Raw genomic sequence first — 55,255 nt, 5'->3', positions numbered from 1 at the left:
ACGCTGGGCCGGCGAAGCACGCAAGGTGCGTGAGTCGTTCAATCGGCGGTTCTGGTACGAGGCCGGTGGCTACCTGTACGACGTCGTCGACGGGCCCGACGGCGACAGCACGGAATGCCGCCCCAACCAAGTGTTCGCCGTCTCACTGCCCAACCCGGTGTTGGACCAGTCGCGCTGGAGTACCGTGCTGAAGGTCGTCGAGGAGCGCCTGGTGACGCCCTACGGGCTGCGCAGCCTGGCCCCAGGCAGCGAACATTACGCCCCGCAGTACTTTGGCAACCTGCGGCAACGGGACGCGGCTTACCACCAAGGGACCGTGTGGGCATGGCTCATCGGTCCGTGGCTCGATGCCTGGCGCAAAGTCCACCCTGAAGCGAAGGGTGAATCCGGTCGTTGGCTACAGCCGCTCATCGCACACCTCGATGAGTTCGGCGTCGGTTCCATCGCGGAGATTTTCGACGCGGAACCCCCGCACACCCCTCGCGGATGCATCGCCCAAGCGTGGAGTATTGGCGAAGTGTTGCGGCAACTCGCCGCATGCAAGGAGTATCGGGCCGACGCAACGCCTCAATCAACCTCGCCCTGAAGATCCGGGCCCCGGTAGCGTGGCCCGGCTTGCTTCCCGCCTTTTGCCGAGCATGCCCGCGCGGTGGTACGCAAATAACTGCGGAATGCAGCACGCCATCCCGAGCATGAAAAAGAACGAACCCTCATCGGTCGCGGGTTCACCCGATATAATGCCGGGGTCCGCACCTGATTTCGCACTGCCGGACAAAGCTATTGCAGCCGAGCCTCCGCCAACAAGAACAAGAATATCGTCGCCCGTACCGATCGCGCTCTCGCCGCCCCTGACCCATGGAACACAAAGACAACAAGCCCGCCCGCGCCCCGCTGGAAGGTCGCCCCGCCGTCACGCTCTGGAGCCTTCTCCTCGTCCTATCTCTCGTTTTCGCCGGTCTGCTCGACCTCATTCATCTGCCGGCCGCCCTCTTGCTCGGGGCGATGTTTGCGGCGATTCTCGTCGCTCTCGGCGGAGGTGCTCCACAGATTACGCGCAAAGCTTTCATCATCGCGCAAGGAATCGTCGGCTGTCTTGTCGCACGCAGCATGACGCCCGCGAGCCTCGCATCCTTGCACGACGACTGGGTGCTGTTCGTCTCGGTCACGCTGGTTGTCATTCTCTTGTGTGCCGGCATGGGATGGGTGCTCGCGAAGAAGCAGGTGCTCCCCGGGGCCACCGCGGTCTGGGGGTCTTCACCGGGCGGCGCGGCGATCATGACCTTCATGTCGGACGCCCATGGAGCCGACATGCGCCTTGTGGCCATCATGCAGTACTTGCGGGTTGTGATGGTGACCGTGATCGCCACGGTCATCTCGCGCCTGTGGATCGGTCCGACCGGGGCCACCACACCTGGCATCTACGACAACCTCTTAGCCACCGTGCCATGGGACCAGCTCCTGTATACGTTGGCCATCGCTGTCAGCGCCTCGCTCATCGCGCAACGCTTCAAGCTGCCCGGCGGCGGCATTCTGCTGCCGCTGATCGTCGCCTCTGCAGCCCAGATCAGCGGCTTGGTGACGATCGTTCTGCCGCCCTGGATACTGGCACCGACCTACGCGGTCCTCGGTTGGAGCATCGGCCTGCGTTTCAATCGGCAGGCCCTCAGCCAGGCGGCAAAAGCGCTGCCGTCGATGATCGTGTCGATTTTCTGCTTGATCGGCGTTTGCGCCGCGATCGCGGTCGCCCTGACCCTGCTCGCCGGCGTTGACCCATTGACCGCTTATCTCGCCACCAGCCCCGGCGGGCTAGACTCGGTGGCGATCATCGCCACCGCCTCCGACGTAAACGTTCCCTTCGTGATGGCGTTCCAAACGGCTCGGCTGGTGATGGTCGTATTCACCGGGCCGGCACTGGCGCGGTTCATCACCGACCGACTCTAAGTCGCGCATGACGCGGCAAGCCGGAAAGAGGGCGAGGTTGGCCGTCCCCAGTCCCTAAGGCCAATCGCCCAGAGCCGGGCTCTTAGGGCAGCGCCCTCCCAAGTATTACCCCGCCATACCCGGCTGACCGGCTGCGGTTTTCCGTGGCAGGCGCTTGCCGCAGCGTGGGCGCGGCTCTGCGCGAACGCGCCAGAGCCGTAGGCATCGGCCCGGCATCCGCCGTCCGCGACAGCGAGAACTCCGCCGCCCTCACAAGCTTCATTCGCCACAAGTTAGCTTTTCCACCGCGCCAAACATTTTCCGCTCAAAGGCACGTGCCTCGCGATCTGTTCGGTTCGGCACAGCTCGCGACGGGCAGCGGAGACTTCCACTGAGCGACGCACTTTTCCTCTGAGCTTGTGAAGGAGTCGTAGCGATCGGGTCGAACGCAAGGTGAAGATGCGAACGACAATACATGTCAAACGGATAATCGAGGAGTAAGCGAGTAAGCGCCGCAGCTATCGGTCCGCGCAATACCTTATCCGCAAGTTCTCCGAACATCACTACGGATGTCCGCAGTCGACTTGGCGGAGATGCGCCTTACATTCCCCCGACGCCTGGGCTACCTTTAGTCTGGGTTGCATACGACTCCCATGGAGCGGTCGAGCCTCACGCGGGAAACGATGCCACGGCGTTCCAGACTCCACGCAACCGAGGGCAAGCTCAAAGCCTAGCCAGACACTACACAGAGGAGGAAGCGAAAGATGAAACAGACAATCATGTTTGCCGTGTGCGCCGCCGTTTTCGCATCGCCGAGCGCTTGGGCCGACCCTAAAGTCGTGCCCGGTCCGGGATTCGACGCCACGTGTTTCCAACCGTGGAGCGCTCAAACCAAGCATTTCCAGTGGGAGAAGAAGTCTGGCCCGTATCGTATCGCTCTGGTCAACGGTTACGTGGGTAACCTCTGGCGTATTCAGATGGTGAAGACCGCCAAAGCGATCGCGGAAAAGCCGGGCTTCAAGGAGAACATCAAGCAATTCAAGGTCATTTCAACGGGCACCGACGCGGCGACGCAGCTTGGGGCAATCGAGGACTTCATCAATCAAGGCTACGACGCCATCGTGACGATCGCCGTTTCCCCGAAAGGTTTCGATCGCGTCATTCGCTTGGCCAACAAGAAGAACGTCGTGCTGGTGCCGTTCGACAACGTTCTTGATACAGACAAGGTGATGCAGGTCAATGAGAATCAGCTGGAAATCGGGCGCATGGCCGGTCAATGGATCGTTGACCAACTGGGCGACAAGAAGTCCGGCAAGATTCTCGAAGTTCGAGGTCTCCCTGGTAATGCCACCGATCGAGATCGCTCTGTCGGTTTTCGTGAGGTACTCGCAAAGAACGGAAAATTCGACATCGTGCAGGTGGTCGGCAATTGGGACGAGGGCACTGGGCAGAAAGTTGCCGCCGATGCGATCGCCGTCCATAAGCATTTCGATGCGATATTTACCCAAGGCGGATCGACAGGCATCGTGCGTGCCATGCTCGACTCCAAGCATCCGATGGTTCCCATCGTCGGTGAAGCCGAAAACGGATTCCGCAAGCAGATCGTCAAGTACGCCGGAGAAGGCCTCCTCGGCATGAGCAACGGGCAATCGCCGGCGCTGGTCGCGGTCGCGATGAAGGCAGCGATTGCGGCGCTACAAGGCAACGCGATGCCTCAACTGATCTCGGTTCCCGTACCAAGTGCAACGTACAAGACGCTCAAGGACGGCGAGAACTACTGGTCCGGATTGGACGACAATATGTTCGCGGCCAGCGATTACCCGCCGTGCGGAATCACTATTACCGCGCCTGAAATCATGGCCAAGGACGAAAAGAACGATTAGTTGCCAAGTCCACTTCCGCCGTGGGCACGGCGCAACAACACGTAGGAGGCTGCCGTGCCCATAACTGTTGCGAGTTCAATTGACGCGCCAAGGCGTCGAGCCGCCGGACAGCCTAACGGATCACCGCCAATGGCAATCGAGAATCGCGTTCCACACCTGTGTTTGCAGGGCGTAACGAAGCGTTACGGGGGAATTACCGCGCTCAACAACGTCGATCTTGCGGTGCACAAGGGGCGCATACACGCCTTGCTCGGCGAGAACGGCGCCGGCAAGTCGACGTTGATCAAAGTCGTTTCCGGCGTCGTGCCACGCGACTCAGGGCGCATCACGCTGAACGACCGGGAAATCGCTTTTTCGACCCCACGCGCGGCGAACGAAGCCGGCGTCGTTTGCGTTTTCCAAGAACTGTCGCTGATGCCGCACCTGTCCGTCGCCGAGAATATTTCGATTGCCAGGCCACCACGCAGATACGGCCTGATCGATACCAAGGCGCAGATCCGGCTGGCCGAATCACTGCTGGCAAGGATTGGCTGTGCAGATATCGATCCGCGCAGCCGGGTCGGCGAGCTGTCGTTGTCGCGAAGGCAGATGGTCGAGATCGCCAAGGCCCTGGGCAAGGAGCCCGAGTTGCTCATTCTCGACGAAGCGACGTCGGCGTTGACGCATAGGGACGTTGAGCTGTTTTTCGAGGTGCTGCACGGCCTTCGCGCGCAGAACCTGTCGATCCTATACGTTTCGCATCGCATGCACGAGATCGAGATCCTGGCCGATAGACTGTCGGTATTCCGCAACGGAAGCCATGTCGCTTCATTCGACAGAGGCGAGCATGACGAGGCCGAAATCGTCGAAATGATGATCGGCCGCGAAATCACTACGCAATACCCAACCAAACCGGCGCCGAAAACGGTTCCGCCATTTCTTGAAGTCAGCGGGCTCTCCTGGGGCAATGGTGCCTTGCGCGACCTGTCATTCACCGCCGGCAAAGGAGAAATCGTCGGACTCGGCGGGCTGGATGGGCAAGGCCAAACCCAATTGCTGCTGGCGCTGTTCGGCGTACTGAAGGGTGTGACCGGGTCGGTACGGATAGGCGCACAAGCAGCCGGGATCAACTCGCCGCAGGAAGCGAAAAACGCTAGGGACCGCATCGCGATGATTCCCGAAGACCGCAAGACGGAAGGCCTGATGCTCGCGATGTCGGTCGCCGACAATCTGATATCCACATCGTTGGATCGCGTTTGCCGCGGCCCGTTCATCAGCGAAGAGAAGGCACGGGACACGGTAAACGAAGCCATTCGCCGTTTACGTATCAAGATTGGTGACCCCAGCGACCCGGCGTGGACTTTGTCGGGGGGCAACCAGCAAAAGGTCGTCATCGCGAAATGGTTGATGATCGAGCCCGAGATCATTCTGCTCAATGACCCGACTCGTGGCATCGACGTCGGCACGAAGCAGGAGATCTACCAACTCCTGCGGGCCCTGGCCGACGCGGGGGCCACGGTGGTGATGTACTCCTCGGACTATGACGAACTCATCGGTTGCTGCGACCGGGTGGAAGTCATGTACGACGGCCGGATCGTGGCGACGCTGTCCGGCGAGAGCCTGACCGAACAGGCTCTCGTGAGCCACGCTTTGAATCTGGGCAACGGAGTCGCCCGTTCCAAGGAAATGGAAAGCACATGACAACCCATCGATTCAAGCTAGGGTTGGCGATACGGCAGCGCGTCGGCACAATTACCGCCGGCGCCATCTTCGCGCTCCTCTACCTCGCCTACCACGTCCACCACCCCAACGGATTCACCGCTCAGGTCGTCGGGCAGAACGCGAACGAATCGGTTGCACTCGTACTTGCCGCCATGGCACAAACGGTACCCGTCCTGATCGGCGGCATCGACCTTTCGGTGGGCGCCGTAATGACGATGACCAACTGCCTGGCCAGCCATGTGCTTTCGGGCAATGCCCAGGAGGTGAGTCTGGGGCTGGCGGCGTGCATTCTCGTCAGCACGGCGTTCGGAGTGATGAATGGTGTCATCGTTGTCTACGGCCGCATCCAACCGATCATCGCGACCCTAGCAACGAGCGCTATTGCCCTGGGCCTGGCCTTGCTTCTGCGCCCCTTCCCGGGCGGCGAAATCAGCGAAACGCTCTCGCTGCTGCTCACCGGCAGCCTGCTCGACTCGCTGGTCGAGAGCGGTTTGGTTTCGCAGGGGGTGACCGACAACTTGAGCGTGCTGGGGAACTTGCCAACTCCAATGCTCCTCGTGTTTGCCGCTGGCGCGCTCTGGATTCCATTTCAGAGGACCGTCACCGGCCGTTCGATCGTCGCTGTCGGGTCGTCGGAAACCGCTGCCTTCATGTCAGGCCTGCCGGTGCCACGAGCGAAGATCGCCGCGTTCGCCGTATCGGGAATGCTCGCCGGATGCGCCGGCGTTTTCCTGGCGATGCAAACGTTATCGGGCAACGCCGACCTGCCGCAGGCGGGTACCTATACCCTGGCCTCAATCGCCGCCGTCGTGATTGGCGGAGCGGTGCTGACAGGTGGAGTCGGCGGCATGCTGGGTTCCGTTTTCGGCGCGCTCATCCTGCGCGTGATCGCCTTCAACTTCCGTATTTTTGAGATCGAACCGCTGATTCAGCCGCTGGTGGAAGGCACGATCCTGCTGGCTGCGATATCGGTGTCGGCCACGCGCTTGCTGCGGGTGAAAAACCGCTTGGACTTGTATAGATGAGGATATGCGCATGCGTATAACGGTGGCCAAGTGGAACTCGGCCGATCGGCCCGTCTATATCGCCTCGGCCTTTGTGGTCCTGATTCTCGCCGTCGGAACGATATACACGCTGGTCGCGCAGGGCACGGCAACGCTGTTATCACCGTCCTATCTGATGCAACAGTTGCAGATCGGCTCCTTCCTGGGCGTCGTGGCAGCCGGAATGATGATCGTTATTCTCATCGGCCATATCGACTTGTCAGTGCCATGGACGCTGACGACGGCCGCCATGCTGGCGACCGCGGTTGGCGGCCCTTGGGCCATCCTGCTCGGCCTTTCGCTCGGCGCCGTGGTTGGCCTGGTCAACGGGGTCGGTGTTGCTTACCTGCGCTTGCCATCAATGATTTTCACGCTGGCGGTGAACGCCGTCCTGCAGGGGTCGATGGTGGCCATGACCGGCGGGACGTCGCCGCAGAGCCAGGCGACCGAGTTGATGCGCTTCCTCGGAGCCGGGACGCTGATGGGAATTCCGGTCGCATTGCTGGTCTGGACGCTTGTCTCCGTCTGCGTCTCGACGGTGCTCACGCGCACACCGTTCGGCCGCTCGCTATACATCGTCGGCAACAGCGAAGCGGCCGCGTATCTGTCCGGCATTCCGAATAAACGTGTGATCGTCGTGAGTTTTATCCTTTGCGGCCTGCTGACGGCACTCGCGGGGCTCATGCTCGCCGGATATTCCGCGAAGGCGTACCAGGGCATGGGCGATCTTTACGCGTTACCGGCCATCGCGGCGGTGGTGATCGGGGGGGCCAATATTCTTGGCGGCAGCGGCAAGTACCGGGGAACCGTCGCAGGCGTGCTGGTTGTCGTTTTTCTGAACTCGGTATTGTCGATCATGCAGATGAGCGAGGCCATACGGCAAATCGTGTATGGCTTTGTCATTCTCACCATGCTTCTTGTTTATCGCCGCAAGGCATGATTCCAGGATGCGGCCGGCGATGATCGAGCGTTTTGCAACTACTTGCGAGAATCAAAAATGAGCGTCGTTGACTATTGGCATGAACCTTTCCAAGCGCTGGTTTCGCCGACAGCCCGGATTGAAAAAATCTACGATGGCATGCTCTGGGCCGAGGGCCCCGTCTGGTTTGCTGATATGAATTGCCTGATCTGGAGTGATATTCCGAATAACCGCCTGTTACGCTGGATAGAAGGCGTCGGTACGCACACCTATCGCCAACCGTCCAATTTCGCCAACGGGAATACCCGCGATCGCAGCGGACGTCTCGTGACCTGCGAACACGGCCTACGTCGCGTGACCCGTACGGAAGTGGACGGCACGATAACCGTTCTCGCCGATGCATACCGTGGCCGCCGCCTCAATTCGCCGAACGACGTTGTGGTGTCGTCCGACAACGCGGTGTGGTTTACCGATCCGGTGTACGGCATTCTCAGCTATTACGAGGGCGAGCCGGCTGAACAGGAACAGGAGGGTCAATACGTTTATCGGATCGACGCGGCTTCCGGCGAGATTCAGGCGATGGTCTGCGATTGCGCGCAGCCCAATGGACTCGCGTTTTCACCCGATGAGTCCGTTCTTTATATTGTGGACAGCGGCGGCTCCACCGCGCCTGGGGGAGCCCACCACATCCGCGCCTTTACCGTGAGCCGAAACGGCGAACTGCATGGAGGTGAAGTATTTGCCGAGATTGAGCCCGGCGTTCCCGACGGCCTGCGGGTCGATGTACATGGCAATCTTTGGGTCAGCGCTGCCGACGGCGTTCACTGTTTTTCGGCGAACGGCGTCTTGCTCGGCAAGATCCGTGTACCCGAGGTCGTATCGAATCTCGCCTTTGGCGGAACCCGAAAGAACGAACTCTTTATCACCGCCACCTCCGGGCTCTATCATGTAAAGCTCGGAACAAAGGGAATCTAGACCAAGGCCAGAGGAACAGGATGGACAGGGAACTCGAGCGGCGCCGTTCCGGCAGCGACCCGATGTACATGGGGTTGTTGGCGATTTCGCAGGCGATAGCGGGCTTGACCGACGGCGAGATCGTGATGCAAACCTGTTCCACCGAGTTCCGCAAGCTCGTTCCGCACGATCACATGGACGTCGCCCTGATCGAGAAAAACGACCGCATCAACCAGGTATACGAGGCATGGCTGCGAACCGATTGGAGCAACGCGGCCCCCAGTTCGATGATCGTCGCGAAGAGTCCAATCCGCTTGGTTCTTCTCGGCCACGAGCCGTATCTCCTGACCGGCGACGCAATCAACGATCCCCGCTTCCATTTTCCCGGTGCGGACGACGGACCGATCTTTGACGAGAATCTGTGCAGCCGGATTCACGTGCCGCTACGCGTGCAGGGCACCATCATCGGAGCAATCAGCATTAGCTCGCACGCGGCGGATTGCTACGATCATTCCGATGTCGTCCTCACCCAGCATTGCGCCGATCTTCTCGCCCCCTACTTTTGGGCACTGAGCCGTGCGGAGGAAGCATCGCGCGCCGCACGTGCCGAGAGCGAAGCGAAGTCACGCGAAGAGTTTCTCCGCGTCGGTGCGCTACGCCTAACCGAAGGCATGGAAACCGAGCGCCGAAGGATCGGCATGGACTTGCACGACCAGACCCTTGCCGACCTCGCGCGCATTGTCCGAGTAGTCGCTAAACTCCGCATGCAGACGTCGGTATCGCAGGAGCAACTGGCAAGCGTCGAACAGGCGCTGATCACCTGTCTCGGCGACCTGCGCGGTATCATCGAAGACATGAAGCCCGGCATCCTCGACGTATTCGGTTTGGAGTACGCCGTCGAGGCCATCCTTTCCCCCAACGAATTGGCGATCGAGAGCCCTTTCGAGTGGAAAGTGAGGGACTGCACCAAGGGGGCCGTTGATCGCCTCCCGACATCGGTCCGTACTGCACTTTTCCGCGTCGTCCAAGAAGCAATCAACAACGCGATGACGCACAGCCATTGCAGCAGGATCGATGTCACCATCAGTCAGGAGGACGGCAATACGATGGTTTCGGTCGACGATAACGGCATCGGTATCTCGAAAAAACTACTGCGCACCGCCAAAGGTGGCCTGAGCCATATGCGAACGCGCAGCAAACTGATGGGAGGGCAAGTAGCCATAGCGCGTGGGCCGGGCGACATAGGCACACGAGTTGTCGTCACAGTACCATTCACATCCGAGCCCGTCTCTTCTCTGGCGGCGGAGACGTAATGCGCATTGTCATTGCTGAAGACGACCCGTTTCACCGGGCATTTCTCCGCTCGGCGTTGATCGATACGCTGCCTGACCCGCTCGAAATCGAGGAGGCCGGAGACGGCGCGAGGGCAGTCGAACTCGCGCGCCAGCGACCGACCGATGCGCTTGTTCTTGACCTGCAGATGCCAAAAATGTCGGGGGCGGAAGCCGCACGGATCATTTGGGCTGACGATCCAAACGTCAAAATCCTTTTCTGGACGAACTATTCCGACGAGGCCTACGTCCGCGGCGTATCGAAGATTGTTCCTGCCAACACGGTTTACGGCTACGTCCTGAAGTCGTCGCCCGAGGAGCGTACGAAGTTTGCGATGCGCGCGATCTTTCTGGAGGATCAATGCATCGTCGACCGCGAAGTCTGGGGTGTGCAACAACGTTCGACCAGCCGCATTGAGGGGCTAACCGACCTTGAGTACGAAGTGTTGATCGACATTGCGCTCGGTCTCACCGACCGGGGAATCAGTGTGCGCCGTAACCTGTCGACGCGCGGCGTGCAAAGCCGGCTGCGGCACCTTTACCAAAAGCTCGGCCTCGACGTGCTCGCGGCTGGACAGGAGGGCAACGCCGATTTCTACAATCTGCGCGCCCGAGCCGTGTATTGCGCCATTGCCCGGCGGCTGCTTAATCCCGACCTGATGGGAAGCGAAGATCGGAAATTCAAGGACTGGCAAGATTCGCTGCGGAAGTAGGGTTGCACGCCGCGAAACGAGAACACCGCACCGACACACCATCCCGCCGGCCCTCGGTCACTATCGACGGCTTCAACTGCTAGCGCGCTCGCTAGCGTTTGCCAGAGTGGCGATTTCATCCAGCTGTCTGCGCCCCTGCTTCTCGGCACCATGTTCGGTGCTATCGTCATCGCGTTCTACGGCATAGCGCCGACCATCGAGCGTTGGCCATTCGCGATCACCCACGATGCCGTCGATTGGCTCGTGGCGCGCAGCATGATGCCCACGCATGATGATGGGTCGTTGGTCACTTCGATCGCCATCGTCGTCATTTTGTCGTGCGTCGGGATGGACTGGCCGTTTGCCGGCGACGGATACTCGCGGCGCCCAGCACGGTGTGGGCTCGTCCTCCAGTGGCTCGGAAACGATAACGTTGATCGTTGCCTCTGTGGCCAGTTCAGCGGCTTGGTGACGGTCGCCCTGCCGCCCTGGAGACACGGACCTACGTAGTTCTCGCTTGGAGCGTCGGCCTGCATTTCGATCGACAGGCCTCAGCCAGGCGGGCTAGAGTCGGCGATCATCGCCACAGCCTCCGACGTGAACGTTCCCTTCGTGATGGCGTTCCAGACGGCTCGGCTGGTGATGGTCGTATTCACCGGGCCGGCACTGGCGCGGTTCATCACCGACCGACCCTAAGTCGGCGCATGACTCGGCAAGCCGGAAAGAGGCAGAGACCGGTCGTCCGCCGTCCCTGAAGTCAGCCGTTCTAAGCCGAACGCTCAGGCGCGACGCAAGGCGACGTGGCTGCGTATCATGGCGTGCGCCCGGCGGCGCACGTCGTCGGCCTCATCATCAATCATCCAGTTGTTGAAGAGGCCCGTGGCAAACGACAAGGTGTCGTATGCCATGGCTTCCGGATCGAGCCCTGCACGCAGGTATCCGCGTTCGGCGGCCCAGCCGTAGACCTTGCAGAGGCGGGCAAGGAAATCGATGCACGGCTTATTGACCTCGTACAGAATCGGAGCGAATTCGTCCACGTACTCGCAGCGCAAGGCCATGATTTCGAAGACTTCGCGGACCTTGGGATGCGTTTCGAGAACCTTGAAGAATCCCAGCAGAGATTCCTCGACAGCGTCCAGCGGGTTGGCAAGACGGTCGGAAACGAGATCCTGTTCGAGCTCGTCGAACACGTGCGCCGATTCTTCCCGCATCGCGTAGAAGAGCGCCGCCTTGTTCTCGAAGTGCCAATAAACGGCCCCACGCGTGACGCCCGCCACTTGCGCTACTCGCTCAAGCGAAGCCCGGCCGACGCCCAGTTCCAGGAAGACCTTGCGCGCCGCATCGATGATCTGCTGCCGCGTCTGTTCAGCCTCCGCCTTCGTTTTCCTGACCATGAACTCTCTCTCGGGGATGCCCGGTTGGTTATTGCTCGCCGGGTCAAATGCGGCGGCCCTGTCTTAGAAAAGTTGGACCGTTCTTTTACTGCCCGATTCACAAACAAACGTGATTGTATGTATAATGGCCGTGATAAATCAAGCCTGGAGTCCACCCACCATGTTTCCCCTTCTTACGTTCTCTCCTGTTCACCGGTGGCCACGCGCGGCCACGGTCATTGGCCTCGGCGCAATTGCCGTCGCAGCTCTCGGCGCGTGTTCGGGCCAAAAGGCAGCGACGCCGCCACCCGCGCCGCAAGCGCTGCCGGTCACCGTCGTCGAAATGCAGCCGACGAATCTGCCACGGGTTGTCGAGTTGATGGCGCAGACCGAAGGGGCGAAGGAAACGGAAGTGCGCGCTCGCGTCGGCGGCATTCTGCTCAAGCGCCTTTATGAGGAAGGCGCCCCGGTGAAGGCCGGGCAGCCGCTATTCAAAATCGACCCTGCGCCGTACGAGATCGCGCTTGAGCAGGCAAAAGCGAAGGCCGAGCAGACGGCACGCGAGGAAGCCCGGTTGAAGGGATTGCTTGCACACCAGGCCGTGAGCCAGAAGGAATACGACGACGCGGTTTCGGCCAACGCCGTGGCCCAATCGGCGCTTCATCAGGCGCAACTGAATCTCTCGTGGACGACGGTCACTGCTCCCGTGTCCGGTACATCCGGCCGCGCGATCAAATCGGAAGGCAACCTGATCGGAACGTCGGACGCAACGCCGCTCACCTCGGTGTACCAAGCCAACCCGATGTGGGTTCGCTTCGGCCTTTCCGATTCCGAAGCCGCAGCCCTGCCCGGCGGCCAACTGCGCGCGGGAATGGTCAGCGGTGTGCAACTCATCCTTCCGGACGGCAGCGTCTATCCGAAACCCGGCAAGGTCAATTTCCTCGCTTCGACGATCGACACATCGCTGGGAACGCAGCAGTTGCGGGCCGAGTTCGACAACACTGACGGCCGGCTTCTGCCCGGGCAGTTCGTGCGCGTGCGGCTTCTGCTCGACGAGCGTCAGGGTGTCTTCCTCGTGCCCCAGGCTGCCGTCATGCAGACGGAACAGGCTTACCTCGTGATGACCGTGACTCCCGATAACAAGGTGGCGCCGAGGCCGGTACAAACCGCGGAGTGGCACGGCAAGGACTGGGTCATCACAAAAGGGTTGCAGGCCGGTGACAAGGTCATCGTCGACAACCTGATGAAGGTTCGTCCCGGCGCCCCGGTCGCTCCACATGGTCCTCAGCCTGCACCGGGAGCCCAAGGCGCGCCCGGCGTTGGTGGTGCACCGCAAACTGCCGCACCGGCTCAAGGCAAGTAGGCGGCCGCGCGAGAAAGGATACCGGACCTCATCATGTCACGCTTTTTCATAAACCGCCCGATCTTCTCGGCGGTCATCTCCATTGTCATTGTCATCGCCGGCATCGTGGCGTCTCTCGTGCTGCCGATCGCGCAGTATCCGGAGATCACGCCGCCGACGGTCGTCATCTCCGCTTCTTATCCTGGCGCCTCGGCGGAAACCCTCGCCAAGACCGTCGCCGCCCCGATCGAAGAGCAACTGTCGGGTATCGAGCATTTGATGTACTTCAACTCGACTGCCGCGGCCAACGGAACGCTCTCTATTACCGCGTCGTTCGAAGTCGGGACGGACTCGGACATGGCGATGGTGAACGTCAACAACCGGGTCAAGATTGCTGAGCCACGCCTGCCCGACGTCGTCCGGCAATACGGCGTCACCGTACAGAAGCGCTCAAACAACATCCTGATGGTGACCATGCTCACCTCGCCGGATGACAGCCGTTCCGTGCTCTATCTGTCGAACTACGCGCTGACCAACGTTCTCGACGACCTACGGCGTATCCCCGGTGTGGGTGATGCGCAAATCTTCGGCTCGCAGGATTACTCGATGCGCGTGTGGCTCAAGCCGGACCGTATGGCGCAACTCGGCGTGACGACGAGCGACATATCGGCGGCCATATCGGCACAGAACAAGCAGAACGCGGCAGGCAAGGTCGGCCACGAGCCTGCTCCTGAAGGTCAACAGCTTGTCTATACCGTAACCGCCAAGGGACGGCTGACAACACCCGACGAGTTCGGCAACATCGTCGTCCGTGCCAAGGGGCCGAAAGGCATTCTGTATTTGAAAGACGTAGCGCGCATCGAACTCGGCGCTCAGAGCTACGACTCGACAACGACGATGGCCGGCAAACCGGTCACAGGCATCGGCATCTACCTGCAATCGGGAGCCAATGCGCTTGAGGTCTCGAAGCGAGTCCGTGCCCGCATGGAAGAGCTGAAGGAACGTTTCCCGACCGGTGTGGACTACCTCATCCCGTTCGACACAACGAAGTTCGTGAAGGCGTCGATCACCGAGGTCGTCCATACCCTGGTCGAAGCTTTGGTGATGGTCGCCGTCGTCGTCTTCATCTTCCTGCAGAACTGGCGCGCGACGCTGATTCCGCTGGTCGCCGTGCCGGTTTCGCTCGTCGGCACGTTCGCCGGGTTGTGGGTATTCGGATTCTCGATCAACACGCTCACCTTGTTCGCAATGGTGCTGGCGATCGGTATCGTTGTTGACGATGCCATTGTCGTTCTCGAGAACGTCGAGCGGCTGATGCGGGAGCAGAAGATGCAACCGCGTGCCGCGGCCATAGAAGCCATGCGCGAGGTATCCAGCGCCGTCGTTGCCATCGTGCTCGTGCTCTGCGCTGTATTCATCCCGGTGGCCTTCCTTGGCGGCATTGCCGGCAGGCTGTACCAGCAGTTCGCCGTGACGGTGGCCATTTCCGTGACCATCTCCGGCATCGTCGCCCTGACGCTAACCCCTGCCCTCTGCGCCCTCCTCCTCAAAGCAAAACACGAGGAAGTGGCCATCTTTCGACCGTTTAACCGGGCGTTCGAAGCCTTGACCCGCGGCTACACGAACACGGTGCGCAAAACCCTCTACCACCGCATCATCGGTACCATCACCTGCATCGCGATCGTCGCAGGCTGCGTCTTCATGTTCCGGGCTGTCCCGGGCGGTTTCGTTCCGTCGGAAGATCAGGGCTACGTGCTGAGCGCGCTGATGCTCCCCGATGGCGCGAGCTTGCAGCGTACCAAACTAACCGCGAACCAGTTCCAGGAAATGATGAAATCGGATCCAGCAGTCGACCGCATTTTCGTCGTCGTCGGCTACGACATCGTCGGGGGGGGCATCAAGCCCAATGCAGGAACCGTTTTCGTTCCACTTGTCGACTGGGCCGACCGCACCTCTTCCGCAGAAGATCTGGTGAAGAAATTCTCCGGAATGGGCATGATGCTGTCGGACGGGCTGGGGCTCGTCTTCAACCCACCGGCGATCATGGGCCTCGGCTCCGTCGGCGGCTTCGAAGCCTACATCCAGGCACGTGGCGACGCGAGCCCACAAAAGCTTGCCGACGTTACCGGACAGTTTGTCGAGGCCCTGAAGAAGAGGACGGAGTTGACGGGAATCAACACCTTTTACCGGCCCACCTCTCCGCAGTTGAACGTCGAGGTTAACGAAGCAAAAGCCATCTCAATGGGCATTCCGGTGGCGGACGTCTATCAAGCGCTTCAAGCTTCGGTAAGCGCGCTTTACGTCAATGACTTCAACCTCAATGGGCGTACCTACCGCGTCCAGCTGCAATCCGACGCGCCGTTCCGCAACAAGCCTGAAGACCTTGGCCGAGCCTATGTGCGTGCCGGCGACGGAACGATGGTGCCAGCCTCTTCACTGATCAAGGTGAAGGCAACCGTGGGCCCCGAGCAGTTGGAACGCTTCAATGGCTTTCTCGCGGCGAAGGTTATGGGCAACTCGATTCCAAACGTGAGCACCGGCGAGGCGATCAAGATCGTCGAGCAGGTAGCGAAAGACACGCTGCCCGCCGGTTATGAGCTGGAATGGACCGGTCAGGCCTATCAGGAGAAGCGCGCCGGAACCACCTCGGCCGTCGCCTTCGGATTCGGCATCCTGATGGTCTTCCTGATCCTCGCCGCGCAGTACGAACGTTGGTCGCTGCCGCTGGCCGTCATCATGGCCGTCCCGTTCGCACTTTTTGGCGCACTGGCCGCCGTGATGGTGCGCGGCATGCCGAACGACATCTACTTCCAGATCGGTCTCGTCGTACTCATTGGCCTCGCGGCGAAGAACGCGATCCTGATCGTCGAGTTCGCGGCTCAGAAACGCGCCGAAGGTTTGCGCGTACGCGACGCGGCGCAGGAAGCGGCGCGCTTGCGTTTCCGGCCGATTGTCATGACCTCGCTGGCCTTCATTCTCGGCGTATTCCCGCTCGTCATATCGAGCGGAGCGGGAGCCGCCGCCCGCCGCTCGATGGGAACCGGCGTGTTCGGCGGCATGATGGCCGCGACCTTCATTGCTACGATCTTTATTCCGATGTTCTTTAGCTGGTTGTCGGGACGCCGTTCGCACCATGACGACGAGAACCAAAACAGCTCTCAGGAGGAGAAGGCATGATGCGCCGCTCTGATAACCCATCGCGCGCCGCACGTCGGCCAACAGCCGTTGCCGTGACGCTTGCTCTGCTTACGCTTGCCGGCTGCGCCGTCGGGCCGGATTACCGGCGTCCCGACGCCGGATTGCCGGACGGCTTCACCGCCACCGCTGCTCCGGTCGAGGCGAGCGCCGCACTGCAGAAGGAATGGTGGCATCTGTTCCAGGACCCCCAACTCGACGAACTCGTTGCCCAGGCACTGGCACAGAACCACGACTTGCTGTCCGCCATGGCACGTATCGAAGAGGCCGAAGGCGCAGCACGCGAAGCCGGTGCCGCTTTCATTCCCCAAGTCGACCTGAAGGCCAGCGGCTCGCGTTCGCAAATCAGCGCCGAGAATGCAACACCGCTATCGTCGGCGGTACCTCGCATCCAGGACAGTCGCAAGGCCGGATTCAGCACCTCCTACGAGATCGATCTATGGGGCAAGCTGCGGCGCGCCGACGAGGCCGCGCGCGCCGAACTCCTCGCCAGCCGCTACGCCAAAGACACGGCCGAACTTTCGGTGGCGGGTCTCGTTGCCAGCAACTACCTCGCCTTGCGCGCGGCCGACGCCAGTCTGGCATTGACACAGGACACGCTGGACAGCCGGCGGAAGTCGCTTGAGATCACTCGCAGCCGACTGACTGGCGGAACGGCTTCCCCTCTCGACATGCATCAGGCCGAAAGCAGTGTCGCCGCAGCCGAAGCCCAACTCGCTGATTTGCGTCGCCAACGTGCGCTGGCCGAGACTCAGTTGGGGCTGCTCACCGGGCAGCCGGGACTCAGCATCACGGTCGGCGACTTGCGCCAACTGCCGATGCCGCCGGTCCCACCGGCCGGGCTGCCGTCGACGTTGCTCGAAGCGCGTCCGGACATTCGCCAGGCGGAGGAATCATTGGTGGCGGCCAACGCGCGCATCGGTGTCGCCAAGGCGGCGCTTTATCCGAGTGTCTCGCTGACGGGTGCGCTGGGCGGAGAAAGCGCTGCGCTAAGCAAGCTCTTCACGTCCGGCGCCTCCACGTGGTCGATCGGTTTGGCCGCCGCAATGCCGATCTTCGATGCCGGCCGCAACGCCGCACGTATCGATCAAGCGACGGCGCGGCAGAAGCAGACGCTGGTGAGCTATCAGAAGACCGTCCACACCGCGTTCAAGGAGGTCAACGATGCGCTCGTGAGCCTGCGTGAATACGGCGAAAGCGACCGCGCGCAGGAACGGCGTGTGCAAGCCGCACAGAAGACACTGGAGATCGCGCAGCTTCGCTATCAAGCGGGTTATTCGGGCTTCCTCGATGTGCTCGACGCACAGCGCAGCGCCAACGACGCACTGCTCGCTTACGTCTCCACCCGCCAGGCGCGACTCGGCTCGGCTGTTTCGCTGTTCAAGGCGCTCGGCGGCGGATGGAACGACAACTTCAAGGCGGAGTCTTTGGAGAACACGGGCGCACAGGCAGCTTCGCCCGACAGTTCGCCGCGTTCCTGACTGTAGCGCCTAACCTAGGCGCTACAGTTGCTACAGGTCGCCCTTAGCTGGCTTCGGCTGGCAGGGCAACCTCGCCGTAGCCGAGTTGAGCGAGCACGTCCGCGACCGCTTCGTCCGGTTCGCTCAGTTCCGTGACGACGCTGCGGATACCGTCACCGAGGAGGCGATACTGCAAACCCGGACTCATGCCGGCGGCAATCAGAACGTCGATCGCGTCCAGCGGGTGCGCCGCCCCGGGAGGCGTCTCGTGGAAAGTCTGGTCAAGAGGGAGTTCGAGCAGCGACTTGTCGACGATGCGGCCATCGGCGATGTCGTAAACCCAGAACTTGCGACACTTGCCGGCATGGTCGGTGACCGTCTTTCGATTCTGGCTACACACGGCGACTTTCACCTTTCGCCCCAGCGGCGGCACTTCCGCCTCGCGGTTCCCCTGCTTTCGGCCATGACCACCGCAGCAACCGCCCGACCCGTGCTCATGGTGGCCATCATGGTGGTGCCCTTGGTGGTCCCCTTCGTGACCGGCGCCATGCCCTCCGCTACCACACCCACCGCGATCAGACTCCTCGCCATGCGCGTGATCGTGTCCATGGCCATGTCCGCCGCAGCCCCCGCCACAACCCCCATGGCCGCCACACCCCGCCCCGTCGTGACCGGACGCGCCATGATGTCCGTGTCCATGACCACCACAGCACCCGCCGGCGGCCTGAGATGCGGTTTCGTTGGCCAGGCCCGCGCGCTCGAAATGAGCGATCGCTTCCCCGACGGTCGTGGCTTCAATGCCGTACACCTTGATCCCCTGGTCCGACAGACTACGTAGCGTCACTCGGTTGATGCTGCCGCACAGGACGGCATGGATTTCAAGGTCCGCTCCAGAGCCGGCCTTTTGATCGCGTAGGCAGACCTCATGAAAATGGCGGCTCTCCGTGTCGAAAAACAGCAGGTACTCGGCGTTCGGAAGATGGGGCTCGATCTCGGCCTGAAGTCCGCCTGGCGCACGAATTGGCATACACAGTTTCATCGTTTTCTCTCGCAATAGGATTCGTTACTGATGTTCTTTCTCTGGTGTTGGGAGGCCACAAGAGGAGGATGTCTCCCGCATCCGGGCGGCTTTTCCCTCACACTCCGTTTCACGGGCGCACTCACCTTCCTGCGCACACATGGCAACCGGACCGTCCACGGCACCGATACGCAGGGCGTGCCCCCCGAGGAGCGCGCGCGCCACCTTTTTGTGTGCCTTTGCCACAATGTTGCCGAGCGTCTGCCGCGATACCCCCATCCGAGCCGCGGCATCCGCTTGATACAAATCTTCGACGTCGGTCAGACGCATCGCTTCGAGTTCATCAAGCGACAACTCGATCTCGTCGAGAAGCCGCAACGGAATACCCTGCGGCTTGAAATAGCGCGCGCGTATTTCGCAGGCTACCCGCCGACATTTCATGGGTCTTGGCATTGGACTGGGTGTGCTTGGCAACAAGGAGACAGTGCTGACAGCCTATCACACATTAGTGGCATATGCCAGTTAAGGAATATAAGACAAGCGTTCCCGGGTGTGCTTCGCACCGTTCGTGAAACTGGTACGATGCCCGCATGGTGGTAACCAACGAACAACACGAAACCGCGATCGTTACGCGGCGCGACGGGCAGACGGCGGTCTTTGTTCGCCTACGGCCGGGGAGGCTAACTTGCGAGCGCCTCACCGAGGGAGTGTTCAGGGAACAGTGGCACGAGGCTGCTTACCCGTTGGCGGAAACCCTCGATCGCTTCATCGAGCACGGACAGATCCACGGATGTACCGTGGAAGCATTGAAGGGACTGGAGAAACTGAAAGCACGCGATCGCGACGTCGTCGCCACATTGTTCTAGTGCATTCGACGCCACAAGAAAAAAAGCCCGGGGTTTTCCCCGGGCTTTTTCCTTTGCACGAACGGCGAATCAGTGCGCGGATGAAGTCACTGCCCCGAGACCGGTCTCGGAACGTACCCTCTGCGCCGGATAGATCAGCCGCTCTCGTTGCGCTTGCGGGCTATTGTCGAGCTTGGAAACGATGTAGATCGTGACGAAAGCCGCCGACATCGAAAACAGCGCCGGCGACGCGTAGGGGAAGAGTGCGCTTCCGGCCGGGTTGTGCAGCACAGCCTCCCAGACCGACGGCGACACGATGGTGAGGCCGACCGATGCCAGGAGGCCGACAAAGCCACCGGTCACCGCGCCGCGCGTCGTGCAGTCTTTCCACAACACCGCCATGAACAGAACGGGGAAGTTGGCCGAACAAGCGATCGCGAACGCCAGCATGACCATGTAGGCGACGTTTTCCTTTTCGAACGCGATGCCGAGAATCACCGCGACGATGCCAAGACAGATCGTCGTGATCTTCGAGACACGCAGCTCGGCCGCGGAATCAACGGCCCCCTTCTTGATCACCGTGGCGTAGAGGTCATGCGACACCGCCGAGGCCCCGGAAAGCGTCAAGCCGGCTACCACCGCGAGGATCGTCGCAAAGGCAACCGCCGAGATGAAGCCGAGGAAGACGTTGCCGCCCACGGCATTGGCCAAATGGATCGCCGCCATGTTGCCGCCGCCCTTCAAGCCGTCGTAGACCACCTTGCCGGTGGCATCGAGAACGGGCTTGCCGTCCGCCATTTTCACGGCGAGGTACGCCGGGTCGGTAGACACGAGCACGATCGCGCCAAAGCCGATAATGAACGTCAGGATGTAGAAGTAACCGATCCAGGTCGTCGCCCAACCCACCGACTTGCGTGCTTCCTTGGCGCTCGGCACGGTGAAGAAGCGCATCAGGATATGCGGCAGCCCGGCGGTGCCGAACATCAACGCCATGCCGACGGAAATCGCCGAAATCGGGTCCTTGATCAGCCCGCCCGGCGCCATGATCGCGTCGTGCTTGGAGTGCACCTCTACGGCTTTGGCGAACAACGCCTCGGGGTTGAAGTTGAATTGGTAGAGAACCGCGAGGGCCATGAACGACGCGCCGACAAGCAGCATGCACGCCTTGATGATCTGAACCCAGGTCGTCGCCGTCATGCCGCCGAAAAGGACATAGAGCATCATGAGCACACCGACGATCATCACGGCGTACTGATACTCGAGCCCGAACAGGACCTTGATCAATTGTCCTGCGCCGACCATCTGCGCGATCATGTAGAAGGCGACCACGACCAGCGATCCACACGCGGCGAAGATCCGTGTCGGGGTCTGGGCGAAGCGGTACGACGCCACGTCGGCGAACGTGAATTTGCCGAGGTTGCGCAGCCGTTCGGCCATCAGAAACGTGATCACTGGCCAACCGACGAGCCAGCCGATCGAAAAGATCAGGCCATCGAAGCCACTGCCAAAAACGAGTCCCGAGATACCGAGAAAAGATGCCGCCGACATGTAGTCGCCGGCAATCGCGAGACCGTTCTGAAACCCGGTGATGCCGCCGCCCGCGGTGTAGAAGTCGGCGGCAGAACGTGTGCGCGCCGCGGCCCACTTGGTAATCGCCAGCGTAATGACAACGAACCCGGCAAACATGATGATGGCCACCCAGTTGGTCGCCTGCTTGGTCGTCTGACCGAGATCGGCACCCGCTGCATAGGCAGCTCCCGCGATGGCGAAGAGCGCGCCCGCCGACATGACTCTGCTCAAGGAAAGCCTGCTCATTTCCGGTTCGCCTCCGAGATGATTTCTGCGTTCAGGCGATCGAACTCGGTATTGGCCCGTCGCACATAGATATTTGTCAGAATGATCGTAGCCACGATGACGCCGACGCCGAGGGGAATGCCGATCGACGTCGTCATACCTCCCGCGAGCTTGCCCGCCAGCCATTCCTTATCGAAGGCGATGAGCAGGATGTAGCCGTAATACACGACCATCACGCAGAGCGTCATGAGAACGCTATAGACTCCGCGCGTCCCGACGAGCCTGTGGTACTTCGGGTTTGCCGACACACGAGCGGCGATGTCCTCGACCATCGTTTCTTCCTCCATCGTGGAGCGGCACAAGGGCCACGGTGGACCGGACGATAGGGAGCGAAGCTTACGTCACACTTACTCCGCGCAGCGCGATGGAATGAATCGGCTTAACCGCGAATCGCGGATTCGGCCGCAGGGCAGCGGCGACGCGGCGCACGAAGAAAGGGACCGCACACCGCCTCCGCGCAATTGTGCTGAAGGCGAGGATGGGCCGAGGCGGATTCGAAATGAACCCAGGAACGAAGCTGTCGGTGACCGCCCTAGGCCGCCATGAGCGCACGCACGCAAGGCGATACGCGCACGATCTCGATTTTCTGCGCGATCGCCAGCCTGCAAAGATCAAGCCCCTCGCTGTCGATCTCGGTGACCTCGGAGAGATCGATCTGCTCGACGCCGGTGCGCGTGAGGCCATAAAGCATATCGTTGCGCAGCCCGGCGTTCAGTCCGCCGACCACTCTCATGACCTTGCGCCCTTGCAGATCATTTATACTCAGGATCGACGCTTTGCCGGAGGCCAGCGCCTTGTCGATGGCTCCCTGGATCAGCGATTCACTGATCGGGCCCGCCTGAAAACGCGAGCCGTAGAGGTCACCCACCTTGCTCACGACAACCGCCGGCATATCAATAAGAGGCGAATCGAAGACCACGAATTCGCACCCGAAGGGTTCGCCTACCTTGAGCGGCAGTTCCGTGCGCAGCATGAGCCCGCCAAGTGAGAGATTTTCCAGGGTTCCTGTTCCCGACAGTCCGAGTTGCCCGATGCGGACAAGCGGCGGGTACTTGAAGCGGATGCGCTGATGACGGCGTTGCTCCTTCATGTGTTCCTCGTCGGTTGTTTACGTGTCGTGGGGCCAGATCATTTTACTCATATTTCATGAACCGAGAAGCTATGGGGCAGTCCTCCGAAAAATGCCAGGCTAGCCGATCCCGACTGTGCCTTCTTCTGCCGTTGTTTTGCTTGTTTGTCGCGCGCGCGTGGGCAGCGGAGTTGCCGGCGACCGTCACCACCGCGCTCAAGGAGGCCGGCATTCCGATTCGTAGCGTCAGCGTCGTGGTGCAGGACGTCGATTCCAAGGTCCCGCTGATCCGCCACAACGCCGAGCAGCCGATGAATCCCGCGTCGGTCATGAAGCTCGTCACCACCTATGCGGCGCTCGAACTCCTCGGTCCCGCGTATGTATGGACGACGGAAGCCCTGGGAGACCGCCCGCCCGTCGAGGGGCGGCTCGAAGGCAATCTTTATCTGCGTGGCAGCGGCGACCCGCGACTCGCGCTCGAACAATTCTGGCTGCTGTTGAGACGCCTGCGCGTGCACGGCGTACGTGACATCAATGGCGACCTGGTACTCGATCGCAGCGCCTTCCTGCTACCGCCGCATGACCCTGGCGAATTCGACCGCGAGCCGCTGCGTCCCTACAACGCCGGCCCCGACGCCCTGCTCGTCAACCTCAAGAGCGTACATCTCACGTTGCAACCCGATCCGGGCGGCACGCAGGTGGAAATTCTCGCCGAGACCCCGAGCGACGGACTGCACCTTGTGAATCGCCTCAAACTCAGCGACGAGCCGTGCGGAGACTGGCGAGAGAAGTTCAAGGTCGACGCCGGGGCGGACGTGATTGAGTTGCGCGGCATCTTTCCCGCCGCATGCGGCCCGAAGGCGCTTCATCTCTCGCCGTGGCCGGCCGACATGCAGGTAGGTCGCCTGTTTTCAGCCCTTTGGAGAGAATTGGGAGGGACGTTCACGGGCCGCGTACGCGAAGGCAAGGCGCCCGCAGGCGCTCCGATCCTGGCGGTCAACGAGTCACCGGCACTCGGGGAAGTGGTCCGCGAGATCAACAAGTACAGCAACAATGTCATGGCACGCCAGGTGTTTCTGACGCTCGCCGCCGACCGGCCTGCGACTCCCGAGGCGGCGCGACGCCGCATCGAAGATTGGCTGGCCACCAAAGGGTTGCGCATGCCCGGACTCATCCTCGACAACGGCTCCGGCCTATCTCGCCGCGAGCGTATCTCGGCTGACAGCCTCGGTCGCCTGCTGCTTGCCGCGTGGAGGAGCCCGGTGATGCCTGAGCTGTTTGCTTCGTTGCCGATCGCCGGTATCGACGGCACGATGAAAAAGCGTCTCGGTGACAGCACGGCCACCGGCCGTGCGCGTCTGAAAACGGGTTACCTGGAGAATGTGCGCAGTATCGCCGGCTATGTCCAGGACGCCGATGATCGGCGCTGGATCGTGGTGTTTCTGATCAACGACGCCAAAGCCCGCGGAGGCAAACCGGCGATGGACGCGCTTCTGCGCTGGCTGGCCGAACGCTGAGCCCGGCGCCGAGGACGACCGGCTCCTCGACGGTGGTCAGTCGTTCTCGTAGTGCGCGAGAAACGCTTCGAAATCTTGCGAGTTCATGGGGCGGCCAATGAGGTACCCCTGTATCTCGTTGCATCCGCGTTTGCGCAGAAAGTCGAGCTGCGCCGCCGTCTCCACGCCCTCCGCAATCGTATGCATGCCGAGGCTGCGGGCGAGACCAATAATCGCGTCCACGATCGCCGCATCTTCCGGATCAGTGAGGATGTCGCGCACGAAGGACTGGTCGATCTTGAGCTTGTACACCTTGAAGCGTTTCAAGTAGCTGAGCGAGGAGTAACCGGTCCCGAAGTCGTCGATCGACATGCGTACGCCGCGCTCGTGCAGATCCTCCATCAGCGAAATCGCCGCGAGAGGGTTATCCATCGCGACCCCCTCGGTCAATTCAAGTTCAAGGCAGTGGGCAGGCAGCCCCGTCTCATGGAGGATCTGGGAGACGAGTTCGGGGAGGTTCGTTTGTCGGAACTGCACGGCGGAGAGGTTCACGGCAATCACCATAGGTGCCCTTCCCTCGTCCATCCAGCGTTTCATCTGCACTGCCGCGGCACGCAACACCCATTCGCCGACAGGGAGAATCAGGCCGCTGTCTTCTGCCACGGGGATGAAATCGCTCGGCGGAACCATCCCGAAATCCGGATGCCTCCATCGCAGCAGAGCCTCGGCGCCGACAATCCGATTGTCATGCAAAGAAATCTGCGGCTGATAGTGGAGTTCGAGCTGGTCGAGTTCGAGCGCGCGACGCATTGCGTTCTCTAGCTGCAGCGTACGCTCGGATCGCTCCTGCATCTCGCGCGTGAAGAAGCGGAAGGTATTGCGCCCGCTCTGCTTTGCCCGGTACATCGCCGCATCGGCGCACATCGAGAGCGTCTCGTAATTGTTTCCGTCGGCTGGGTACATCGCGATCCCCAGCGATGGCGTCACGGACAGTTCGTGCTTTTCGAAACGGTAAGGCAGCGACAACGTCCTGAGCAGTTTCTCGGCCACGTGCGCCGCCCCGTCCGCGCTCGTTCCCGGCAGCACCATGATGAACTCATCGCCGCCGAGGCGGGACACCGTGTCTTCCTCACGCAGCGTGGTTTTCAAGCGCTCGGCGACCTGAACCAGCAACTCGTCGCCAATGCGATGGCCCAGAGAATCATTCACGTTCTTGAAGCGGTCGAGGTCGAGGAAGACGAGCGCCAACGGCTCATTATTCCGCTCGACGCGGCTCAGGGCTTGGCCGACCCGGTCGGCCAGCAGCGTGCGATTCGGCAAACCGGTCAGCGAGTCGTAATGCGCGAGACGCTGGATGTGTGCCTGGCTTTCCTTGTGTTCGGAGATATCGCTGAAAATGCCGACGTAATGTGTCGTTTTGCCGTCGGCGTCTTCAACCTGGCTGATCGAAACGAGCTCGGGGTAAATCTCGCCATCTTTGCGGCGATTCCACATCTCGCCATGCCAATGGCCGTCTACGCGAACGGAATTCCACAAGTCACGGTAGAAATTGGCGTCATGGTGGCCCGACGAGAGAATTCCCGGCGTCTTGCCGACGACTTCTTCGGCGGAGTACCCGGTGATTTCCGTGAACGCCCGGTTGACCATCAGGATGTTCAGCTCGGCGTCGGTAATGATCACTCCTTCAGCACTCTGATCGAACACCTTCGCCGCTAGCTTCAACTGCTCTTCGGCTTTCTGGCGTTCCGTCAGGTCTGCCATGATCCAGTGCGTGCGCAGGAAGCGCCCGTCGGCATCGCGGGCGGCCTGTGCGCTGACTCCGAGCGACCGGATGGAGCCGTCCTTGCGCACGAATTCGAAAACGCGGCCGTCGACGCGATCCTCGCTCACGAAACGGTGAAACTCCTCCGTGAGAGCCTCCGCGCAAGGAGCGGTCAGAAATTCGCCGACGAAACGACCGATCACGTCGTCGCGCTCGCGCCCGAGCAGAGCCAGCCAAGCTTCATTGACGTCGAGAATGTTGCCCTCGACGTCGAGCGATTGATACGGCAGGGGCGCTTTCTCGTAGAGATTCCGGAAACGCGTTTCGCTTTCGCGCAGCGCCGCCTCGATCCGCCTACGCTCTTCCTCCCGGGAGAACGACGTCAGGGCAAAGCTGATGTCCATCGCCATCTCGGCCAGGAGCTGTTGCGCGGTGTCGTCGAAGGCGTTGATCTCGCCGGCGTAAATGACCAGCGCACCGAACGGGCGGTCCCGGCAAGTGAGCGGCAACACCCCGGACGCAAGCCACCCGGCACTAGAGCACGGTTGACCACCCGGAAGCATGGCCGGTTTCTCCCGGCAATCTTGACTCCATACCGGTTCTGCCTTCCTCAGCGCGGCACCCAGGGCGCCCAGGCAGTTGGCGTTCTCATCGCCCGCACAGCCATCGTCGATCGCCACCTCGAAGTTTTCGAGCCGCCCAGACTCGTCACCGTAGCTCGCAACCGCCCGCAGACGACCGCGATGCGCGTCGAGCTCGCCGATCCATGCCGTCTTCATCCCCCCGAACTCGACGGCGAAGCGGCATATCTTTGGAAACAGTTCCTCCTTAGTGTCGCAACGCACAATCGCCTGATTGCACTCGCTCAACGCGGCATAGATATGTGTAAGACGTTGCAACCTCGCCTCGGCCACTTTGCGTGCCGAGATGTCCTGGACGGTGATGAAAATGTGCTCGGGATCACCGCGCACATCGCGAACGCATCGTACGTCGAGGACCGCATAAACCGTTGCGCCATCGGAACGAACGAAACGCCGGTCGCCGGCGTACGCTTCTGCCCGACCCGCCAGCACGTCTTCGAAGGACGCATCGCTGGCGTCGTCGGGATGGAGAAGGGTCGTCCATTCGCGGGCCAGCAATTCCTCCCGCCTGTAGCCGAGGATTTCGCACAGATAGTCGTTGCACTTCGTCAACGCGCGCGACTGCGGTGGGCTCATCGCGATACCGATGAAAGGCAGGTCGTAGAACTGCTTGAGCTGACGATCGGATTGCGCGCGCCGCTCAAGGTCGATATTTCGGCTTCGTGCCCGCCAGAGAAGCATCATGGCGCCGCACACAAGTGAAATCGAGACAAGCGCGACCAAACTCACCCAGAAGGCAAGATCGCGCAGCGGAGCCATGACCTCGCCCCGATCGAGCTTGGTGACGAGAACCCAATCCCTTCCGGCGATCGGTCTGAATGCGGCAAGAACCTCCTCGCCACGATAATCCGTGCCCTCCCCGACGCCCGGCGCGCTGGTATTTGCCGCCGCCGCACCTATCGTTCCCAATCCAGCAAGCGAAAGGCGTCGCCACCCCTTCTTTCTCGTCTCGCGCTGCGTTTCGTTGAAGAAGACGAACGAGTCGCCCAGCTTGCGTACCAGAAGCGTCTCACCGCTGGTATTCGATGTCGGCCAAAGGGCGAAATAGGGAAACAGAAAGTGCTCAGGCGTTTCGTGCAGCACGATCGCCCCGACAGGCACCGGTCTCTCTCCCCCGTATTTCAACAAGGGGACAACAAGATCGGTGTGCAGCCGCCCTTCGCTATCCTGAGAAAAATCGCCGAACTCGCTGCGCCCCGTTCTCAGGGCAGTCGCTATGCGATCTCGGGTTTGCTCCGAGACCGCGTGCTCGCGACCGACGCTCACCAGCGGTCGGCCCTGCGGATCGGTGAGGATGGCCTCTTCGTATTTCATGGCCGCAACCGCGGCCGCCAACCCCGCCTGCAACGCAGCACGCTGGGTACCAGCCCGATCAGCCTGCAAGCCAGCGACCATTTGCACAAGTCCGGGAGCAAACATGACCACGGCGGCGTCTTTGTCGCGCTCGCCCAGCCAGTTCTCCACCTGTCGCGCTTTCAGTTCTGCCACCGCTTTCAGTCCGACGAAAGCGTCGCGCCGCACCTGCGGTCCGTGAATGCTGACCACCATGTAGCCGACCAGGGGGATCGCGGCGATCAGCGTAAGGAACACAAGTGCGCGCCAGCGATACTCGGTGGCGTGCAACCGGGCGCGATCCGGCAGGTCGGAAACGGGGGCGCCCCAATTGCGCAAGCCGATGTAGAGCAGGCCGCTGGTAACAAGGACGAAGAGCAGGCCTTTGCCGAGTTCGATCCGGCCTTGCAACACCGGGTCGTCGACACTAAGCGTCAGTAGCGCGCCGGAGGTGACAATCCAAAGCCCGGCAAAAAGCGCGTAAAGGAACACGACGCGCGCTGGAGAGACATGCCGCTTCGCCGAGGACGAGTCTGCCGAACGGTCAATCACGCTTTGGTACCCCCGCACTTCATAATACCCGAAGTACGCAAAGCAACCGAGGCCGTACGCCCCTCCTTCTTCTACTATTGGAACGCCGTTCGGACAGCGGTATGGGACGCCACGCGGACCTCGCCCATCGCTTCTTTTTGGCGTGACCTACAGCAGCAAGCTGTAGTGCGAAAGCGCTACTAGAGGCCGAGATCCTGCCAGAGGCGATCGACGCGTTCCTTTACTGCCGCGTCCATGGCAATCGGCGTCCCCCAATCGCGGCCGGTCTCGCCTGGCCATTTGTTCGTCGCATCGATCCCCATCTTGCTGCCCAATCCGGCCACCGGGCTGGCGAAATCGAGATAGTCGATCGGCGTGTTCTCGGCAATCAACGTATCACGCGCCGCATCGACCCGGGTCGTCATCGCCCACACGACTTCTTTCCACTCCCGAATGTCGACGTCGTCGTCAACGACGATGATGAACTTCGTATACATGAACTGGCGCAGGAAGCTCCAGATGCCGAACATCACACGCTTGGCGTGCCCGGGATACTGCTTGCGGATGCTCACCGTGGCGAGACGGTACGAGCAGCCCTCGGGAGGAAGGTAGAAATCGACGATCTCGGGAAACTGTTTCTGCAACAGCGGCACGAAAACCTCGTTGAGCGCCACGCCGAGCATCGCCGGCTCGTCCGGCGGCTTACCCGTGTAGGTGCTGTGGTAAATCGGATTGCGCCGTAGCGTAATGCGCTCGATGGTAAGAACCGGGAAGCTCGCCTGCTCGTTGTAGTAGCCGGTATGGTCGCCGTACGGGCCTTCGAGAGCGGTCTCCGCCGGATCGATGAATCCCTCGAGAACGATCTCTGCCGATGCGGGCACCTGCAGGTCCGACCCGATGCACTTCACGAGTTCGGTCTTCGCGCCACGAAGCAGTCCGGCAAACTGATACTCCGATACGTTGTCCGGGACAGGAGTCACGGCGGCGAGAATGGTCGCCGGATCGGCACCCAGCGAAACAGCAACAGGGAACGGTTGCCCCGGGTTTTGCAGGCAGTGATCGCGGAAGTCCAGGGCGCCGCCGCGATGCGCAAGCCAGCGCATGATCACCTTGTTTGGTCCGTGCGTCTCGGCGAGGACTTGCTGGCGGTAAATGCCAATGTTCTGGCGCGGCTTGTTGGGCCCCCGCGTGACGGTCAACCCCCACGTGATGAGAGGCGCCACGTCGCCAGGCCAGCAATGCTGGATCGGCAGCCGCGAAAGGTCCACGTCTTTGCCTTCCCAGACGATTTCTTGACACGGCGCGGAGGAGACGGTTTTCGGCGCCATGTTGAGAACCTGCTTGAGCACGGGCAATTTTTCCCACGCGTCCTTGAGCCCCTTCGGGGGTTCGGGTTCTTTGAGGTACGCGAGGAGCTTTCCCACCTCGCGCAGTGCCGCGACGGACTCCTGCCCCATGCCGAGAGCGACCCGGCGCGCCGTGCCGAACAGGTTGGCCAACACCGGAATATCATGCCCTTTGGGCTTCTCGAACAGGATCGCCGGACCGCCCTTGCGCAGGACGCGGTCACAGATCTCGGTCATCTCGAAGCGCGTGTCGACCTCGACTCCAACGCGCTTGAGTTCTCCGATACGTTCGAGTTGCGCGATGAAATCGCGCAGATCATGGTACTTCATTCGCGAGAACCCCTCAGTGGCGCAGGAAATCGAAAGCGATGCCGGCAAACACGCACGCCCCGAGCCAGTTATTGTGCAGGAAAGCCTTGAAACAGCGTGCCGGGTCGCGCTGCCTGATCAGGAAGTAGTGGTATACCGCGATGCCCGCTGCGGCCGCGATGCCGGCATAGAAGAACGGTCCCATGTGCAGACGGAAGCCGACCCAGGCGATCAGTCCGAGGGCCGCTACATAGCAGAGCATGACCGCCGCCACATCGAAACGGCCGAACGTTATCGCGGACGTCTTGATGCCGATCTTCAAGTCGTCCGGGCGATCCACCATCGCGTACTCGGTGTCGTAAGCGATCGCCCAGAAAATGTTGGCAAGCAACAGCCACCATGCCACGGACGGCACCGTGTCGAGGTGCGCCGCATACGCCATCGGAATGCCAAAGCCGAACGCAATGCCAAGGTACGCCTGCGGAATTGCAAAAAAACGCTTGGTGAAGGGGTAGCTCGCGGCCAGGAAGAGCGCTACGACGGAGAGTTCGACGACATACAAGCTGCGCAAGGGCAGGATAAGCAGAAATGCCATCAGCGACAAAACGGCGGCCAGGACAAGCGCCTCTTTACTCGATACCTTACGCGCCGCCAGAGGACGTTCCCGGGTGCGCGCAACGTGTGGATCGAAATCCCGGTCGGCGAAATCATTGATGACACAGCCCGCCGAGCGCATGAGCACCGTGCCGAGGATGAAAATCCACACAATCATCCAGTTCGGATGCCCGAACGAGGAAAACCAGAGGGCCCACAAGGTGGGCCAGAGAAGAAGCAGGATGCCGATCGGCTTATCCAGCCGCATCAGGCGCTCGTAAAGGTCCGCGCGCTCGCGCAGCTTTTGCATATCGATTTGCAGGGTAGACATGACGCTTATTTTATCCGCTTACCATTGATCGCCGCGCAACTCGGAGACGATGACTTGCAAGCTCTCGGGTGTCACATCCTGCGGAGGGACGGGTTTTGTTGCAGCGAGGCCGATGCGCGCGAACGGTTTCAATAGCGAAGGCTTGCTCATCGCCGGCCCGTAGCGGCGGCTGAAGAAACTGCCCCACAAACCGCGCAGCGCCATCGGTACGACGGGCACCGGCGTCTCGCCGACGATACGCCCGACGCCGTAGCGGAAGGTGTTGAGTTCCCCGGTATGCGTGATCATGCCTTCAGGGAAAAGTCCGATCAGATCTCCCGCGGCGAGAGCCTTTGCTACCTCGCGAAATGCCGCTTCCTTGCACTCGGCATCCTCCTTGGCAGGCGCGATGGGAATCGTGCGCGTATGGCGGAAAACGAACCCGAACACCGGCATGCGATAAATACGATGGTCCATTACAAAACGAATGGGCCGCCGGACGACACCCATGACGACGACCGGATCGATGAAACTGACATGGTTGCAGACGAGCACCGCCGGCCCCTCGTGGGGAATGTTCTCCAGGCCGGATTTCTCGACGCGATAGAAGGCATGGATTACGGCGGACGCTAGCAGGCGCAGGAAATACTCGGGCACTCGGGTGTAGATGTACACCGCCAGCACGGCGTTGCACAGTGCGGCGAAACCGAACAGGGCGGGGATGGACAAACCGTTGCCGAGCAAGACAACGGCCGTCAGCGCGCCGATGACCATGAACAACGCGTTAAGAATATTGTTCGCCGCGACAATGCGCGCACGATGAGCCAAATCGCTGCGCGTCTGCATGAGCACATACAGCGGCACGACGTACAGGCCGCCGAACGCACCGACCGCAAACAGATCGAGAAGGACGCGCCACATTCCCGGAAGGGAAAACAGAACGGTAGCGGGAAGCGGTGCCCCCAGTGGTGGCGCAGCAGGTGACGCGAGGAAAAGATCGGTGCCGAACAGCGTGAGTCCGACGGCTCCGAGCGGAATCAACCCGATCTCGACGTGTTTCCCGGACAGCTTCTCGCACAGCATCGAGCCGATACCGACGCCGACGGTGAAGATGGCGAGCAGGATTGTAACTGTCGTTTCGTTGCCCCCGAGGACGTTCTTCGCATACACGGGCAACTGAGCAAGAATGATGGCGCCGTAAAGCCAGAACCAAGAGATTCCCAGGATCGCGAGAAAGACCGCTCGACGCTCGCGCGCGAAACCGATGTTGCGCCACGTCTCCGCAAACACGTTGAAACTCACCCGGAGCGTGGGTTCCGGCGCGGGGGCTATCGGTATGCGACAACTCGCCAGGAACCCTGCCGTTGCGATGACAAAGCCGGCGAATGCAATCCAGGACGGATGGCCGCCCACGCCGGCAAGCAATCCGCCCCCCAGCGTGCCCACCAGGATGGCGACGAAAGTCCCCGCCTCCACCATGGCGTTTCCGCCGACAAGTTCTTCTTCCCTCAGGTGTTGCGGCAGGATGGCGTACTTCACCGGCCCGAACAGTGTCGAATGCAGGCCGAGCAGAAACAAGGCGCCAAGCAGTACCGGCAGACTGCGCAGCCAGAAACCGACCGCGGCGACGATCGTGATGACGATTTCGAGGACCTTCACGAGGCGGGCGATCTTTGCTTTGTCGAACTTGTCAGCCAACTGGCCGGCCGTCGCCGAAAACAGGAAGAAGGGCAGGATGAAGATTCCCGCCGCCACGTTGGTCAGGATTTCGGGGGCCAACGTCGTCCACGTTGTGGCCTGGAACGTCAGCAGTACAACGAGGGCGTTCTTGAACAGATTGTCGTTGAAGGCGCCAAGGAACTGCGTAACGAAAAACGGGGCGAAACGATGCGTTGCGAGGAGTCCGAACTGAGTCATGGCGTCTTCTCCCACCGACAACCGGCGCAGAAAAACCCAAGGCGATCCGCATGCCTGCCAAAGCAAAGCAACGGGAAGCAGGCCGCTCCGCTCACCCCTATTCGACCGCGTCAAGCGCGCAGCATCTCCTCGCGCCCACCGAGCCAGCGCACCAAATGCCGATTCGCACGCTCAGGATCGTCCCTCAGCATTTGCTCGGCCAAGGCATGCGCCCATTCGATCAAATCGGTGTCCGCTTCAAGATCAGCATAGCGCAAGAGCGGCACTCCCGATTGACGACTGCCCACGAATTCCCCCGGCCCTCGCAGATGCAAGTCGTGTCGGGCAATCTCGAAGCCATCGGTATTCTCGTAGATCACTTTCAGGCGTGCCCGCGCCGTTTCCGATAGCGGCGTCTGATACAGCAGGACGCAGACGGAATCATGCTCACCGCGCCCTACACGACCGCGCAATTGATGCAATTGCGCAAGCCCGAAGCGCTCAGCATGTTCGATCACCATCAGGCTTGCGTTCGGCACGTCGACGCCGACCTCAATCACGGTGGTTGCTACCAGGACATCGATCTCTCCGGCGGCAAAAGCAGCCATCGTCGCGGCCTTCTCATCGGCCTTCAGGCGGCCATGGACGAGCCCGATGCGCAGGTCGGGAAGCTCCGCGGTCAATGCGCCATGCGTATCGATCGCGGTCTGCAGTTGCAGTTTCTCGGATTCCTCGATCAACGGGCAGACCCAGTAGGCTTGTCGGCCGGCGGCCACCGAACCGCGCACCCGCGCGATGACTTCACTGCGCCTTACGTCGGAAACCAGTTTGGTGGTAATCGGGCGTCGCCCCGGCGGCAGTTCGTCGAGGACTGACACGTCGAGGTCCGCGTAGTAACTCATTGCCAGGGTACGCGGGATCGGTGTCGCGGACATCATGAGCTGGTGCGGGTTGTAGCCTTTGCGACGGAGTTCGAGCCGCTGCGCAACGCCGAAGCGGTGTTGTTCGTCGACGATGGCCAGCCCGAGCCGCGCAAAATCGACACTCTCCTGAATCAGCGCATGTGTCCCCACAACCAAGTGCGCACTGCCTGCCGCGCGTTCCTGCATTACCCGCTTGATCTGTTTCTTCAGACTGCCTGCCAGCCACGCGACTTCGACACCGAGCGGAGTGAGCCAGGCGCGAAGTTTGAGGTAGTGCTGCTCAGCGAGAATTTCGGTCGGTGCCATGAACGCCGCCTGATACCCCGCGTCAATGGCGTGGCAGGCGGCTACCGCGGCAACGATCGTCTTCCCGCTGCCGACGTCGCCCTGCAGCAGCCGCTGCATCGGAAACGGCTGCGCGAGGTCGGCAGCGATCTCGTCGCCAACCCGTTGCTGAGCTGACGTAAGAGAGAACGGAAGCGAGGCGAGCAGATTACGCGCGAGTTGCCCCGAGGAGTGGAGTACCGGCGCCCCTTTCTGCCGACGAGCAACATACGCTCTGCGCAGCGACAGCTGCTGCGCGAAGACTTCATCAAATTTTACGCGACGCCATGCGGGGTGCACACGCGACTGAAGAGCCCCTTCGGAGACATCCGGAGGCGGAGCGTGCAGAGTCCGCACGGCTTTCTCAAACCCGGGCAGCGAATGCCGCGAGCACCACTCTGGATCGAGCAATTCCAAGAGGTCTGAATCAGCAAGCGCTGCGGTGATAAGTTTGCGCAGTACCGATTGGCTAACGCCTGCAACCGTCGGATATACGGGCGTCAGCGATGCGGGCAGCGTTTCCTCGGTGCCAACGAGACGGCAGCGCGGATGGACCATTTCGGCCCCTAGGAAACCACGTCGGATCTCGCCAAAAACCCGCAACTTTCTTTTCTCGTCCCGAGCCTTCTCGAACTGCCGCGTCTGGCTCCCATAAAAATTGAGGAAACGCAACACAAGCTCGCCGGTGTCATCGGCCACGCGTACCACGAGTTGTCGGCGCGGACGGAACTGGACGGAGACATCGAACACGTCGACTTCGGCCTGGACCGGACCATCGCCCGGAGCCTCGGCGATCGGGGTAATTCGCGTCTCGTCTTCGTAACGAAGTGGGAAATGGAGAATCAGGTCGTCGCGGCGAACAAGACCCAGCTTGCGAAGCTTGTCGCGAAGCGCCGGGGCGGCCTTGATTTCTGGCCCGTTGTCATTTCCTGCGGGCATCAAACGATCGAAGCTATTTGGTCAGCTCCATGATCGCTTCAACCTCGACCAGCGCTCCGCGCGGCAGGTCGGCCACGCCAACGACGGCCCGCGCCGGGTAAGGCTGGCTAAAGTACTGCGCCATCACCTCGTTGAACTTGGCGAAGTTGGAAAGGTCGGTGAGATAAACCGTGAGCTTGGCGATATCCGCAAGGGAGCCGCCAGCGGCTTGGGCGACGGCCGTTATGTTGTCGAGTACCCGTACGATCTGCGCATCGATTCCGTCGACCATCTGCATGGTCGCTGGGTCTAGGCCGATTTGACCGGCGAAATACACCGTATGACCGACCTGCACGGCTTGCGAATAGGTGCCGATAGCGGCGGGGGCGTTCGGGGTCGAGATCGCTTTCCGGTCCATTTTTTCTCCTCGTATGGGCAGTGCATCACCTTCTGGATATTAATTGATGACGCCGACAATCGCCAATCTAGAGAAAATGCTTGATGGCCCGCGTGATGGTGCACTACTGCGCTATTCGCTGGGCAACGAATGGTTGAAAGCAGGACGACCCGACGAGGCGGCCGGCTACTTTCGCGCGGCGGTTGAACGCGACCCGCAGTACTCGGCGGCTTGGAAACTCCTCGGCCGATCCCTTGCCGAAAGCGGTCAGCTCACCGAGGCGGTCGCGGCGTACGACGCCGGTATCCGGGTGGCGTCGGAACGCGGCGATATTCAGGCGGCGAAAGAGATGACCGTGTTTGCCAAAAGGCTACGCCGACAACTGGGCCAGACCGCTTAGCGTTTTCCGTCCTTTGGTAGCAACAGAACGGAATCGATTCCCATCGCCTTGAGCTTTTCTCGCGTCGCGTCGGCTTCTCGCCGCGTCTTGAATGGCCCGACCTGGACTCGCGATTCGATCGTCGCCGGAATGCCTTCCTGCAAAAGTTTCGAATGCAACTCCTCCGCACGGCGGGGGTCGGAAAACACGCCAACCTGCAACCCGTAACCTGCAAGCAAACGTCGCAAAGGAAGCACCGGTGCATGAGAAGCCGGGGCAGCCTCACTGCGCGGCGTTTCGCCCGCTTTGCTTTCGGCGGCCGTCGTACCCGCCGGTTTCGCGTCGGCCGCCTTACTCTCCGCGGGTTTCGTCTCGCCCAATTTCCCATTCGCCGGTCGAGTCGCCGCCGGGACGGCCGGCCGCGGCCTCACAACGGTTGCCGGCGAGGCAGCGGACGGCGTCGGAAGCTCGCTCGGCGGGGCCGCTTTGTCGACGGGCGGCGCACTCACCTCGGGTACGGGCGCCGCCTTTTCCCCAGTGCTCGATTGCGGAGACGTTTCCGCCGGCACAACCGGCTGCGTGGGCACTTTTTTTGGCACGGGGACCGGCTCGGTGAACTGCGATGCGCCGTTTGGGGCCTCATCCGTTACGCTAAGGCGATCGAAAAGGGCAAGCCCGCCAAGCAGGGCGACGATCATCAGCCCGGCAAAGCCCACGCGCCAGAGAAGTTTGCGCCGGATGTCCGAAACTTCCGCCTCGCTTTCATCCTGGCCGTAACCGGTTTGTTCAGTGGCCATCAAGCACCTCCCCGCGTTTTTCCTTGTTGTCGACGAAGAATGCCAAAATCATCCCATATCTCGGTTTCGCGCCAACGCAACAACCAATTCTGCTTCAGCGCGCGCGATTCCACAGTGCTGAGAAATGGCGGCCGCGTCATGCCCCTGCACGGCCATCTGCATGGCGTCGCTATACAACGGCGAAACGTTCTGTGCCGCTTGCGAACCCGCGTGCTCTCGCCTTTGCTCGGCGTCAACGCGCTGAATGTCCCGCCGTAGCGATTCCAGTTCCTTGCGTACGATGCTCAGCTCGCGTTCGAAGACCTCCATCCGCTGCGACAAAGAGGGCTCTTCGGGCGGCTCGTTCCAGGCGAACTGTGGCTCGGGCTTTGGTTCCATTCCCGGTGCCGAGGGCAGCACGGGATCGGGTGACAGAGCAGGCTCCTTCGGTTCCTGAACGTTTTCGTACGCAGCCACGGCCGTCTGAGCCGCGAACAGGTCGATAGCGTTCTGAGGCGAATTCTGCTTTTTCAACCGGCGGACACGCAGCAACAGCACAACGACGTAGAACAACAAGAGAACCACGCAGGCAATCAATGCCTCGCGCCACCCCAGATTGCCTAGAACTGCAACGTCCATTCGTCGCCTGCCGCAATGTTATGGTCGGTATTATGCCAGCACCCGGCACCACCCCGCTCTGCAGCGAGGAAAGATGGGCGAAACTCGCCTCCCCATAGGCGTAAAGACCGCGTGACGGCCGGACGAGAACGCCGGCGTCGCAAACGTCTGTACTCTACCTCTGCTGCAAGCTAGCACCCCGTAGTCGCTACGAGGCAAAGAGAAGCACCGCCCCCTAGAATGCGAGCGAATACTGACCGCCGAGGACCCAGATGTTGCCTTCGTATTCGCCGGTAACACGACCGCGCGGGATCGTGCCGCCGTTCTGATTGTTGTCGATCTTGCTGTCGCGCACGTAGAGATACGCAACGCCGAGATCGAGACGCGAGGCTTTCGAGGGCAACCATTGCGCGCCGAACGTAAACCAGACACGGTCATTGTCAGGCAGAGAAGTCAGCCGAGTCGCAGCGTGCTTGACCGGGGCTTGGTCGTACGCGATGCCGTATTTCAGGTTCCAGGCATCGTTCAGGTGATAGGTGGCTCCGAGTGCCACCCGCCAGGTATCTCGAAAGTCCGTGTCCAATCTCTGCGCGGTGGCCCCGTTCTGCAAGCCGGAAGTACGCATGATGTCGACCTTCGGGATCGAACTCCAGCCCGTCCACGATACGTCGCCCAACATGTCCCAGCGCTCGTTCACCTTCTGGGTGACGCTCATGATGAAGGTATCTGGAACCGTGAGCTTGGCCGACAGGTCGCTCTGCCCCCCCGCCGCCAGCAATGCTGGCAACGTGGCGTTACCAGCGGTCGAGCCGTCACTCGCAAGCTTGACGTCACCCTCGGTCCGGTACTTGATACGTGAGCGGTACGACAAGCCTACCTTCGTGATCGGTGATAGCGTAAAGAGCACGCCTGCGTTCCATCCCCAGGCGCCGTCCTCGATGTTCATCGTCGACTTAACGTGCGAAGTACCGGCTGTCGTGCCTACGAGGCGGACATACTCAGCTTCGAGTTTTTGCCAATTGACGCCGAAGCCCAGCGACACTCTCTCGTTCACTCGATAAGCGAGCGACGGATTGATGTTGATCGTCTTGATCTCGAATTTCGTAGACTGTGCCGCGCCGAGCCAGCGGTCGTCGTATTCGGTCTTGAGCCCAAAGGGAGCGCCGATCCCGATTCCGACATAAAGATCCTTGGTCAAACCCCAGGACGCGTAGCCATTCGGAATCGCGGCCCATCCGCCAGCATCGCCTCCGTCGCCTGTGCCGGCAAGCGAGCCGGCATTCGAGCCTCGGTCATGGAACGTGTAGCTCGGCTTCACAGCGGCAAGCCCCAGCGAGACCTCGCGCGCTTGGAGTTGAGTCATTCCAGCCGGGTTGAAGTAAATCGTGCTGGCGTTCTCGGCAACCGCGGCCGACCCGGCGTAAGCGTTACCGATCCCGCTCGCCGTCTGTTCCATGAGCTGAAAACCGGAGGCTCCTGCACTCGTGGAAAGCGCGAACAGAACAACGGAGGAAACTGATCGAGGGGATACTCGCGGTGCCATGAAGACTCCTTCAAACGCCGGTGTGAAAAAGGTTGTAAAACGGGGTGACCGAAGTGCAAAAGCATGTGGGATTCTAAAGTGATGGGAACAGCCGCCGCGCCTTCCCTCTTCTTCTGCGATGGGGCTTGACCGCCGTCTGTTGGATAATTGCAACATTCGTTTACTCCATCCCCGACACGCCATCGAAGGTTGTTCGCCTCTTGCCATAACCCTCTCTACAGGGTACTTCCCAGCCTCTCCCGATGGCCGCTTTGAACTCGCAGGCCATCGCGTGTCAGACACTTGACCGACCTCGACGTTCTTCGTTACAAGCCTTTTGCGGTGGGCTATGGCAACGAGGCATACTTGCACTTCATAGGATTTCCTCTTATTGCCATGCGCGGATCTTCGCGGCGTTCTTCCGATTACCCTCCCGTTGATGCGAAGGGAGACGTCCATGCTTGGCAAACGCTTCGCACACTGTTGCCGTATCTCTGGCAGTACAAATGGCGGGTATTGCTCGCCCTTTCCTGCCTGGTAGGAGCCAAGGTTGCCAACGTCGCGGTGCCGATGGTATTCAAGGCTCTCATCGACAGTCTGGCACCCTCCGCAGCGGCGCTCATTCTTCCTGTCTCATTGCTGGCTTTGTACGGCGCCCTGAGATTTTCAACGTCCTTATTCACAGAGCTTCGGGAGATTCTTTTTGCGCGTGTAACGCAGCGCGCCGTGCGGCACGTTGCGCTGCAGGTCTTCCGGCATCTCCACGCCCTTTCCTTGCGGTTTCACCTTGAGCGCCAGACAGGCGGCGTATCGCGGGATATCGAACGAGGGACCCGCTCGATTTCGAGCTTGATCAGCTATTCGCTGTATTCCGTTTTGCCAACGTTGGTGGAAATATCGCTCGTACTTGGCATTCTCTTCACCAAGTACGACAGCGGTTTCGTGCTGATCACGCTTGCGTCGTTGCTGGCGTACATCCTCTTTACGATCAAAGTCAGCAACTGGCGAATCGGACTGCGGCGGGCCGTGAACGAGACCGATTCTGCGGCGAATACGCAGGCGATCGACAGCCTGATCAACTACGAGACGGTGAAGTATTTCAACAATGAAGATTACGAGACACGTCGCTACGATTCCCATCTGCAACGCTGGGAAGACGCGGCAACGCGAAGCCAAGTCTCGCTGTCATGGCTCAACCTGGGGCAGCAAATCATTATTGCTGCCGGCGTAACGGCGATGATGTGGCGTGCTTCGGCTGGGGTCGTGGATGGACGAATGACGATCGGCGACCTCGTGCTCGTCAACGCCTTCCTCATTCAGTTATACATTCCGCTCGGTTTCCTGGGTGTCGTTTATCGGGAGATCCGGCAGTCGCTGGCCGACATCGAGCGCATGTTTGACCTGCTCGCCGTCAATCGGGAGATCAGCGACGCACCCAACGCCTCAGCCTTGGAACGCGGCCCGGTTGAAGTCTCGTTCGACAATGTCGAATTCTCCTACGACCCGAAACGAAAGATTCTTCGCGGCATCACTTTCGCCATCCCAGCAGGCCGCACGGTGGCCGTGGTCGGCGAATCGGGCTCCGGCAAGTCTACGCTGGCGCGTTTGCTTTATCGGTTCTACGACGTCGATCGAGGAAGTATTCGAATCAACGGGCACGATCTCCGCGATTTGACTCAAGCAAGCCTACGCGAGGCGATCGCCATCGTTCCGCAGGACACCGTGCTGTTCAACGACACGATCTTGCAGAACATCAATTACGGACGGCCCGGCGCTTCCAGGACCGAGGTGGAGGCAGCGGCCGATGCGGCCCACCTTTCTGCCTTCGTCGAGCGGCTTCCAGAACGGTTTGCCACGCGCGTAGGGGAGCGCGGCCTCAAGCTTTCCGGTGGGGAAAAGCAGCGCGTGGCAATTGCCCGTGCCCTGCTCAAGAATCCACCGCTGCTGATCTTCGACGAGGCGACCTCGGCCTTGGACTCAAAGACCGAAAAGGCGATACAAGCCAGCCTGGAAGAAGCGGCTCAAGGCCGCACGACGCTCGTCATCGCGCATCGCTTGTCTACCGTGATGAACGCGGACGAGATATTGGTTATGGATGACGGGCGCATCGTTGAACGCGGTTCCCACTCTAGGCTGCTGGGGCTCAAAGGCCGTTACGCGCAAATGTGGGCTCTGCAACAGCAGCAGGACGAGGAGGCCGAACGCGAAACCGTAGAGGCGCTCCTGTAGCACGTCTGCAACGCAATCGCATAAGGAGGGGCGCGCATCACCGCCTGCGATCCTCAATTTCCGTTGCAAAACATAATCCATCGATACAAAAAAGCCAGGCTCCTGGCCTGGCTTTTTTCTAGTCTGCAAAGAAACGCGCTTACGCTGCCGCTGCTTCCTCTGCTGGTGCAGCAGGCTGATCCAACAATTCGACAAACGCCATCGGCGCGTTGTCGCCATCTCTGAACCCACACTTCAGAATGCGGAGGTATCCGCCATTCCGCGTGGCGTAGCGCGGCCCGAGTTCATTGAACAATTTGACAACGATATCCCGATCGCGCAGGCGGTCAAACGCCAAGCGGCGATTGGCAACACTCGGCTTCTTGCCAAGCGTGATCATCGGCTCAACCGCACGACGCAATTCCTTAGCCTTCGGCAGGGTCGTCTTGATCGTCTCATGGCGCAGCAACGAGACCGTCATGTTGCGAAGCATTGCCAAGCGGTGCGAGCTCGTGCGATTTAACTTACGGAGACCCAAACGGTGACGCATATTAAATTCCTTCCTGTTCTTGTCCGGGCAGCTTACTTGTCGAGACCGGCCGGTGGCCAGTTCTCGAGTTTCATGCCCAAGGTCAGGCCGCGAGCAGCCAGCACTTCCTTGATTTCGTTAAGCGACTTGCGACCAAGATTCGGAGTCTTGAGCAACTCGTTTTCCGTCCGCTGAATCAAATCGCCGATGTAATAAATATTCTCGGCCTTGAGGCAGTTTGCCGAACGCACCGTAAGTTCCAGATCGTCCACCGGCCGCAACAACAGCGGGTCGACCTGAACCGCCTTCTGATGCTCGATCGGAAGCGCGGTCCCCTCGAGGTCGGCGAAAACCGACAGTTGCTCCATCAGGATACGTGCCGCCGTGCGGATCGCCTCTTCCGGCTCAATCACACCGTTCGTTTCGATCTCCATGATCAACTTATCGAGATCGGTACGTTGCTCGACGCGTGCGCTTTCCACGAAATAGCTGACGCGGCGCACCGGGCTGAAGGAAGCGTCCAGAACGAGCTTCCCGATGCTCTTCGCGCCGTCGCCGAGCTGTCGCAGGTTGCCAGGAACATATCCACGCCCCTTTTCAACCTTCACCTCCATCGCCAGCTTACCGCCGGTCGAGAGATGCGCGATGACATGATCCGGGTTGATGATTTCAACGTCGTGAGATACGACGATGTCACCAGCGCGAACGACTCCTTCACCCTCTTTCGTAAGCTGCAGAACCGCTTCCTCACGGTTGTGCAACTTGAAAACGACGCCTTTCAAATTCAGCATGATGTCGACGACATCTTCCTGCACGCCGTCAATCGTCGAGTACTCGTGCAATACGCCGTCGATCGTTACTTCGGTCGCTGCGAATCCGGGCATCGACGACAGAAGGATACGCCGCAAAGCGTTGCCCAGTGTGTGCCCATAACCACGCTCGAAAGGCTCCATTACCACTTTGGCGTGCACAGGCGACAAACTCTGTACTTCAATAATCCGCGGTTTCAATAGTCCACTGCTTTGCATGTCTTGTCCTTTGCCTGTTTCGGTCAAGCGGAGCCGCGATTACTTCGAGTAAAGCTCGATCACGAGGCTTTCGTTGATCGTCGACGACAGCTCACTCCGCTCCGGACGGGCCTTATAGGTTCCCTTGGCCGCCTTAGCATCGACCTCAACCCATTCCGGGAATCCACGCGACTCTGCCGCCGCCAGCGCCGCCTTGACACGCAACTGGTTCTTCGCCTTCTCGGCTACCTCAATCACATCCCCGGGGCGAACCTGGTATGACGGAATGTTTACTCGACGTCCGTTGACCAGAATGGCGTTATGCCGAACAACTTGGCGCGACTCGGCGCGCGAAGCAGCAAAACCCATCCGATATGCAACCGTATCGAGCCGCGACTCTAGCAACTGCAACAGGTTCTCGCCTGTCACTCCTTTGCGCCGATCAGCCTCTTTGTAAACTTTGCGGAACTGCCCTTCCAGAACGCCGTAGATGCGGCGAATCTTCTGCTTCTCGCGCAAATGGACACCATAGTCCGAAAGACGCTGCCCTGATTTCTGCCCATGCTGACCAGGAGCGTATGACCGGCGCTCGATCGCGCACTTGTCGGTGAAGCACTTTTCACCCTTTAGGAACAGCTTCTCGCCTTCGCGGCGGCACTGGCGGCATTTAGGATCAAGATTACGAGCCACTTGTATTTCTCCTTAAATCCGACGCTTCTTGGGCGGACGGCAGCCGTTGTGCGGAATCGGCGTCACGTCCGTAATCGCCGTGATTTTCATTCCGAGCGCATTGAGCGCACGAACCGACGACTCACGGCCAGGCCCCGGGCCCTTGATCCGCACTTCGAGGTTCTTCACTCCGCATTCCACCGCGAGCTTTCCGGCTGCCTCGGCGGCAACCTGAGCAGCGAACGGCGTACTTTTACGCGAACCCTTGAACCCGGCACCGCCCGAAGTCGCCCAAGACAACGCATTACCTTGGCGGTCCGTAATCGTGATGATCGTGTTGTTGAAGGAAGCGTGAATGTGCGCAATGCCTTCTGCAACGTTCTTTTTGACTTTCTTCCGTACTTTAACGGCGGTCTTAGCCATGATCGGTCCTCTTATTTCTTACCGGCAATGGCCTTACGCGGCCCTTTGCGCGTACGAGCGTTGGTCCGCGTACGCTGACCACGAACCGGAAGTCCTTTGCGGTGACGCAGTCCCCGGTAGCAACCCAAGTCCATCAGGCGCTTAATGCTCATCGTCACTTCACGCCGCAAGTCACCTTCCACAGTGAACTTCGCGACTTGGTCGCGCAACCGATCCATCTCGGCCTCGGTGAGATCTTTCACCTTGGTCGAACGCTGGACGCCAACCGCGTCACAGATCTTTTGCGCGCGGCTGCGCCCAATCCCATAAATCGCCGTCAGTGCGATTTCGGCATGCTGGTGGTTGGGTATGTTTACCCCTGCAATGCGGGCCATCGAATTACCCCAAATTATGCGAAACTTACAATTATATCTTCAACCAACCGACGACTCAACAAGCTCGTCGGCGATCAACCCTGGCGTTGTTTGTGACGCGGATCAGAACAGATCACACGCACAATCCCGTGACGCCGAATAATCTTGCAGTTGCGGCAGATGCGCTTAACAGATGCCAGCACTTTCATAATTCACTCCTGACTTATTTTGGCGTCCGGCGCAGCCAGCCTTCCGCCGATATCATTCTCTGCGTAGAGATGAGATTCCTTACTTGGCTCGGAATACGATTCGCGCCCGACTAAGGTCATACGGGGTTAATTGAACCGTCACTTTGTCACCAGGGAGAATTCGGATGTAGTGCATCCGCATTTTCCCCGAGATGAATCCAAGCACCACATGGCCGTTTTCCAGCTTTACTCGGAACGTCGCGTTGGGAAGGTTCTCGAGGACCTCGCCCTGCATTTCGATCAAGTCTTCCTTGGCCATCCTATTTCGCCGCCAACCCTGAACCTTTGAAATTCGCCTTTTTCAGAAGTCCTTCATACTGGTGCGACATCGCATACGCTTGAACCTGCGTCATGAAGTCCATGGTCACAACCACGATAATCAACAACGACGTTCCACCAAAGTAGAAGGGCACATTCCATTTCAAAATCAAAAACTCGGGCAACAGGCAAACTATCGTTATGTAGGCGGCACCCACCAGCGTCAGCCGCATCAAAATTTTGTCGATATACCGCGCCGTTTGCTCTCCCGGGCGAATACCTGGGACGAAAGCACCACTTTTCTTCAAGTTATCGGCAGTTTCCTTTGAATTGAAAACAAGTGCCGTGTAAAAGAAACAGAAGAAAATGATTGCTGCCGCGTAGAGCATCACATAAATCGGTTGCCCCGGCGAAAGCGCACCCGCGATGTCCTTCAACCAGCGCATCGAGTCTCCGGCGCTGAACCATCCCGCAATAGTTGCCGGGAAAAGGATGATCGACGATGCAAAAATTGGGGGAATCACTCCCGACATGTTGAGCTTCAACGGCAAATGCGAACTCTGGCCACCGTAAATCTTGTTCCCAACCTGCCGCTTCGCGTAATTAACCAGGATCTTTCGCTGCCCTCGTTCCACAAACACCACAAACGCCGTGACCGCAGCGACCAAAATGGTGATGAACAAAGCGGTAAGCGGATGCATCGCCCCCGTCCGCACCAGTTCCAATAGTCCGGCAATCGCGTTTGGCAAGCCGGCAGCAATACCCGAAAAGATGATGATCGAGATACCGTTTCCGAGGCCCCGTTCGGTAATCTGCTCCCCAAGCCACATGAGGAACATCGTGCCGGTCAGTAACGTTGTCACGGTCACGAAACGGAACATCAGACCTGGCTCAGGAACAAGCCCGGGCTGCGACTCGACAGCGATCGCAATCCCGATTCCCTGGAATAGCGCCAAAAGCACCGTTCCGTAGCGGGTATATTGCGTAATCTTGCGCCGGCCCGCCTCGCCTTCCTTCTTTAATGCTTCAAGCTGGGGGCTAGCATGCGTCATCAACTGCATAATGATTGACGACGATATGTACGGCATGATCCCGAGCGCAAATATCGTGAACCGCTTCAACGCGCCGCCGGAAAACATATTAAACATACCGAGGATTCCGCCTTGCTGCCGGCTGAACAAATCAGCGAGCACTTGCGGATCGATACCCGGCACAGGAATATGCGTCCCGATACGGTAGACGATCAGCGCACCCACCAGAAAAAGTAGGCGGCGCTTCAAATCGCCGTACTTTCCGCCTTTGCTGACCTGACGTGGATTAGTTGCCAAGAAACGTCACCGTGTATCTATTGAACTTTATTCGACGACGCTACCGCCGGCCGCTTCAATCGCCGCTTTCGCGCCTTTTGTCGCTCCGACGCCCTTAAGCGTCACCTTCCGCTTCAGTTCCCCGGACAGGATGACCTTTGCGGACAACGCATGCTGAGAAACCAGATTCGCTTGCATTAGGGTCAGCAGGTCGATTTCGTCCACTGGCAAGTCATTGATTTCCGACAAGCGAACTTCCGCATTGCGACCGTCGGTCAACGACACGAAACCGCGCTTGGGCAACCGTCTCTGCAGCGGCATTTGCCCGCCCTCGAAACCAACCTTATGGAACCCGCCGGCGCGAGACTTTTGGCCTTTATGACCGCGTCCTGCCGTTTTCCCGAGACCGGACCCAATACCCCGACCAACGCGTCGTTTTGCCTTCTTCGCGCCTTCAGAGGGTTGTATCGCATTCAGCTTCATCTGACTTAGCCCTCGCACTTCAGAAGGTACGAAACCTTATTGATCATCCCACGCACAGCCGGTGTGTCCACCAACTCCGCGCTGCTGTTCAAACGGCGGAGCCCCAGCCCCTTGACAGTCGCTCGATGCGACTGCTTCGTGCCGATCAGACTCTTGATCAGCGTGACTTTGACTTTCTTGTCAGCCATGACTTACCCCAGGATCTCTTCGACCGATTTGCCGCGCTTAGCTGCCACTTCGGAAGGCGTGCTCATCGCTTGCAGCCCGTTGATTGTCGCCCGTACGATGTTGTATGGATTAGTGGACCCGTGGGCCTTAGCGACGACGTTCGTCATCCCCATGACATCGAATACAGCGCGCATCGCACCACCGGCAATAACGCCCGTACCTTCGGGCGCAGGCTGCATCATGACAACCGACGCGCCATGCCGACCGATCACCGTGTGATGCAGCGTACCGTTCTTCAGGCTGATCCGAACCATCTTCCGGCGAGCCTCTTCCATCGCCTTTTGCACGGCGACTGGAACTTCGCGCGACTTGCCTTTCCCCATACCGATCCGACCATCACCATCCCCGACCACCGTCAGCGCGGCGAACCCGAGAATTCGGCCGCCCTTCACGACTTTCGTCACACGGTTGATGGAGATCATCTTCTCGCGCATGCCATCGTCCGGCTTGTCGGCTTGCTGCGGTTTCCTGCTTTGCGGTTTCGCCATTACTTACTCCAATTCTTCTGCTAGGCCGGTCAGAACTTCAGGCCTGCTTCGCGCGCCGCCTCAGCAAGCGCCTTGATGCGACCGTGATACTGATAGCCGCTACGGTCGAAGGCAACTTGCTCAATACCAGCCTTCTTCGCGCGCTCGGCGATCAGCTTTCCGATTGCCGCCGCCGCATCCGTATTGCCGCCGTTGGTCAGACCCTTCCGAATCTCAGGCTCTAGCGAAGAAGCCGCCGCCAAAACTTTGGACCCGCAGGAGGAAAAAACTTGCGCGTAAATATGAAGATTGGTGCGATGTACCGACAAGCGCACAGCCTTCAACTCGGCAATCTTGGCCCGGGTTTTACGGGCTCTGCGCAACCGCGCCTCGTTCTTGTCAATCATTTATCCACCCTTACTTCTTCTTCGTTTCCTTGAGGACAATCACCTCATCAGCGTACCGGACCCCTTTCCCTTTGTACGGCTCCGGCTTGCGATAGGCACGAATTTCGGCAGCGACTTGGCCAACTTGCTGCTTGTCGACACCCTTGATGATGATCTCAGTCTGCGTTGGCGTTTCACACTTGATCCCCGCCGGCATCTTATGCACTACCGGGTGCGAGAAACCGAGCGTCAGGTTCAGCGTATCGCCTTGCGCTTGAGCACGATAACCCACGCCGACCAACGTCAGCTTGCGCTCGAAGCCCTTGCTAACACCAGCAACCATATTGGCGACGATGGCGCGGACTGTCCCCGACAGAGCATCAGAGTTAGCAGCCCCTTCAACGGCCTTGCAAACAAGAGCGCCGCCCTCCTTCTCAACCACAACAGCAGGGTTCGGCGTCAACTTTATTGTTCCCAAGGGGCCCTTGACGGCGATGGAATCTGCCCCAATTGCGACATCAACACCTTGCGGAAGAACAATCGGATTTTTAGCAACTCGCGACATAGCTTCCCCTTACGCCACGATGCACAACACTTCGCCACCGATGTTGCTGGCGCGAGCCTTGCGGTCAGTCATTACACCTTTGGGAGTCGACACGATCGCCACTCCAAGGCCGTTCATAACGCGGGGAATATCCCCGGCGCCCTTATAGATTCGCAAGCCAGGCTTCGACACGCGGTCGATACGCTCAATGACCGGGCGCCCAGCATAGTACTTAAGCTCGATCTCCAGCGTCGGTTTTCCATCGTTCTCGCGAACAGCGAAGTCCTCAACGTAACCCTCATCCTTGAGCACCTTTACGATGGCGACTTTAACTTTCGAAGACGGCATCGATACAGAGGCTTTGCTCGCCAACTGGGCATTGCGGATACGGGTCAGCATGTCGCTGATCGGATCGCTCATACTCATATCGTTTTCTCCTGCTTACCAGCTAGCCTTGATCATGCCAGGCACCTCGCCGCGCATAACGAAATCACGCAGCTTGCTTCGGCCCAAGCCGAACTTCCGAAAAACACCCCGCGGACGACCGGTAAGCTTGCAGCGGTTGCGCAGACGAACAGGGCTCGAATTACGCGGCAGCTCCTGAATCTTCAATCGCGCCTCGAAACGCTCTTCTTCGGACCGGTTCACATCGTTAACTACTGCGAACAGTTCGGCACGCTTCGTGGCGTATTTCTCTACAGTCTTGCGCCGCTTGTCGTTGCGGTTAATCAGTGCAAGTTTCGCCATTTTTGCCTCAGTTCTTGAACGGGAATTTGAACGCGGCCAAAAGCGCACGCGCTTCTTCGTCTGTCTTCGCGGTAGTCGTGATGCTGATGTTCATACCACGCAACGCGTCAATCTTGTCGTACTCGATTTCCGGGAAAATGATCTGTTCCTTGACGCCCATGTTGTAGTTCCCACGGCCATCAAATCCCTTGCCGGAGACACCACGGAAGTCACGCACCCGCGGCAGAGCGACCGTCACCAAACGATCGAGGAACTCGAACATATGCGGCCCCCTGAGCGTAACCATGCAGCCAATCGGGTAACCGTCGCGAATCTTAAAACCGGCAATCGACTTTCGCGACTTCGTGACCACGGGCTTCTGCCCAGCTATCTTCGTCATATCGCCAACGGCAAAGTCGAGAACTTTCTTATCAGCCACCGCTTCGCCCACGCCCATGTTTAGCGTGATCTTGGTGATGCGAGGAACCTCCATGTTCGACTTGTAGCCGAACTTCTCGGTTAACTCCTTTACCACCGAATTTTTGTAGTAATCCAACAAACGCGCCATGATCGTTCCGCTCCTTATGCCCCAACCACTTCGCCGTTCGACTTAAAGACGCGCACTTTCGTACCATCTTCAAGCAGCTTGAAGCCGACGCGATCCGCCTTCTTGGCTCCTGCGTTGTACAACGCCACGTTGGAAATATGCAGCGGCATATCTTTATCCACCACACCGCCGACCACTCCCTTGACGGGGTTTGGCTTGACATGCTTCTTCACTCGGTTAACGCCCTCGACCACAATTCGGTCAGCGCTAACGCGCCGCACCACCGTGCCGCGCTTGCCCTTGTCCTTGCCCGCGATGATGATTACTTCATCGCCTTTACGAATCTTGTCCATAGCCGCCCCTTACAGCACTTCCGGCGCCAGCGACACGATCTTCATGAACCGCTCGCTGCGCAACTCGCGCGTCACCGGCCCGAAGATACGCGTACCAATCGGCTCCAACTTGTTATTTAGGAGAACCGCCGCGTTCGTGTCAAAGCGAACCTGCGACCCATCAGGGCGGCGAATGCCTTTTGCCGTACGAACGACAACGGCGTTATACACATCGCCTTTCTTTACCCGCCCCCTGGGCGCCGCGTCCTTGATGCTTACCTTAATGACATCACCAACGCTGGCGTAGCGGCGCTTGGAGCCGCCCAGCACTTTGATACACATCACCGAACGCGCGCCGGTATTGTCGGCGACGTCCAGAACCGTCTGCATCTGAATCATCTATCTCTCCAACTTGCCCCGCTAGCGCGGTCAGTCTTGGAACCCGTACGGGAGAAACGCCCAGCCAAAGAAAGCTGGGCGCGAAAAGCCGAGGATTATAACCTCTTTTCAGGAAAACGCAAGCTTTCCTAGATTGCAACAGCCTTTTGCAACAACTTCGTGACAACCCACGCCTTGCTTTTGGATATTGGACGGGATTCCTGAATCTCGACCAAGTCGCCAGCTTTCGCTTCGTTGCCTTCGTTATGCGCGTGGTATTTTGTCGACCGGACGATAATTTTGTCATACATCGGATGCTTGACGCGCCGTTCGATGAGAACGGTGACCGTCTTATCCATCTTGTCACTTACCACGCGGCCAATCAGCGTACGCTTGTTCGCTGTTTCGCTCATTTCTGCACCGCCTTTTCACGAAGAAGGGTACGTACCCGAGCGATATCCCGACGCACCTTGCCCATTTGACTGTGGTTGCTCAATTGTTGCGTCGCATGCTGCATCCGCAGGCTGAATTGAGCTTTTAGCAAATCCAGCAGTTCCTTATTCAGGTCCTCGACGCTTTTTGCTCTGAGTTCACTGGCTTTCATAATCAACCCACCATCCGCGTAACGAAAGTCGTCGGAATCGGGAGCTTGGCAGCAGCGAGCGCAAAAGCTTCGCGAGCAAGCCCTTCTTCGACGCCGTCCATCTCATAGAGCACCTTACCGGGCTGAATCTCGGCCACATAGTATTCCGGATTTCCTTTCCCGTTCCCCATGCGAACCTCAGCGGGCTTCTTCGAGATGGGTTTGTCCGGGAAAATTCGGATCCAAATACGGCCACCACGCTTGATATGCCGTGTCATCGCCCGCCGCGCCGCCTCGATTTGCCGCGCCGTCAGTCGGCCCCGACCAGTCGCCTTCAAACCATATTCGCCAAAGCTCACTTTGGCGCCCCGCGTCGCCAGACCGGTGTTCCGGCCTTTTTGCTCCTTGCGGTATTTCCTTCTAGTTGGCTGCAGCATCAGTCGTTCCTGCCTTTCTTACTCGTTTTGCCGGCGCTTTGGCCTCCGGCGCGGCTTCGCCCGTTACCGGGGGCTGCTCAGACGTCCTTGCGGCGCGACCTCTACCTTTGTCGCCCTCCTCGCCGGCTGTCCTACTGCGCCGCGGCTTACGCGCTTGTTCTTCGGTCGGAGCGCCTTCTGGTACCACAGCCGGCTGCTCGTTACGGTTGAGCACTTCACCTTTGAAGACCCATACCTTGACGCCGATGATGCCGTACGTCGTCAACGCTTCGGACGTGGCGTAGTCGATATCCGCACGCATTGTATGGAGCGGCACGCGCCCTTCCCGATACCACTCGCGACGCGCGATTTCTGCGCCGTTCAACCGCCCAGAGCTCATGATCTTGATGCCCTGCGCCCCGAGGCGCATTGCATTCTGCATCGCCCGCTTCATCGCACGACGGAACATAATGCGCTTTTCGAGCTGTTGCGTAATCGAATCCGCGATCAGTTGCGCATCCAACTCCGGCTTCCGGATTTCCTCGATGCTGACATGGACCGGAACGCCCATGATCTTTTGCAAAGCCGAGCGCAGATTGTCGATCTCCTCGCCCTTCTTACCAATCACCACACCGGGGCGGGCCGAAAACACCGTAACGCGCGCGTTCTTGGCCGGGCGCTCGATCAACACACGCCCCACCGAGGCATGCTTCAATTTTGCTTTTAGATAGTCACGAACCTTCACGTCCTCATTGAGCATTCCCGAGAACGTCTTGCTGTTGGCGTACCAACGCGATGACCAATCGCGCGTAACCGCCAAGCGAAAACCGGTCGGATGAATCTTCTGTCCCATTGTTATTCCTCAGTTCCCGACGGTAAGGAAAATATGGCATGTCGGCTTGACGATACGATTGCCGCGTCCCTTCGCCCGCGCGGTAAACCGCTTGAGCACCATGCCCTTTTCGACAAAGATGGTTTTCACCTTCAACTCGTCGATGTCGGCACCATCGTTGTGCTCAGCATTGGCGATCGCCGATTCGAGAACCTTTTTGATGATCCCAGCGCCCTTTTTGGGGCTGAACGTCAGGATGTTGAGCGCTTTGTCAACAGGCAAGCCGCGGATCTGATCGGCTACCAAGCGACCTTTTTGGTCGGACAGCCGAACACCGCGCAAAATAGCACGAGTTTCCATATGCATTCCTCTACTTCTTCGCCTTTTTACCGGCGGTATGACCCTTGAAAGTCCGGGTCAAGGAAAACTCGCCGAGTTTATGGCCGACCATGTTTTCGGTCACGTACACCGGGATATGCTGCTTGCCGTTATGCACTGCGATCGTCAAACCGACAAAGTCCGGCAGCACCGTCGAACGACGCGACCAAGTCTTTATCGGTCGCTTGTCACTGGTCGCTCGCACGGCCTCAACTTTTTTGATCAAGTGGGCATCGACAAACGGGCCCTTTTTGATAGAACGTCCCATATTCTCTATCCTATCCCTTAGCGTTTGTGACGGCGCTGAACGATCATCGAAGTCGTGCGCTTGTTGCTGCGGGTACGGTAACCCTTCGTTTTGGTACCCCACGGGCTAACCGGGTCCATACCGGCGGCCGTTCTGCCCTCACCACCGCCGTGGGGGTGATCCACCGGGTTCATAACAACGCCGCGAACCGTCGGACGAATCCCGCGCCACCGATTCGCACCGGCCTTGCCTATGGAGCGTAGGCTGTGCTCTTCATTACCCACTTCACCGATCGTGGCGCGGCACTCGACGTGAACACGCCGAATCTCGCCTGAACGCAAGCGCACCTGAGCATAAACGCCCTCACGCGCCAACAACTGCGCGGAGGTGCCTGCCGAGCGCGCCAACTGTGCGCCCTTGCCAGGAATCATTTCGATGCAGTGAATCGTCGTACCCACCGGAATATTGCGGATGGGCAACGCATTTCCCAACTTAATCGGCGCTTCCGAGCCGCTGATGATCTGCTGCCCGACGACCAGGCCTTTCGGAGCAATCATGTAGCGACGCTCGCCGTCCGCATAACAAAGCAATGCAATGTTCGCAGTCCGATTCGGGTCGTACTCCAGACGCTCAACCTTGGCCGGAATACCGTCCTTGTTCCGCTTGAAATCGACGATCCGGTAATGCTGCTTATGCCCACCGCCCTGGTGACGGGTAGTCACATGCCCATTGTTGTTCCGTCCAGCCTTCTTCGACTGGGATTCGACGAGCGCCGTAAACGGAGCTCCTTTATGTAATGCCGAGTTGACAACCTTTACGACGGCACGGCGGCCAGGCGATGTCGGTTTAACCTTAACGAGTGCCATTATGCGGCCCCTCCTTCGACAAAATTGATCTCCTGACCAGCCTTCAACCGGACATAGGCTTTTTTCCAGCCTTTCCGGCTACCCATATAGCGGCCAAACCGCTTCTGCTTGCCCTTCACATTAGCGACCTGAACCGACTCGACCGTCACTTTGAAAAGCAACTCCACAGCTGCTTTCACTTCCGGCTTGGTCGCATCTGACGCAACGCGGAAAACGACTTGCTCGTTCTTGTCCGCCACGAACGTCGCCTTCTCGGAGATCTGCGGCGCAAGCAGCACTTGCATCAATCGTTCTTGATTCATCCCAGAATCTCCTCAAGCTTTGCCAGCGCACTCTTCGTCATCAGCACTTTGGGAAAACGAATGAGCGAAACCGGATCGGCCTCATTTACTTCCAACACCAGCACGTTCGGCAGATTGCGTGACGCCAGATAAACATTCTCGTCGAGGCTGTCAGTAATCACGAGCACCGATTCGTACCCCATGCCCTTGATCTTCTGCGCGAACAGTTTGGTTTTCGGCGCATCGACCGATATACCGTCAACCACGGCCAATCGATCCTCGCGCGCGAGCTGGGAGAGAATGGACGCCATGCCGGCGCGATACATCTTCTTGTTTAGCTTCTGACTGAAGTTCTCTTCAGGCGAGTTCGGGAAAATTCGACCACCACCGCGCCACAACGGCGAGGAGGACATACCTGCACGAGCCCGGCCCGTACCCTTCTGACGGAACGGCTTGGCTGTCGTGTGGCTAACTTGAGCGCGATCTTTCTGAGCGCGGTTGCCGCTACGAGCATTCGCCTGATAAGCCACCACCACCTGGTGAATCAACGCCTCGTTGTATTCACGCCCGAATAGCACATCGGAAGCTTGCAAGCGGCTCGCTTCCTGGCCTTGTTCGTTAATTAGCTTGAGTTCCATTACGCCCCCGCCTTCACCGCCGGATGGACAACCAAATCCGACCCCTTGGAACCGGGCACGGCGCCTTTGACCAGCAGCAGCTGCCGCTCAACATCGACCCGAATCACCTCGAGATTCTGTTGGGTACGCTTAACATCGCCCAGATGACCTGCCATTCGCTTACCAGGGAATACACGCCCCGGATCCTGGTTCATACCAATCGAACCAGGCGCATTGTGCGACACCGAGTTGCCGTGGGATGCGCGCTGCGAGCTGAAGTGATGGCGCTTGATGCCGCCCTGAAAACCTTTACCGATTGTCTGCCCAGTCACATCCACCTTTTGCCCGACGGCAAAAATCGAGACACTGACTTGGTCACCCGGTTTCAGATTAACGAGATCTTCTGCAGCAACCGAAAACTCTTTGAGGATACTCCCGGCCTCAACCCCAGCCTTGGCCAAATGACCAGCGAGGGATTTATTGACACGGGAAGCGCGGCGTTTTCCGAACGCCACCTGAACAGCGGCGTAGCCGTCGGTATCAGGCGTTTTGATTTGGGTCACACGATTGTTCGACACATCGAGCACTGTCACCGGAACGGACACACCGTCATCGGTAAAAATGCGCGTCATGCCGACCTTGCGCCCAACAAGGCCTAGACTCATGATTTATTCTCCTCTAGCCGGCTACGATTGGCCGGCGAGCGCTAAAATCAAATGGGCGACGTCAACGACGCCACCCGGCGAAAGGCGGGGATTATATCCGCCACCCCTTGGTTACTGCAACTTAATTTCCACGTCGACCCCAGCCGGCAGGTCGAGCTTCATCAACGCATCGACCGTCTTGTCTGTCGGGTCGATGATGTCCATCAAGCGCAAATGCGTCCGAATTTCGAACTGATCGCGCGACGTCTTGTTGACGTGCGGCGAGCGCAGAACGTCGAAACGCTGGATGCGCGTCGGCAACGGAACCGGACCACGAACCACTGCGCCCGTCCTCTTCGCCGTTTCGACGATTTCCAGCGCCGATTGATCGATGAGCCGGTAATCGAACGCTTTCAATCGGATTCTGATTTTCTGGTTTTGCATGTTGTTTTCCAAAGAGCGATGAGGCGGGATGCTACCCGCCTCTAGGTTGGGATCTACTCGATGATTTTGGCGACGACGCCGGCGCCGACGGTACGACCGCCTTCACGGATGGCGAAACGCAAGCCTTCTTCCATGGCGATCGGGGCAATCAGCTTCACCGTCATCTGCACGTTGTCTCCCG

General features: G+C 59.7%; 63 protein-coding genes (1 of these 63 cut by a window edge). 18 read left to right on the top strand and 45 right to left on the bottom strand.

Annotated elements, in window-relative coordinates:
- From NZ453_RS08170 to NZ453_RS22170, 11 genes are all read left to right on the top strand, one after another.
- Window positions 1–586: the end of an amylo-alpha-1,6-glucosidase gene (locus NZ453_RS08170; RefSeq protein WP_263770020.1), read on the top strand. Its footprint begins 1,490 nt before the window's first position; the window shows 586 of its 2,076 coding nt (coding positions 1,491–2,076); the start codon falls outside the window, past its left edge; it ends in the stop codon at window positions 584–586.
- Between the two features lie 269 nt (window positions 587–855).
- Window positions 856–1,941, top strand: coding sequence for an AbrB family transcriptional regulator (locus tag NZ453_RS08165; RefSeq protein WP_263770019.1), 1,086 nt, complete (start codon window positions 856–858; stop codon window positions 1,939–1,941).
- 743 nt (window positions 1,942–2,684) lie between these two features.
- On the top strand, window positions 2,685–3,803 hold the full coding sequence (locus tag NZ453_RS08160) for a substrate-binding domain-containing protein (protein ID WP_263770018.1): 1,119 nt from the start codon (window positions 2,685–2,687) through the stop codon (window positions 3,801–3,803).
- Between the two features lie 129 nt (window positions 3,804–3,932).
- Window positions 3,933–5,483, top strand: a complete 1,551-nt coding sequence (locus NZ453_RS08155; RefSeq protein WP_263770017.1) for a sugar ABC transporter ATP-binding protein — start codon at window positions 3,933–3,935, stop codon at window positions 5,481–5,483.
- Window positions 5,480–6,529 (top strand): ABC transporter permease, encoded by a 1,050-nt coding sequence (locus NZ453_RS08150; RefSeq protein ID WP_263770016.1) that lies wholly within the window; start codon window positions 5,480–5,482, stop codon window positions 6,527–6,529. The genes NZ453_RS08155 and NZ453_RS08150 overlap by 4 nt, the downstream gene beginning before the upstream one ends.
- Before the next feature lie 10 nt (window positions 6,530–6,539).
- Complete coding sequence (locus NZ453_RS08145) at window positions 6,540–7,487, top strand: ABC transporter permease (RefSeq protein ID WP_263770014.1); 948 nt, start codon at window positions 6,540–6,542, stop codon at window positions 7,485–7,487.
- 57 nt (window positions 7,488–7,544) lie between these two features.
- Window positions 7,545–8,441, top strand: a complete 897-nt coding sequence (locus NZ453_RS08140) for an SMP-30/gluconolactonase/LRE family protein (RefSeq protein WP_263770013.1) — start codon at window positions 7,545–7,547, stop codon at window positions 8,439–8,441.
- Window positions 8,442–8,461: 20 nt separating this feature from the next.
- Window positions 8,462–9,733, top strand: coding sequence for a sensor histidine kinase (locus NZ453_RS08135; protein WP_263770012.1), 1,272 nt, complete (start codon window positions 8,462–8,464; stop codon window positions 9,731–9,733).
- Window positions 9,733–10,464, top strand: coding sequence for a response regulator transcription factor (locus NZ453_RS08130; protein WP_263770011.1), 732 nt, complete (start codon window positions 9,733–9,735; stop codon window positions 10,462–10,464). The genes NZ453_RS08135 and NZ453_RS08130 overlap by 1 nt, the downstream gene beginning before the upstream one ends.
- A gap of 150 nt (window positions 10,465–10,614) precedes the next feature.
- Window positions 10,615–10,953, top strand: a complete 339-nt coding sequence (locus NZ453_RS08125) for a hypothetical protein (protein WP_263770010.1) — start codon at window positions 10,615–10,617, stop codon at window positions 10,951–10,953.
- Between the two features lie 105 nt (window positions 10,954–11,058).
- Window positions 11,059–11,139 (top strand): hypothetical protein, encoded by an 81-nt coding sequence (locus tag NZ453_RS22170; RefSeq protein ID WP_420851619.1) that lies wholly within the window; start codon window positions 11,059–11,061, stop codon window positions 11,137–11,139.
- Between the two features lie 83 nt (window positions 11,140–11,222).
- On the opposite strand, the gene NZ453_RS08115 is transcribed toward NZ453_RS22170, so the two are convergent.
- Window positions 11,223–11,837 (bottom strand): TetR family transcriptional regulator, encoded by a 615-nt coding sequence (locus tag NZ453_RS08115; RefSeq protein ID WP_263770008.1) that lies wholly within the window; start codon window positions 11,835–11,837, stop codon window positions 11,223–11,225.
- 160 nt (window positions 11,838–11,997) lie between these two features.
- Between NZ453_RS08115 and NZ453_RS08110 the strand changes: the two genes are divergently transcribed.
- The 3 genes from NZ453_RS08110 to NZ453_RS08100 are packed head-to-tail and all read left to right on the top strand — an operon-like array spanning window position 11,998 to window position 17,834.
- The gene (locus NZ453_RS08110) at window positions 11,998–13,179 is read left to right on the top strand and encodes an efflux RND transporter periplasmic adaptor subunit (RefSeq protein WP_263770007.1); all 1,182 of its coding nucleotides are present in this window, start codon (window positions 11,998–12,000) and stop codon (window positions 13,177–13,179) included.
- Between the two features lie 33 nt (window positions 13,180–13,212).
- Window positions 13,213–16,335, top strand: coding sequence for an efflux RND transporter permease subunit (locus tag NZ453_RS08105; protein WP_263770006.1), 3,123 nt, complete (start codon window positions 13,213–13,215; stop codon window positions 16,333–16,335).
- Complete coding sequence (locus NZ453_RS08100; RefSeq protein WP_263770004.1) at window positions 16,332–17,834, top strand: efflux transporter outer membrane subunit; 1,503 nt, start codon at window positions 16,332–16,334, stop codon at window positions 17,832–17,834. Before NZ453_RS08105 ends, NZ453_RS08100 begins: the two co-directional genes overlap by 4 nt.
- A gap of 43 nt (window positions 17,835–17,877) precedes the next feature.
- Here the strand turns inward: NZ453_RS08100 and NZ453_RS08095 are convergent, their stop codons facing one another.
- Together NZ453_RS08095 and NZ453_RS08090 are read right to left on the bottom strand one after the other, a co-directional pair.
- Complete coding sequence (locus NZ453_RS08095) at window positions 17,878–18,840, bottom strand: NifB/NifX family molybdenum-iron cluster-binding protein (RefSeq protein ID WP_263770002.1); 963 nt, start codon at window positions 18,838–18,840, stop codon at window positions 17,878–17,880.
- 36 nt (window positions 18,841–18,876) lie between these two features.
- On the bottom strand, window positions 18,877–19,284 hold the full coding sequence (locus NZ453_RS08090) for a DUF134 domain-containing protein (RefSeq protein ID WP_263770001.1): 408 nt from the start codon (window positions 19,282–19,284) through the stop codon (window positions 18,877–18,879).
- Window positions 19,285–19,421: 137 nt separating this feature from the next.
- On the opposite strand from NZ453_RS08090, the gene NZ453_RS08085 reads away from it, so the two are divergent.
- On the top strand, window positions 19,422–19,697 hold the full coding sequence (locus tag NZ453_RS08085; RefSeq protein WP_263770000.1) for a hypothetical protein: 276 nt from the start codon (window positions 19,422–19,424) through the stop codon (window positions 19,695–19,697).
- Window positions 19,698–19,766: 69 nt separating this feature from the next.
- Here NZ453_RS08085 and NZ453_RS08080 read toward each other — a convergent pair whose 3' ends face one another.
- From NZ453_RS08080 to NZ453_RS08070, 3 genes are all read right to left on the bottom strand, one after another.
- Window positions 19,767–21,491, bottom strand: a complete 1,725-nt coding sequence (locus NZ453_RS08080; RefSeq protein WP_263769999.1) for a cation acetate symporter — start codon at window positions 21,489–21,491, stop codon at window positions 19,767–19,769.
- Window positions 21,488–21,802, bottom strand: coding sequence for a DUF485 domain-containing protein (locus tag NZ453_RS08075; RefSeq protein WP_263769998.1), 315 nt, complete (start codon window positions 21,800–21,802; stop codon window positions 21,488–21,490). The genes NZ453_RS08080 and NZ453_RS08075 overlap by 4 nt, the downstream gene beginning before the upstream one ends.
- 260 nt (window positions 21,803–22,062) lie before the next feature.
- On the bottom strand, window positions 22,063–22,620 hold the full coding sequence (locus NZ453_RS08070; RefSeq protein ID WP_263769997.1) for a PilZ domain-containing protein: 558 nt from the start codon (window positions 22,618–22,620) through the stop codon (window positions 22,063–22,065).
- A gap of 71 nt (window positions 22,621–22,691) precedes the next feature.
- Here NZ453_RS08070 and dacB point away from each other — a divergent pair, with 71 nt between their 5' ends.
- The gene (dacB, locus tag NZ453_RS08065; RefSeq protein ID WP_263769995.1) at window positions 22,692–24,116 is read left to right on the top strand and encodes a D-alanyl-D-alanine carboxypeptidase/D-alanyl-D-alanine endopeptidase; all 1,425 of its coding nucleotides are present in this window, start codon (window positions 22,692–22,694) and stop codon (window positions 24,114–24,116) included.
- Between the two features lie 36 nt (window positions 24,117–24,152).
- Here the strand turns inward: dacB and NZ453_RS08060 are convergent, their stop codons facing one another.
- From NZ453_RS08060 to NZ453_RS08035, 6 genes are all read right to left on the bottom strand, one after another.
- Entirely contained in the window at window positions 24,153–28,382 is a 4,230-nt protein-coding gene (locus tag NZ453_RS08060; protein WP_263769994.1) for an EAL domain-containing protein, read from the bottom strand.
- 179 nt (window positions 28,383–28,561) lie between these two features.
- Window positions 28,562–30,037, bottom strand: coding sequence for a 4-hydroxy-3-polyprenylbenzoate decarboxylase (ubiD, locus tag NZ453_RS08055; RefSeq protein WP_263769993.1), 1,476 nt, complete (start codon window positions 30,035–30,037; stop codon window positions 28,562–28,564).
- Between the two features lie 13 nt (window positions 30,038–30,050).
- Entirely contained in the window at window positions 30,051–30,941 is an 891-nt protein-coding gene (gene ubiA, locus NZ453_RS08050; protein WP_263769991.1) for a 4-hydroxybenzoate octaprenyltransferase, read from the bottom strand.
- An 18-nt stretch (window positions 30,942–30,959) separates the two neighbouring features.
- Entirely contained in the window at window positions 30,960–32,837 is a 1,878-nt protein-coding gene (locus NZ453_RS08045; protein ID WP_263769989.1) for an MFS transporter, read from the bottom strand.
- A 110-nt stretch (window positions 32,838–32,947) separates the two neighbouring features.
- Window positions 32,948–35,002 carry an ATP-dependent DNA helicase RecG gene (recG, locus tag NZ453_RS08040; RefSeq protein ID WP_263769988.1) on the bottom strand — a complete coding sequence of 685 codons (2,055 nt, stop codon included), beginning with the start codon at window positions 35,000–35,002 and terminating at the stop codon, window positions 32,948–32,950.
- A gap of 13 nt (window positions 35,003–35,015) precedes the next feature.
- Window positions 35,016–35,399 (bottom strand): Rid family detoxifying hydrolase, encoded by a 384-nt coding sequence (locus NZ453_RS08035; RefSeq protein ID WP_263769987.1) that lies wholly within the window; start codon window positions 35,397–35,399, stop codon window positions 35,016–35,018.
- Between the two features lie 46 nt (window positions 35,400–35,445).
- On the opposite strand from NZ453_RS08035, the gene NZ453_RS08030 reads away from it, so the two are divergent.
- Entirely contained in the window at window positions 35,446–35,778 is a 333-nt protein-coding gene (locus tag NZ453_RS08030) for a tetratricopeptide repeat protein (RefSeq protein WP_263769986.1), read from the top strand.
- Here NZ453_RS08030 and NZ453_RS08025 read toward each other — a convergent pair.
- The 3 genes from NZ453_RS08025 to NZ453_RS08015 all read right to left on the bottom strand — a co-directional run bounded on the left by NZ453_RS08025 (window position 35,775) and on the right by NZ453_RS08015 (window position 38,694).
- The gene (locus NZ453_RS08025; RefSeq protein WP_263769985.1) at window positions 35,775–36,554 is read right to left on the bottom strand and encodes an SPOR domain-containing protein; all 780 of its coding nucleotides are present in this window, start codon (window positions 36,552–36,554) and stop codon (window positions 35,775–35,777) included. The genes NZ453_RS08030 and NZ453_RS08025 overlap by 4 nt on opposite strands.
- A 48-nt stretch (window positions 36,555–36,602) precedes the next feature.
- Entirely contained in the window at window positions 36,603–37,172 is a 570-nt protein-coding gene (locus NZ453_RS08020) for a DUF2802 domain-containing protein (RefSeq protein ID WP_263769984.1), read from the bottom strand.
- Between the two features lie 214 nt (window positions 37,173–37,386).
- Complete coding sequence (locus tag NZ453_RS08015; protein WP_263769983.1) at window positions 37,387–38,694, bottom strand: OmpP1/FadL family transporter; 1,308 nt, start codon at window positions 38,692–38,694, stop codon at window positions 37,387–37,389.
- Window positions 38,695–39,069: 375 nt separating this feature from the next.
- On the opposite strand from NZ453_RS08015, the gene NZ453_RS08010 reads away from it, so the two are divergent.
- Window positions 39,070–40,902 carry an ABCB family ABC transporter ATP-binding protein/permease gene (locus NZ453_RS08010; protein WP_263769982.1) on the top strand — a complete coding sequence of 611 codons (1,833 nt, stop codon included), beginning with the start codon at window positions 39,070–39,072 and terminating at the stop codon, window positions 40,900–40,902.
- A gap of 139 nt (window positions 40,903–41,041) precedes the next feature.
- Here NZ453_RS08010 and rplQ read toward each other — a convergent pair whose 3' ends face one another.
- From rplQ to NZ453_RS07860, 30 genes are all read right to left on the bottom strand, one after another.
- On the bottom strand, window positions 41,042–41,431 hold the full coding sequence (gene rplQ / locus NZ453_RS08005; protein ID WP_263769981.1) for a 50S ribosomal protein L17: 390 nt from the start codon (window positions 41,429–41,431) through the stop codon (window positions 41,042–41,044).
- A gap of 32 nt (window positions 41,432–41,463) precedes the next feature.
- A complete protein-coding gene (locus tag NZ453_RS08000; RefSeq protein WP_263769980.1) occupies window positions 41,464–42,438 on the bottom strand; it encodes a DNA-directed RNA polymerase subunit alpha in 975 nt (324 codons plus the stop codon).
- 39 nt (window positions 42,439–42,477) lie between these two features.
- A complete protein-coding gene (gene rpsD / locus NZ453_RS07995; protein WP_263769978.1) occupies window positions 42,478–43,107 on the bottom strand; it encodes a 30S ribosomal protein S4 in 630 nt (209 codons plus the stop codon).
- Between the two features lie 12 nt (window positions 43,108–43,119).
- The gene (gene rpsK, locus NZ453_RS07990) at window positions 43,120–43,509 is read right to left on the bottom strand and encodes a 30S ribosomal protein S11 (protein WP_263769977.1); all 390 of its coding nucleotides are present in this window, start codon (window positions 43,507–43,509) and stop codon (window positions 43,120–43,122) included.
- An 11-nt stretch (window positions 43,510–43,520) separates the two neighbouring features.
- Window positions 43,521–43,883 carry a 30S ribosomal protein S13 gene (gene rpsM, locus NZ453_RS07985; RefSeq protein ID WP_263769976.1) on the bottom strand — a complete coding sequence of 121 codons (363 nt, stop codon included), beginning with the start codon at window positions 43,881–43,883 and terminating at the stop codon, window positions 43,521–43,523.
- A 74-nt stretch (window positions 43,884–43,957) separates the two neighbouring features.
- Window positions 43,958–44,071, bottom strand: coding sequence for a 50S ribosomal protein L36 (rpmJ, locus tag NZ453_RS07980; RefSeq protein ID WP_263769975.1), 114 nt, complete (start codon window positions 44,069–44,071; stop codon window positions 43,958–43,960).
- 79 nt (window positions 44,072–44,150) lie between these two features.
- The gene (gene infA / locus NZ453_RS07975; RefSeq protein ID WP_263769974.1) at window positions 44,151–44,369 is read right to left on the bottom strand and encodes a translation initiation factor IF-1; all 219 of its coding nucleotides are present in this window, start codon (window positions 44,367–44,369) and stop codon (window positions 44,151–44,153) included.
- Between the two features lies 1 nt (window position 44,370).
- Window positions 44,371–45,696, bottom strand: coding sequence for a preprotein translocase subunit SecY (gene secY / locus NZ453_RS07970; protein WP_263769973.1), 1,326 nt, complete (start codon window positions 45,694–45,696; stop codon window positions 44,371–44,373).
- Between the two features lie 27 nt (window positions 45,697–45,723).
- Window positions 45,724–46,158 carry a 50S ribosomal protein L15 gene (gene rplO / locus NZ453_RS07965; protein WP_263769972.1) on the bottom strand — a complete coding sequence of 145 codons (435 nt, stop codon included), beginning with the start codon at window positions 46,156–46,158 and terminating at the stop codon, window positions 45,724–45,726.
- A gap of 5 nt (window positions 46,159–46,163) precedes the next feature.
- Window positions 46,164–46,346, bottom strand: a complete 183-nt coding sequence (rpmD, locus tag NZ453_RS07960) for a 50S ribosomal protein L30 (protein ID WP_263769971.1) — start codon at window positions 46,344–46,346, stop codon at window positions 46,164–46,166.
- A 3-nt stretch (window positions 46,347–46,349) separates the two neighbouring features.
- Window positions 46,350–46,874 (bottom strand): 30S ribosomal protein S5, encoded by a 525-nt coding sequence (rpsE, locus tag NZ453_RS07955; protein ID WP_263769970.1) that lies wholly within the window; start codon window positions 46,872–46,874, stop codon window positions 46,350–46,352.
- A 29-nt stretch (window positions 46,875–46,903) separates the two neighbouring features.
- A complete protein-coding gene (gene rplR, locus NZ453_RS07950) occupies window positions 46,904–47,257 on the bottom strand; it encodes a 50S ribosomal protein L18 (protein ID WP_263770258.1) in 354 nt (117 codons plus the stop codon).
- Between the two features lie 13 nt (window positions 47,258–47,270).
- Window positions 47,271–47,804, bottom strand: a complete 534-nt coding sequence (gene rplF, locus NZ453_RS07945; RefSeq protein WP_263769969.1) for a 50S ribosomal protein L6 — start codon at window positions 47,802–47,804, stop codon at window positions 47,271–47,273.
- Between the two features lie 9 nt (window positions 47,805–47,813).
- Window positions 47,814–48,209: a 30S ribosomal protein S8 gene (gene rpsH / locus NZ453_RS07940; RefSeq protein WP_263769968.1), complete on the bottom strand. Its 396-nt coding sequence runs from the start codon at window positions 48,207–48,209 to the stop codon at window positions 47,814–47,816.
- Window positions 48,210–48,224: 15 nt separating this feature from the next.
- On the bottom strand, window positions 48,225–48,530 hold the full coding sequence (rpsN, locus tag NZ453_RS07935; protein WP_263769967.1) for a 30S ribosomal protein S14: 306 nt from the start codon (window positions 48,528–48,530) through the stop codon (window positions 48,225–48,227).
- A gap of 7 nt (window positions 48,531–48,537) precedes the next feature.
- The gene (gene rplE / locus NZ453_RS07930) at window positions 48,538–49,077 is read right to left on the bottom strand and encodes a 50S ribosomal protein L5 (protein ID WP_263769966.1); all 540 of its coding nucleotides are present in this window, start codon (window positions 49,075–49,077) and stop codon (window positions 48,538–48,540) included.
- A 14-nt stretch (window positions 49,078–49,091) separates the two neighbouring features.
- On the bottom strand, window positions 49,092–49,409 hold the full coding sequence (gene rplX / locus NZ453_RS07925; RefSeq protein ID WP_263769965.1) for a 50S ribosomal protein L24: 318 nt from the start codon (window positions 49,407–49,409) through the stop codon (window positions 49,092–49,094).
- 9 nt (window positions 49,410–49,418) lie between these two features.
- Window positions 49,419–49,787 carry a 50S ribosomal protein L14 gene (rplN, locus tag NZ453_RS07920; protein ID WP_263769963.1) on the bottom strand — a complete coding sequence of 123 codons (369 nt, stop codon included), beginning with the start codon at window positions 49,785–49,787 and terminating at the stop codon, window positions 49,419–49,421.
- A 128-nt stretch (window positions 49,788–49,915) separates the two neighbouring features.
- Window positions 49,916–50,179, bottom strand: a complete 264-nt coding sequence (gene rpsQ, locus NZ453_RS07915; RefSeq protein WP_263769962.1) for a 30S ribosomal protein S17 — start codon at window positions 50,177–50,179, stop codon at window positions 49,916–49,918.
- Window positions 50,176–50,370, bottom strand: a complete 195-nt coding sequence (rpmC, locus tag NZ453_RS07910) for a 50S ribosomal protein L29 (protein ID WP_263769961.1) — start codon at window positions 50,368–50,370, stop codon at window positions 50,176–50,178. Before rpmC ends, rpsQ begins: the two co-directional genes overlap by 4 nt.
- A 2-nt stretch (window positions 50,371–50,372) precedes the next feature.
- Window positions 50,373–50,786 carry a 50S ribosomal protein L16 gene (gene rplP, locus NZ453_RS07905; protein WP_263769960.1) on the bottom strand — a complete coding sequence of 138 codons (414 nt, stop codon included), beginning with the start codon at window positions 50,784–50,786 and terminating at the stop codon, window positions 50,373–50,375.
- Complete coding sequence (gene rpsC, locus NZ453_RS07900; RefSeq protein WP_263769959.1) at window positions 50,770–51,618, bottom strand: 30S ribosomal protein S3; 849 nt, start codon at window positions 51,616–51,618, stop codon at window positions 50,770–50,772. Before rpsC ends, rplP begins: the two co-directional genes overlap by 17 nt.
- 9 nt (window positions 51,619–51,627) lie before the next feature.
- Window positions 51,628–51,957, bottom strand: a complete 330-nt coding sequence (rplV, locus tag NZ453_RS07895) for a 50S ribosomal protein L22 (RefSeq protein ID WP_263769958.1) — start codon at window positions 51,955–51,957, stop codon at window positions 51,628–51,630.
- A 10-nt stretch (window positions 51,958–51,967) separates the two neighbouring features.
- Window positions 51,968–52,243, bottom strand: a complete 276-nt coding sequence (gene rpsS / locus NZ453_RS07890) for a 30S ribosomal protein S19 (protein ID WP_263769957.1) — start codon at window positions 52,241–52,243, stop codon at window positions 51,968–51,970.
- 17 nt (window positions 52,244–52,260) lie between these two features.
- Window positions 52,261–53,088 (bottom strand): 50S ribosomal protein L2, encoded by an 828-nt coding sequence (gene rplB, locus NZ453_RS07885; RefSeq protein WP_263769956.1) that lies wholly within the window; start codon window positions 53,086–53,088, stop codon window positions 52,261–52,263.
- The gene (gene rplW, locus NZ453_RS07880) at window positions 53,088–53,390 is read right to left on the bottom strand and encodes a 50S ribosomal protein L23 (protein WP_263769955.1); all 303 of its coding nucleotides are present in this window, start codon (window positions 53,388–53,390) and stop codon (window positions 53,088–53,090) included. The genes rplB and rplW overlap by 1 nt, the downstream gene beginning before the upstream one ends.
- Complete coding sequence (gene rplD, locus NZ453_RS07875; RefSeq protein ID WP_263769954.1) at window positions 53,387–54,007, bottom strand: 50S ribosomal protein L4; 621 nt, start codon at window positions 54,005–54,007, stop codon at window positions 53,387–53,389. The genes rplW and rplD overlap by 4 nt, the downstream gene beginning before the upstream one ends.
- On the bottom strand, window positions 54,007–54,651 hold the full coding sequence (gene rplC / locus NZ453_RS07870; RefSeq protein WP_263769953.1) for a 50S ribosomal protein L3: 645 nt from the start codon (window positions 54,649–54,651) through the stop codon (window positions 54,007–54,009). Before rplC ends, rplD begins: the two co-directional genes overlap by 1 nt.
- 111 nt (window positions 54,652–54,762) lie before the next feature.
- Window positions 54,763–55,074 (bottom strand): 30S ribosomal protein S10, encoded by a 312-nt coding sequence (gene rpsJ, locus NZ453_RS07865; protein WP_091940319.1) that lies wholly within the window; start codon window positions 55,072–55,074, stop codon window positions 54,763–54,765.
- Between the two features lie 53 nt (window positions 55,075–55,127).
- Window positions 55,128–55,255, bottom strand: a 128-nt coding sequence (locus NZ453_RS07860; protein ID WP_476746951.1) for an EF-Tu C-terminal domain-related protein, incomplete at its 5' end; no start/stop codon positions are given.

It is taken from the genome of Propionivibrio soli (assembly GCF_025770765.1).
Classification (GTDB): Bacteria; Pseudomonadota; Gammaproteobacteria; order Burkholderiales; family Rhodocyclaceae; genus Propionivibrio; species Propionivibrio soli.
Note: the sequence above shows the minus strand (reverse complement) of the source record. Positions and strands in the feature narration are given on the sequence as shown.

Bases quoted from the DNA above. Each gene is read 5' to 3' on its own strand.
- NZ453_RS08165 (WP_263770019.1), top strand. From the start codon at position 856: ATGGAACACAAAGACAACAAGCCCGCCCGCGCCCCGCTGGAAGGTCGC.
- NZ453_RS08160 (WP_263770018.1), top strand. From the start codon at position 2,685: ATGAAACAGACAATCATGTTTGCCGTGTGCGCCGCCGTTTTCGCATCG.
- NZ453_RS08155 (WP_263770017.1), top strand. From the start codon at position 3,933: ATGGCAATCGAGAATCGCGTTCCACACCTGTGTTTGCAGGGCGTAACG.
- NZ453_RS08150 (WP_263770016.1), top strand. From the start codon at position 5,480: ATGACAACCCATCGATTCAAGCTAGGGTTGGCGATACGGCAGCGCGTC.
- NZ453_RS08145 (WP_263770014.1), top strand. From the start codon at position 6,540: ATGCGTATAACGGTGGCCAAGTGGAACTCGGCCGATCGGCCCGTCTAT.
- NZ453_RS08140 (WP_263770013.1), top strand. From the start codon at position 7,545: ATGAGCGTCGTTGACTATTGGCATGAACCTTTCCAAGCGCTGGTTTCG.
- NZ453_RS08135 (WP_263770012.1), top strand. From the start codon at position 8,462: ATGGACAGGGAACTCGAGCGGCGCCGTTCCGGCAGCGACCCGATGTAC.
- NZ453_RS08130 (WP_263770011.1), top strand. From the start codon at position 9,733: ATGCGCATTGTCATTGCTGAAGACGACCCGTTTCACCGGGCATTTCTC.
- NZ453_RS08125 (WP_263770010.1), top strand. From the start codon at position 10,615: ATGTTCGGTGCTATCGTCATCGCGTTCTACGGCATAGCGCCGACCATC.
- NZ453_RS22170 (WP_420851619.1), top strand. From the start codon at position 11,059: ATGGCGTTCCAGACGGCTCGGCTGGTGATGGTCGTATTCACCGGGCCG.
- NZ453_RS08115 (WP_263770008.1), bottom strand. From the start codon at position 11,837: ATGGTCAGGAAAACGAAGGCGGAGGCTGAACAGACGCGGCAGCAGATC.
- NZ453_RS08110 (WP_263770007.1), top strand. From the start codon at position 11,998: ATGTTTCCCCTTCTTACGTTCTCTCCTGTTCACCGGTGGCCACGCGCG.
- NZ453_RS08105 (WP_263770006.1), top strand. From the start codon at position 13,213: ATGTCACGCTTTTTCATAAACCGCCCGATCTTCTCGGCGGTCATCTCC.
- NZ453_RS08100 (WP_263770004.1), top strand. From the start codon at position 16,332: ATGATGCGCCGCTCTGATAACCCATCGCGCGCCGCACGTCGGCCAACA.
- NZ453_RS08095 (WP_263770002.1), bottom strand. From the start codon at position 18,840: ATGCCAATTCGTGCGCCAGGCGGACTTCAGGCCGAGATCGAGCCCCAT.
- NZ453_RS08090 (WP_263770001.1), bottom strand. From the start codon at position 19,284: ATGCCAAGACCCATGAAATGTCGGCGGGTAGCCTGCGAAATACGCGCG.
- NZ453_RS08085 (WP_263770000.1), top strand. From the start codon at position 19,422: ATGGTGGTAACCAACGAACAACACGAAACCGCGATCGTTACGCGGCGC.
- NZ453_RS08080 (WP_263769999.1), bottom strand. From the start codon at position 21,491: ATGAGCAGGCTTTCCTTGAGCAGAGTCATGTCGGCGGGCGCGCTCTTC.
- NZ453_RS08075 (WP_263769998.1), bottom strand. From the start codon at position 21,802: ATGGTCGAGGACATCGCCGCTCGTGTGTCGGCAAACCCGAAGTACCAC.
- NZ453_RS08070 (WP_263769997.1), bottom strand. From the start codon at position 22,620: ATGAAGGAGCAACGCCGTCATCAGCGCATCCGCTTCAAGTACCCGCCG.
- dacB (WP_263769995.1), top strand. From the start codon at position 22,692: ATGGGGCAGTCCTCCGAAAAATGCCAGGCTAGCCGATCCCGACTGTGC.
- ubiD (WP_263769993.1), bottom strand. From the start codon at position 30,037: ATGAAGTACCATGATCTGCGCGATTTCATCGCGCAACTCGAACGTATC.
- ubiA (WP_263769991.1), bottom strand. From the start codon at position 30,941: ATGTCTACCCTGCAAATCGATATGCAAAAGCTGCGCGAGCGCGCGGAC.
- NZ453_RS08045 (WP_263769989.1), bottom strand. From the start codon at position 32,837: ATGACTCAGTTCGGACTCCTCGCAACGCATCGTTTCGCCCCGTTTTTC.
- recG (WP_263769988.1), bottom strand. From the start codon at position 35,002: ATGCCCGCAGGAAATGACAACGGGCCAGAAATCAAGGCCGCCCCGGCG.
- NZ453_RS08035 (WP_263769987.1), bottom strand. From the start codon at position 35,399: ATGGACCGGAAAGCGATCTCGACCCCGAACGCCCCCGCCGCTATCGGC.
- NZ453_RS08030 (WP_263769986.1), top strand. From the start codon at position 35,446: ATGACGCCGACAATCGCCAATCTAGAGAAAATGCTTGATGGCCCGCGT.
- NZ453_RS08025 (WP_263769985.1), bottom strand. From the start codon at position 36,554: ATGGCCACTGAACAAACCGGTTACGGCCAGGATGAAAGCGAGGCGGAA.
- NZ453_RS08020 (WP_263769984.1), bottom strand. From the start codon at position 37,172: ATGGACGTTGCAGTTCTAGGCAATCTGGGGTGGCGCGAGGCATTGATT.
- NZ453_RS08015 (WP_263769983.1), bottom strand. From the start codon at position 38,694: ATGGCACCGCGAGTATCCCCTCGATCAGTTTCCTCCGTTGTTCTGTTC.
- NZ453_RS08010 (WP_263769982.1), top strand. From the start codon at position 39,070: ATGCGCGGATCTTCGCGGCGTTCTTCCGATTACCCTCCCGTTGATGCG.
- rplQ (WP_263769981.1), bottom strand. From the start codon at position 41,431: ATGCGTCACCGTTTGGGTCTCCGTAAGTTAAATCGCACGAGCTCGCAC.
- NZ453_RS08000 (WP_263769980.1), bottom strand. From the start codon at position 42,438: ATGCAAAGCAGTGGACTATTGAAACCGCGGATTATTGAAGTACAGAGT.
- rpsK (WP_263769977.1), bottom strand. From the start codon at position 43,509: ATGGCTAAGACCGCCGTTAAAGTACGGAAGAAAGTCAAAAAGAACGTT.
- rpsM (WP_263769976.1), bottom strand. From the start codon at position 43,883: ATGGCCCGCATTGCAGGGGTAAACATACCCAACCACCAGCATGCCGAA.
- rpmJ (WP_263769975.1), bottom strand. From the start codon at position 44,071: ATGAAAGTGCTGGCATCTGTTAAGCGCATCTGCCGCAACTGCAAGATT.
- infA (WP_263769974.1), bottom strand. From the start codon at position 44,369: ATGGCCAAGGAAGACTTGATCGAAATGCAGGGCGAGGTCCTCGAGAAC.
- rplO (WP_263769972.1), bottom strand. From the start codon at position 46,158: ATGAAGCTGAATGCGATACAACCCTCTGAAGGCGCGAAGAAGGCAAAA.
- rpmD (WP_263769971.1), bottom strand. From the start codon at position 46,346: ATGGCTGACAAGAAAGTCAAAGTCACGCTGATCAAGAGTCTGATCGGC.
- rpsE (WP_263769970.1), bottom strand. From the start codon at position 46,874: ATGGCGAAACCGCAAAGCAGGAAACCGCAGCAAGCCGACAAGCCGGAC.
- rplF (WP_263769969.1), bottom strand. From the start codon at position 47,804: ATGTCGCGAGTTGCTAAAAATCCGATTGTTCTTCCGCAAGGTGTTGAT.
- rpsH (WP_263769968.1), bottom strand. From the start codon at position 48,209: ATGAGTATGAGCGATCCGATCAGCGACATGCTGACCCGTATCCGCAAT.
- rpsN (WP_263769967.1), bottom strand. From the start codon at position 48,530: ATGGCGAAACTTGCACTGATTAACCGCAACGACAAGCGGCGCAAGACT.
- rplE (WP_263769966.1), bottom strand. From the start codon at position 49,077: ATGGCGCGTTTGTTGGATTACTACAAAAATTCGGTGGTAAAGGAGTTA.
- rplX (WP_263769965.1), bottom strand. From the start codon at position 49,409: ATGGACAAGATTCGTAAAGGCGATGAAGTAATCATCATCGCGGGCAAG.
- rplN (WP_263769963.1), bottom strand. From the start codon at position 49,787: ATGATTCAGATGCAGACGGTTCTGGACGTCGCCGACAATACCGGCGCG.
- rpsQ (WP_263769962.1), bottom strand. From the start codon at position 50,179: ATGAGCGAAACAGCGAACAAGCGTACGCTGATTGGCCGCGTGGTAAGT.
- rpmC (WP_263769961.1), bottom strand. From the start codon at position 50,370: ATGAAAGCCAGTGAACTCAGAGCAAAAAGCGTCGAGGACCTGAATAAG.
- rplP (WP_263769960.1), bottom strand. From the start codon at position 50,786: ATGCTGCAGCCAACTAGAAGGAAATACCGCAAGGAGCAAAAAGGCCGG.
- rpsC (WP_263769959.1), bottom strand. From the start codon at position 51,618: ATGGGACAGAAGATTCATCCGACCGGTTTTCGCTTGGCGGTTACGCGC.
- rplV (WP_263769958.1), bottom strand. From the start codon at position 51,957: ATGGAAACTCGTGCTATTTTGCGCGGTGTTCGGCTGTCCGACCAAAAA.
- rpsS (WP_263769957.1), bottom strand. From the start codon at position 52,243: ATGGGACGTTCTATCAAAAAGGGCCCGTTTGTCGATGCCCACTTGATC.
- rplB (WP_263769956.1), bottom strand. From the start codon at position 53,088: ATGGCACTCGTTAAGGTTAAACCGACATCGCCTGGCCGCCGTGCCGTC.
- rplW (WP_263769955.1), bottom strand. From the start codon at position 53,390: ATGAATCAAGAACGATTGATGCAAGTGCTGCTTGCGCCGCAGATCTCC.
- rplD (WP_263769954.1), bottom strand. From the start codon at position 54,007: ATGGAACTCAAGCTAATTAACGAACAAGGCCAGGAAGCGAGCCGCTTG.
- rplC (WP_263769953.1), bottom strand. From the start codon at position 54,651: ATGAGTCTAGGCCTTGTTGGGCGCAAGGTCGGCATGACGCGCATTTTT.
- rpsJ (WP_091940319.1), bottom strand. From the start codon at position 55,074: ATGCAAAACCAGAAAATCAGAATCCGATTGAAAGCGTTCGATTACCGG.